Origin of the sequence: Haloferax sp. Atlit-6N, from assembly GCF_003383195.1 — an archaeon.
GTDB lineage: Archaea > Halobacteriota > Halobacteria > Halobacteriales > Haloferacaceae > Haloferax > Haloferax gibbonsii.
The window spans coordinates 326,031-382,473 of the sequence record NZ_QEQJ01000002.1; the positions used below are offsets into that span (position 1 = coordinate 326,031).

Here is a 56,443-nt window from a genome sequence, read left to right on the forward strand (position 1 = left end):
GCTTCGCCCTCCTCGACCGCGGCGTTCCCCGACACGGCTACGACATCGCCGACGCGGACGGCGAGGTCATCGGCGTCGTGACGAGCGGGACGATGAGCCCGACGCTGTCGGAGCCCATCGGCCTCGGCTACGTCCCCGTCGAGTACGCCGACGACGAGACCGAGATTTCGGTGCTCGTCCGCGGCCGCGAGAAGCGCGCAGTAATCGTGACACCTCCCTTCATCAACTGACAATGTTCGAAATCCCTGACGACCGGAAGTACCTGGAATCGCACGAATGGACCACCACCGAGGGCGACGCCGTCAAAATCGGCATCTCCGACTTCGCGCAGGACGAACTGGGCGACGTCGTCTTCGTCGAACTCCCCGCCGAGGGCGACGAACTCGCCGCCGGCGATGAGTTCGGCGTGGTCGAGAGCATCAAGGCCGTCTCGGACCTCTACGCTCCCATCTCGGGCACGGTCACGGCCGTCAACGAGGAGCTGTTCGACGCCCCGGAACTCCTCAACGACGACCCCTACGGCGACGGCTGGATGCTCGAAGTCGAACCGGCCGACGCGAGCGAGTTCGACGACCTCCTCTCTCCCGAGGAGTACCGCGAGCAGACGGAGTGAGATGACGGCTGGAAACGGACGGCGGGTCGGAAGCCCGTACGCCCCACACACCGACGCCGACGAGGAAGCGATGCTGAACGCCGTCGGCGTCGACAGCGCGGAAGCCCTCTTCGACATTCCCGATGAGGTCCGCTTCGACGGCGAGTTCGGCGTCCCCGGCACCGACGAACAGGAACTCAGGAACGCCATGGCCGACCTGTTCTCGCGCAACGAGGAGCTGACGGAGTTCCTCGGCCGCGGCCACCACGCTCACTACGTGCCGGCGCTGGTCGACGACCTCTCGCGGCGCTCCGAGTTCCTCACCTCGTACACGCAGTACCAGCCCGAAATCGCGCAGGGCTTCCTGCAGGTGCTGTTCGAGTACCAGTCGATGCTGGTCGAACTGACCGGGCTCCCGGTCGCCAACTGCTCGATGTACGACGCCGCGACGGCGCTCGCCGAGGCCGCGCTCCTCGCGAACCGCCTCCGCCGCGGCGCGAGCGGCCACCGCGTGCTCGTCCCCGAACACCTCCACGAGGGCCGTCTCGGCGTCTTGGAGAACTACCTCGACGGCGCGGAGATGGAAATCGGCGAGTACCCGATGGACGACGGCGCGGTCGACGTCGAGGCCCTCGCGGACCTCGTCGACGACGAGACCGTGATGGTCTACGCCGAGACCCCGACGGTCCGCGGCGTCATCGAGGAGCGACTCGCCGACATCGGCGACCTCGCCCACGACAACGACGCGCTGTTCTGTCTCGGCAGCGACCTCGTGGCGCTCGCCCTGCTCGAAGAGCCCGCGAGCGTCGGTGCCGACGTGGTCGTCGGCGAGGCCGGCGCGCTCGGCCTCGGAACGTCCTACGGCATGGGCCTCGGTATCTTCGCCACCCGCGAGGAGTACCTCCGGCAGGTCCCCGGCCGGCTCGTCGGCGTCTCCGAGGACAGCGCGGATATGCGGGCGTTCACGCTGACGCTCCAGACCCGCGAACAGCACATCCGCAAGGAGCGTGCGACCTCGAACATCTGTACGAATCAGGCGTGGGTCGCGCTCCGCACCGCCATGCACATGGCGTGGCTCGGCCCCGACCGCCTCGTCGACCTCGCCGAGCGGGCCGTCACCGACGCCCGCGACCTCGCGGCCCGGTTGGACGAGCTTTCGGGCGTCAAGGCCCCGCTCTACGACCGCCACCACTTCCGCGAGTTCGTCGTCCGGACGGACCAGCCCGCGCCCGCCATCACGAACGACCTCGCGGGCCGCGGCTTCGCGGTCCACGCCCTCGACGACCACCGCCTGCAGGTCTGTATCACCGACGCGAACGCCGACGCCGCGGACGGACTGGTCGCGGCCTTCGAGGAGGTCATCTGATGAACTTCGACCAAGCCCGATTCAGCCGCGACGACGAGTACGAACCGCTCCTGTCCGAGAAGGACAGCACGACCGTCGAGGTCGATTCCGAGGGCGTCCTCCCCGACGACCTGACCCGCGACGAACTGACGCTGCCGGCGCTGTCTGAGCCGCAACTGGCGCGCCACTACACGCGCCTGTCGCAGATGAACTACAGCGTCGAACTCGGACCGTACCCGCTGGGGTCGTGTACGATGAAGTACAACCCCTCGTTCACGGAGGACGTGGCCGCGGACCCCAACGCCGGGGTGCACCCCGACCGCTCCGACCGGACGATTCAGGGGACGCTCGGCCTCCTGCACGGCCTGCAGGAGTACCTCGCTGACATCGGCGGCATGGACGCCGTGACGCTCCAGCCCCCGGCGGGCGCAGCGGGCGAGTTCACGGGCATCCTCGTCGCCAAGGCGTACCACGAGTCGCGCGACGACGACCGCTCGGAGATTATCATCCCCTCGTCGGCCCACGGGACGAACTTCGCGTCGGCCGCGATGGCCGGCTACGACGTGGTCGAACTCCCGTCCGACGACGACGGCCGCGTCGACATGGAGGCGCTCGACGCCGCCATCTCCGAGGAGACGGCCGCGCTCATGCTCACGAACCCCAACACGCTCGGGCTGTTCGAGCGCGACATCGTCGACATCGCCGAGATGGTCCACGACGCGGGCGGCCTGCTGTACTACGACGGCGCGAACCTCAACGCGCTGCTCGGCCGCGCCCGCCCCGGCGACATGGGCTTCGACATCATGCACTACAACGTCCACAAGACGTTCGCCACGCCCCACGGCGGCGGCGGCCCCGGTGCCGGCCCGGTCGGCGTGGTCGAAGAGCTCGCGGAGTTCCTCCCGAGTCCGATGGTCCGCGAGACGGCCGCCGGCTACGAGCAGTACGAACCCGAGTCGTCTATCGGCAAGGTCCACGGCTTCGCCGGCAACTGGCTCGTCCTCGTGAAGGCGTACGCCTACATCGCCCGCCTCGGCGACGCGGGCCTCGCGGACGCCAGCGCCAAGGCCGTCCTCAACGCCAACTACCTCGCCTCGCAGATAGACCTCGAAGTCCCGTACGGACCGTTCCACCACGAGTTCGCGGCGACCTCGGGCGACCGCGACGCCGCCGACGTGGCGAAGCGCATGCTCGACTACGGCGTCCACCCGCCGACGACGAAGTGGCCCGAACTCGTCTCGCAGGCGATGCTCACGGAGCCGACGGAAGTCGAGGACAAGGCGTCGCTCGACGACCTCGCACACGCCTTCAACGCGGCGTACGCCGACTCCGACGAGGCGCTCGAAACCGCGCCCACGAAGACCAGCGCCCGCCGCATCGACCAGGTGTCCGCCGCGCGGAACCCGCGACTCTCGTGGCAGGCGCTCGGCGACGACGAATAACGAGAAAACCTCTTTTTCGCGGCTTACGCTTCCGCTTTCGCGTACGTCTCGATGTCGTCCGTGATGTGGATGTAGCCGTAGTCGCACTCCGTGCAGTGCCACTTCGTCTTCGTGCCGAGGTGAATCTCCATGCTGGCGGCGAGGTAGAACGTGTCGTTGCCGCAAGCCGGGCATTCGCGCTGGATTTCGAGGTCGCTCATGGGGTCGAATCCGTGGTAGTCGTTGTTGAAGATATTGGTTCGCGGGCGGGAGCGAACCACGATAAACCAATTACGACGATATGAAATCCGTCTCGGCGGCCGAATGCCCGCAATGGCGAGCGCCGGCTCCAGCCTCCGCTGAAACCGTCCCGCCGACGGTAACTATCTGATATGATAATTTGGCACACAGAGCTTTACCCGGTCAGTCGCAGGTCGAGTACAGATGAGTCGGACAATTCTGTGCGTCGATAACGCCGACCGAGTCTCCTCGGTCGCCGCCGCAATCGATGCCGAAGAGACGTTCGAGGCAGTCGAAGCGACGACCGTCGAAGCCGCCCGCACGGCGCTCGACGAGCGCGCTGTCGTCTGCGTCGTGACCGGATACGAACTCGACGACGGGAGCGGGCTCGAAATCGCCCGCGCAATCCGTGAAACCGCGCCGCAAACGCCCTGCGTGTTGTTCACCGACGTGTCGCCCGGAGCGATAGACACCGCCTCCTTCGAGGAGGTGCTCTTGGAGTACATCAACCGCGACCTGCCGGACGCGCGCGACCGACTGACGTACGTCGTCGACGACGTTATCAATCACAGCGCGCAGGTGGGCTTCCTCAAGCCCGACGACGAAGAAGAGCGCCTCGACGCGCTCGCGTCCTACGACATCGACGAACTGCCCATCGAAGAGAGCTTCGACAGACTCACCGACCTGATAGCGAGCCACTTCGGGACGGCCATCGCGTTCATCGGCCTCGTCGAGGCGGAGGCGGAGGACATCGTCGCGTGCCACGGCGGCGACTGGGACCGACTGACCCGCGAAGACACCATCTGTACCCACAGCATGCTTCAGGAGGACGTGATGGTCGTCGAAGACATCCGCGAGGACAAGCGGTTCAGCGAGAATCCCCATCTCTCGAACCTCGGCATCCGCTCGTACGCCGGCGCGAACATGACCACGCCGGACGGGCACGTCATCGGCCAAGTGTGTCTCATCGACGACGTCGTCCGGACCTACGACGCCGAGGAGCGCCGCGAACTCCAGCAGTTCGCCGAGACCGCGATGGAAGTTCTCGAACTGCGGCAGTCCGTTCTCGAATCCCGCGCCGCGCCGGCGGAGGTCGGCCAATGAGCCTCTCGACCGCGGAGCCGTTCAGCGCCGGCGACATCGCACCGGACGGAATCGACAGCGGGACGAGCATCCTCCTCGTCGGGGACGACTCGGACGCGCTCGAATCGGTGTTCTATCGACTGGTCGCCGCGGAAGAAGACGAGCGAAGCGTCGTCTTGGCGACCGACGACGGCGGGCGTTCGGTCCGCCGCGCGCTCGACCGACAAGTGCGGGGAGCCCGTTCGCGCTCGTCTGTTCTCGCCGCCACCGGAGCGACCGGCGAGGGCGTCGAACCGATAAGTGACCTCGCCGACCTCACGAAACTCGGGATGAGCTACTCGATGCTCCTCTCGGAGTCCCAACAGGAGACCGCCCGGTTCCGGTCGGGAATCTTCCTCTGTTCGTCCATCTGCGAGGCCGTCGACGACGTGCGCTCGGTCTACCGGCTGTTGAACTCGAACTTCCTGTCCGAACTCCGCCGCGGCGAGGGCATCGGCGTCTGCGCGCTCGATACGAGCAGCGACATCGGCGCGAGCGTCCAGAGCGTCGTCGCCGGGATGAAGACCTCGTTCGGCGTCTGCATCGAGGTCGAAGCGACCGGCCGACGGGAGGCGACGCTCACCGTCTCGGGACTCGCCGGCGTCGACGAGACGCTCACCGTCTCGATATAGGCGGCCGACGAGCGAGTGCGACGGGGACCCTGTCGGCCTCGCGCACCTATCCGTGAAGTGTTATTTCCTTCCGGACACAAGCGACCGACGTGTCCATCACCGCTATCGAGCGACCCCGCGTACTGCTGTTTTCCCTCCTCGCCGTCGTCTTAGGCGGCCTGACCGTTCGGGCCACCGTCGGCGGCCACGACCCCGTGCAAGCGCTGCTCCTCGCCTCGCTGACGGGGTACGCGGTGACGGGGCTGTTGTTCCACCGGGTTCCGAACGTCGAGCGCCTCGCCGCGGTCCCGCTCGGCGTCATCGGCGTCGCCGCCTACGCGGTCGGCGCGCCGACGGACCTCCCGGTGCTGTTGGTTCTTCTCGGCGTCGGGGGAGCGGTCGACCTCCTGTGGGACCCGACCGGGAACGTCCAAGGGAGCCAGTCGGACTGAGCGCGGGCGAGGAGACAGGTTGAATATCGTGACATTCGGTGAACATGATGTGCCGCTAGCAATCGAGACCGAGTCGCTCCGGAAGGAGTACGGCGACACCGTCGCAGTCACAGGGCTGTCTCTCCGAGTGGAGTCGGGGAGCGTCTACGGATTCCTCGGTCCGAACGGTGCGGGGAAGACGACGACGATGCGCATGCTCACGACGCTGACGGCGCCGACGAGCGGCCGCGCGCGCGTCGCCGGGGCGTCCATCGAGGACAGGGCGTCGGTGACGAGTCGAATCGGGTTTCTGCCGGACGTTCCGCCGCTGTACGACGAACTCACCGCGCGCGAGCAGTTGCGGTACGCGGGCGGCATCCGCGACCTGCCCGCCGAGACGATTCGCGAACGGGTTTCGGCGCTTCTCGACCGATTCGACCTGTCCGACGACGCCGACCGCCGCCTCGGAGAGTACTCCCGCGGGATGCGAAAGCGCGTCGGACTCATTCAGATACTCTTGCACGACCCCGACGTCGTGTTTCTCGACGAGCCGACGTCCGGACTGGACCCGCGGTCGGCGCGGACGATGCGCCGCGTCATCGAAGACCTGGCCGACGACGAGACCACCGTGTTCCTCTCGTCGCACCTGCTCACCGTCGTCGAGGCGCTCGCGGACCGAGTCGGCGTCATTCAGGACGGACGACTCGTCACCGAGGGACCGCTGGACGCGGTGAAACGCGAAGCGCAGCGCGACGGGGAATCGGAAGGGCTCGAAGCCGCCTTCTTGGAGATGACCGAGGGCCGGAGCGAGTGACCGATGGAGACGATGGTTCGGCAGGTCGGACACGTCGTTCGCGTCCGCGCCCTCCGCGGGGTCCGACGAGCGCGCGACCGCCCGATGGTGTCTGTGCTCTATCTCGCCACGGTCTCGTTCGCACTCCTCGCGGTCGTCGGTCGACTCCCGGTCTCCGGCTACGAGGCGGTCTGGAGCGACTCGGGTGCGTACGCCGCCGGCGTCGCCGTTGCGGATGGGAGGGGTGTCGGCGCGCTCGGCACCGCGCGCGGGCTGTCGGGACTGTTAGCAGTCGCGACCTGCTACGGTGTGCTCGTGAGAACGGCCCAACGAGAGGACGACGAACGGACTGACCACCGGCGTCTCGCGCTCTCCCCGACGGCGTTTTTCACCGCGGAGCTCCTCGACCAGCTCGCGTTCGCCGGCCGGCTCGTCGGCGTCGTGGGCGTCGCCGGTGGCGTCGCGTTCGCCGCCGGGGCGGCGTCACCGACGACGGCCGTGACTACGCTCGTAGCCGTCGCGGCGCTGGTCGCGACGGCCGTCGCGGTGACGTTCCCGGTCGCGCTGGGAGTCCGATTGGCGTTCCGTCACTATCCGCGAGTGCGACGGCACCGGCTCCTCCTCGGCGCGCTCTTGGTCTCGGTCGTGGGCTTCGCGTTCGTTCGAACCCGGTCGTCCTTCGCGCTCCTGAGCGGGCTCCCGGTCGGTTGGTACGCCGACCTCGCGCTCGTCGGCGCGGGCGTCGGTGCCTCGGGCGGCCGCGCCGTCGCCGCCCTCGTCGGGACGCCGGTCGCGTGGTGGCTCGGAATCGCCACGGCGCGCCGGATAACTGACTATCAACGGGCGGACGCTGGAAAGGCAGGGGAAACGCGGGGAGACCCGGCAATCGTAACCCGGCTTCGGGTCGCCGGCGGCCGCCTCGTCTCCCGCGTCGCCTCGCGGCCGACGGCCGCCGTCGCCCGCGTCGTGTGGCTCCGACTGTGGCGCGAACCGCGCGCACTACTGTTCAGCGGACTCGTCGTCGGTGCCACCGCGGGGGTGGGTCTCGTGGTCGTCGAGACGCTCCCGACCGCACTTCCGGCCGTCGTCGCGACGTACGTCGCGGTCGCGACGGGCGCGGGAGTGACGCTCGACCCGCTCGGCACCGAAGGCGCCGCGCTCCCGCTCACGCTCACGGCACCCCACGGGCGCGAACGAGTCGTGACGGGCTACGCGCTGTCGGCGGCCGTTCCGGGGACCGCGCTGTCGGCGGCGGCCGGGCTCGGAACCGCGCTCGCGATTGGCGCTTCCCCGGCGGCCTGCGTCGGCGCGGCGCTCGTCGGCTCGATACTGGGTGCGACAGCGCCCGTCGTGTCGCTCGCGGCCGGTCTTCGGCTTTCGCCGACGGACGCGGCGACCGGCTCGCGGGGCGTCGGACTCCCCCCGCTCGGGGCGCTCTCGGCGTTCTCCGCGGTCGTCGCGCTCATCGGGATGCCGGCTATCGCCGCGACCGCCGCCATCGAGAGCGGTTCGATGTCTCTCTCGACGGCCACGACGGTCGCCGTCGCCGCGACGGCGCTTCTCGGACTCGGCGCGGGCTGGTACGCGTTCCGAGACGCGGTCGGGCGACTCGACCGGTACGAACCATGAGCAGCCTCGAAACCGCCGAGCCGACGGACGGAGCGAAAAACGCGAGCGACGTTACAGGTCGGAGGACTCGATACTCCCCAGTTCGGGCGTCGCGTCCTCTCCGGCGCGCGCCTGCAACTTACCGACGGCGACGGAGACGACGTAGATGCCGACCGCGAAGAGGACGATGACGCCCCCTGCGGTGGCCTCGCCGTAGTAGGACGCGCCGATGCCGAGGAGCACGGCGAGTTCGGCGAGAACGACGGAGACCAGAAGCGACTCGGAGAAGCTACGGGAGACCTGCGCCGCGCCCGCGACGGGGACGACGAGCATGGCGGCGACGAGGATGACGCCCATAATCTGCATCGCGCCGACGACGACCAGCGCGGTCAGCATGACCATCACGCGGTTGTACCACGTCACCGAGATGCCCGAGACGGCGGCGGCCGTCTCGTCGAACGTCACGTAGAGCAGTTGGTTGCGCGTGAGCGCGACGGTGCCGACGATGACGGCGAACAGCACGAGCAGGATGGCGGCGTTCTCCGCCGAGACGGTCGAGAGGTTGCCGAAGAGGTACTGGTTGATGCCGACTGCGAGGCCGCCCGCGTTGAGGCTGATGAGGACCGTGCCCAGCGCGAACCCGGTCGACAGCACGATCGCCATCGACACGTCGTTGTAGGCGTCGGTCGCCTCGGAGATGAGTTCGATGAGGAGCGCCGCGATGACGGCGACGACGACGGCGGTCAGGTACGGCGAGACGCCGAGGCTGAACACGCCGTTGAGAAAGAGCCCGATGGCGACCCCGGCGAAGGCGGTGTGGGCGAGCGCGTCGCCGATGAGCGCGAGCTGGCGGTGGACGAGGAACGTCCCGATGAGCGGAGCCATCACGCCGATACAGAGGCCGACGAGGATGGCGCGGTGCATGAACGCGTAGTCGAGGAAGCTGAGGCCGGTCGCGTCGCCGACGGCGAAAAGCAGGTCGGACCACAGCGCGAGGACCCAGTAGAGTGGCGCGAGGACGGCGTCCAACGGCCCCGCCTGCAACGCGGCGAACAGTTCGACGGGTATCACGCGCGACCACCGCCCGAACCGCCCGCGAACGAGGCCGCCGTCCCGAACGCCCGCGCGAGCGCGTCGCTCTCGACGAACTCGTCGGTCGGACCGTCGAAGTAGACCTCGCGGTTGAGACAGACGACGCGCCGGGCGTGGTCGGTGACCGCGCCGAGGTCGTGTTCGATGAGGAGAATCGTGATGCCCTCCTCGTTGAGCGCTTCGAGCAGGTCGTAGAAGGCGTCGACCGACTCGGCGTCGACGCCGACGGTCGGTTCGTCCAAGACGAGCAGGTCCGCCTCGCCGGCGAGCGCGCGGGCGATGAAGGCGCGCTGGCGCTGGCCGCCGGAGAGCTTCGTCACCCGACGGTTCGCGAAGTCGGACATCCCGACCGTGGCGAGCGCCTCGTCGACGATGCGGTGGTCCTCCGCGGAGAGTCGACCGAAGCCGACGTGGGGGAACCGCCCCATCTTCACGACCTCGCGGACCGTGATGGGCATCTCCTTGGAGGCGCTGGCGTGCTGGGCGACGTAGCCGATTCGCGCGCCGTCGTCGAAGGCGTGCGAGGGCTCACCGAACAGCCGCGCGGTCCCCTCGTCGGGCCGGAGCAGGCCCAGGATGAGCTTCATCAGCGTCGATTTCCCGGAGCCGTTCGGCCCGACGATGGCGACGTACTCGCCGGGGTCGATGCGGAGCGAGATGTCCTCCACGACGGGCGTCGCGGTGTACCCGAACTCGACGTCCGCGAGTTCGACGAGCGGGCCGGACGAGCCGCGGCCGTCGTCGGTGGCGTCGTCGGCGACGCCGGTGTCGGCGGACTCAGCGGTTTCCGCGGACTCGCCGTTCCGGAGGGCGCTCATTCGAAGTTCCTCCACGCGTCGGCCCAGCCGTCGGGGCCGACCTCTTCGGGCGACTTGTTGCCGAGGACGACCTCGAACGTGGGCATGTTGATGTTGTACGCGATTTCCTCGTATCCCCAGTCGTTTTCGACCCAGTCCTCGCGGACGCCCGCGTAGGGGGTGACGGGGAAGTACGCCTCGACGGGCGTCTCGGCGATGAGCTGTTTCGCGGGGCGGCGCGTCTCGAAGACGCCCGCGCCGATGTACTTGATGTCGTTTTCCTCGATGACGCGCTTCGCCTCGGTGATGTCCGAGGGCTTCACGTCGCCGCTGGCGGCGAGGTTGACGACGAGCGGGCGCATCTCGACGCCGTAGCGGACGCCGATGTACTGGAAGGCGTTGTGGGCCGCCAACTGGACGACCTTGCGCGACGCCCGGTCGAAGATGTCCTGGTAGTCGCGGTCGATGCGGTCGAGCACGTCGGCCTTGTACGCGTCGGCGTTGTCGCGGAAGGTCTCTTCGTACTCGGGGGCGAGTTCGACCAGCCCCTCGGTGATGTTGTCGACGGCGGTCTTGGCGCGCCGCGGGTCGAGCCAGAAGTGGGGGTCCTTCCCGCGGCCCTCGCCGACGCCCTCCTCGTCGCGGTCGAGGCTCGCGGCGAGTTCCACGAGTTCGACGCCCTCGCGGACGTTGATGAGCTGGGTGTCCACGTCGTCGTCCTTCAGCGTCTGGATGGCGCGGTCGGCCCACGGCTGGAAGTCTTCCCCGACGTGGACGAACGCGTCGGCCTCGATGATGTCGCGCGTGACGCTCGCGTCCGGCTCCCAGCCGTGACCGTGGAGGCCGGTCGGAATGAGGTTCTTGAGCGTCACCGGCGTGTCGGCCGCGACCTTGCGCGCGAAGTCGTAGAAACTGAAGAACGACGCGACGACGACGAATTCGTCTTCCGACTCGGACCCGCCGGAGGCGTCGTTCGAGCCGGTGTTCGAGCCATCGCTTCCGCTTCCCGCTCCGCCACCGCCGAGACATCCGGCGAGGCCGGCCGTCAGCAGACCGGAACCGGCCGCGACGACCGACCGCCGAGAGAGTTTGGGGTCGGCCGAATCTGCGTTAGTGTTCATCACTATGTGAGATAGATACAGGCCACCATATAGATTTGTTGCTCTAAGGTTGAATTTTGACGTGTCTAATTCATCGCGTGGCGAACCGCAACGGCTCGCGGGACACCGACGACGCGACGGCCGAGACGCGGCGGTCGGGCCCATCGGCGTGCAAATCTCTTTGAGTCGGCGCGCCCAACGGCGGGGCATGGGAATTGAACTCTACGCGCTCGACGGCTGTCCGTACTGCGAGAAGGTCCACGACGCTCTGTCCGAGGCGGGCGTCGACTACGAGACGCAGTGGGTCGACGCGCTCCACTCGGACCGAAACGAGGTCAAGCGCGTGAGCGGCCAGCGCGGCGTCCCCGTTCTCGTTGACGGCGACCGCGGCGTGACGATGTCCGAGAGCGAGAACATCCTCCGGTTCGTCGACCAGACGCTGGCATGAAGATATACACCGGCCGCGGCGACGAGGGGATGACCGACCTGCGGGACATGACCCGCGTGTCGAAGACGAGCCACCGCATCGAGGCCTACGGGACGGTCGACGAGGTGAACGCCCTCGTCGGGACCGTCCGCCCGACCGGCCACGACGACGTGGACGACGTGTTAGAGGCCGTCCAGAACCACCTCCACATCGTGCAGGCCGACCTCGCGAACCCCGACCCCGACGAGGACGACCCGCAGATAGCCGCCGACCACGTCGACGAACTCGAAGCCTGGATTGACGAGGCCGACGAGGAACTCGACCCACTCACGTCCTTTATCCTCCCCGGCGGGAGCGAGACGGGAGCCAAACTTCACCACGCCCGCGCGGTGTCGCGGCGGGCCGAGCGCCGCGTCGTCTCGCTCGCGGCCGAAGAACCGGTCAACGAGGAAGTCGTCGCGTACCTCAACCGCCTCTCCGACGCGCTGTTCGTCTTCGCGCGACTGGTCAACAAGCGCGACGGCGTGCCCGAGGAGTCGCCGACGTACTGAGTCCGAGCGCCCGCTTCACCCGCCGGAGTCGGCGCGGTCGCTCACGAGGATAATGGGACCAGGACGGACGAATCGTGCCCACGGTATCGCCGTCCCGGAAAGGGGCCAGACGCTAACTGGAACCGACCACGAAGCGTGGCCTGCGTTCCCAGTTTTAGGTATGCCTAAGAATCACTAAAGTGTATCGCTCTTTCCCAGACAAATGACTCTCGGTAACACGTGACATAATCGTTTTCTCGTCGCCGTGGCTATCCAGAGGTATGAACCGACACTTCACCGACGCGCGGTACTACTTCCGACGGGGATTCGAGCACCTGTACGCCGGTCTGGACGAGGAGACGGCACCGCTCCGTCGCCGCCTCATGGCGGCGCTCGGGCGCGAGGTTGAGGACGAGGAGGAGTCCGAGCCGCAGACGCGACGGGAGCGCGTCGAGTACGGCGCGCGCCGGGCGGCGACGCGGAGTCGACGGGCCGCCGGGCGGGTTCGCCGTCGCGTGCAGCGACCCGAGTAGGCTCGTTTGTGCCCTCGAATCGGGGCACAACGTAAGTCTTAATTGGCGGCGCGGAAAATCGAAATCGTAGCCGGGTTGGTGGTCTAGCCAGGTTATGACGGCTCCTTCACACGGAGCAGGCCGGCGGTTCGAATCCGCCCCAACCCATTTTCTGATTCCTCGCAACGACGAGCGACAGCGAGGAGTCCGTGGAATCGAAAATCGCCACGGCGGATTCGAAGCAGGGAGCGAACGAAGTGAGCGACCGAGGTTCGAATCCGCTCCAATCCATACCACACAACAACGAGCGACAGCGAGGGGTCCGCGGTGCTAAATCGGACACTAGCAGTCAAACACCGAAAACAGAAACGCCGCCCGCCGAGCGCCTACGCGATGTCGTCGAGCGAGACGGCGCTTCCGCGGTCGACCGTTATCCACGAGGTCGTCAGCTCATCCGACTTCGGGGAAAAAACCGTCAGTTCGGTCGGGTTCTCCGGGTCGTCGTAGATGCATTCGAGGTCGAACACCGGCGCGTCAGCCAACTCGTCGGAACTGTGTGGTGCGGCCGTGCTCATCAGATGGATACGTCCGTCTTGCAACTCGCACACAGCGCGTCGGCGACCGCCTCCTTCGGGACGGACGTCCCGCATTGAGGGCACCGCGAACGGGTGCGCGAGTACTCCGTGTACGGTGCAATCCGCGAATTCTCGTTGGATTCGCTCATACACGACCAAATAGGACACGAGTACAAGAAGTTTTGGATATTACGAGTGTAATTACCCAAATTCGAACTCGTATGTAACGACAATTCTGATTGTATTGCCCACTCCTCAACGTCGAGAGGGAAATCGGTACCCGGGTGGGAAGTCGGGTGTGGCTACTCGAACGACACGCGGAACAGCCAGCGATTCGACACCGTTCCGTTTTCGAAACGCTCAGCCGACCCCGTCTCTCAAACTGTCAAGAACTTCGAATAAACGAGAAGCTACCACGTTAGCTTCGGCGACCGACTCGCTTTTCTGACAGTTAAATCGTAGCGTCTCGCGTGAAACATCGTGTTTCGCGAACTGTTGCAGAAAAACTAGTCAACAAGCCCCCAGTATCGAAATCAGAGACAGACTAACCGCCTATACCATCAGGTAAGTTGACAGCCGTCACGCGAAACTATTGAAACTATCTCGTCAGCTTTTGCCCGCGGCGTCGGTAGATTGTCATCGCAGACACATGAGCACACGAACACGTATCGCCGGCGTTCTCGTCGTCGTCGCCCTCGTCGCGGCGGCGGCGACGGGGACCGGTTTGGCGGCGTCCGACGGCGTACAGTCGGTCGCCCAGCCGAACGCGCCGGCGGTCGACACACGGCAGGCACAGGTACAGCAACAGACACAGACGCAGATGCAGGCGGAGTACTGCACGTATCCGAACAACGCGACCTACGACTCGTTCGCGGTGAGCAACCTCTCCGCGCCGTCCGGCGTCGAAGCCGGTGAGCCGGTGACGGTGTCGGCGGACATCACCAACCCGAACGACGTGCCGATGATTCAGTGCGTCGAGTTCCGGCTCGAGGGCGACGTGGTCGTCCGAACCGGCTGGGCGCTGAACCCGAACGAGACGGAGACCATCGCGTTCGAGGTCAACACGACGGGCCTCGAAGACGGGACGTACATCCACGGCATCGAGACGCGCGACTTCGGCGAACTGACGACGCTCACCGTGGGCGAACAACCTGAGCCCGAACCCGAGGAGCCGACCGCGTCGCTCCAGTTCGACGACCAGGAGTCCGACGGGAGTAGCGTGACCGTCGCGAGCGCGAACCTCTCTGACGGCGGCTACATCGCTATCCTCGACGAGAACGGCTCGGTCGTCGGTGCGACCGACTACCTCGAACCCGGCGAGCAGGAGAACGTCTCCGTGCCGCTCCTCGAATCGCTCAACGAGAGTGCCACGCTGACTGCACAGGCGCACCTCGATACCAACGACAACCAGACGCTCGACTTCCTCACGTCTAATGGGACCGAGGACGGCCCGTACACGGTCAACGGGACGCCCGTCACCGACGACGCTGAAGTGACCGTCGGCGAGGAGCCGACGCCGGAAGAGCCGACCGCGTCGCTCCAGTTCGACGACCAGGAGTCCGACGGAAATAGCGTGACCGTCGCGAGCGCGAACCTCTCGGACGGCGGCTACATCGCCGTCATCGATGAGAACGGTTCGGTCATCGGCGCGACCGACTACCTCGAACCCGGCGAGCAGGAGAACGTCTCCGTGCCGCTCCTCGAACCGCTCAACGAGAGCGCGACCCTGACCGCGCAGGCGCACCTCGACACCAACGATAACCAGACGCTCGACTTCCTCACGTCCAACGGAACCGAAGACGGCCCGTACACGGTCAACGGGACGCCCGTCACCGACGACGCTGACGTGACCGTCGGCGAGGAGCCGACCACCGAAGAACCGACGACCGAAGAGCCAACGACTGAGGAACCGACCACCGAAGAGCCAACTACGGAAGAGCCAACGACTGAGGAACCGACCACCGACGAACCGACCGAAGAACCGACAGCGACCGTCGAGTTCGAAGACCAGAACTCCGACGGGGCCACCGTGACCGTCGCGAGCGCGACCCTCTCTGAGGGCGGCTTCGTCGTGATTCACAACGAGAGCGGCGACGTCGTCGGGATATCGAACTACATCGAAGAGAGCGACAGTAACATCCGAATCTTCCTCACCGAGTCGCTGAGCGAGAGCGCCACCCTGACCGCCATGGCGCATCTGGATACGAACAACAACCAACAGCTCGATTTCCTCTCGTCCGACGGCGCTGAGGACGGCCCGTACACGATGGACGGGTCGCCCATCACCGACGACGCGGAGATAACCGTCGGTGGCGAGCCGACGACTGAGGAACCAACGACCGAGGAGCCAACTACGGAAGAACCGACGACTGAAGAACCGACGACCGAGGAACCAACGACTGAAGAACCGACGACTGAGGAACCGATGACAGAGGAGCCAACGACTGAAGAACCGACCAACGAGACGGAGACTCCGCCGCCGACCGAGACGCCCATCGACAACGGAACGGAGAACTGAGACGACGACCGCCGGCCGACCCGGTCCCACCGCCGAGTCGGCTCGAACTATTTTTCACGACGACCGCCGACCGACCGGCCGCAGTCACCGACCGAGCGCCGCGAGCAGACCGTCGGGAACGGTGAGGAAGCCGAACCAGACCAACAGGACCACGAGCGCAGTGTAACCGATAGAGATGGCGAAGTCCTTGGCGAATCGTCGGGTCGTGTACGGATGCGATTCGGCGGACACCGCGTCGACAGCGCCCTTGTGGAGCAGGACGAAGCCGACCACGTTCGTCAGCCAGTAGCCGGCGACGACGCCCGGGAGAAACCAGCTTCTGGAGACGAGGCTCACCGCGACGCCGAACGCGTAGGCCAGCGGGAGGTTGACCACGAGGTCGTTCCACCACGAAAGCGGGGACAGAACGAACCCGATAGCCGCCAAGATTCCGCCTTTCACGCGCCGGCGTTCCATCCAACTAGATGAACGGCCAGCGACAATAGTATTGTGAGCATCCGGCGCGCAGTTCCCGCGAGCGGGTGCGAGCCGCGGGGTCAGTCCGCCGTCCCGCTTTCGTCGCCGACGAGCGTGTCGACGAGCGCCGTGAGGTCGGAGACAGAGAGGTCGGGCTCCGGTCCGAACGGTTCCCACGGCGAGTCCTTCCGGTCGACCCAGACGCCCTGCATCCCGGCGTGTTGGGCCCCCATCACGTCGAACCAGCCGGCGGTCGCGTGGGCGATTTCGTCGATTGGCGTCCCGGTGCGGGCGGCCGCGTGGCGGTAGAGTTCCGCGTCGGGTTTGAACACCCCGACCTCGTCGGCGCTGACGACCCCGTCGAGGAGGTCGCGGATGTCGGCGTGGTCGACCATCGAGTCGAGCATCTCCGGGTTCCCGTTCGAGACGACGTAGCAGTCGTAGCCGGCGTCGCGGAGGCGGCCGACCGCGTCGCGCACGTCGTCGAACACGTCGAGTTCGTGGTAGACCGAGAGAATCTCGTCGCGCTCGGTCGCCGAGACCGACGCGCCGTGGGCCTCCAGCGCGTACTGGAGCGCCGCGCGGTTGACCTCGTAGAAGGGCTCGTACTCGTCGATGTGGTTGCCGACGAAGGTGTATTCGAGCGACCGCGACCGCCAGAGCTTCGAGACGGGTTCGGGGTCGTCGACGCGCTCGGCGAGCGCCTTCTCGGCGGCGTCGACGTCCACGAGGGTGCTGTACGAGTCGAACGTGACCGTCGAGACGCGGTCCGGGTCGAACGACATGCGCGACCCTACGTCGACGCGGGTGTTAACGATGCGGCGGTCGTGCGAACCCGGCGGGAAAAAAGACCGAAGAATGGGGTTGGCGCTCCTGACGAGCGCGGCGGGAGGGAAGTAGCCTACTCAGTCGTCCTCCCAGAGGGTCACGAGGATGACCACGTCCTGCATGTCGAAGGCGTTGCTCCGCGTGTTCGTCGTGCCGAGTTCGAACAGGAAGATGGCCTGGTTGCTGTCGAGCGCCATCGTCTTCCCGTCGTCGCTGATGTAGGGGGCGACGAACTCGGCGGCGTCGTCCTGTCCGTTGTAGCCCTTTATCTCCGGGACCGGGTCGCCGTCGCGGAGGACCGCGACCTGTCGGTGGTCGACCGACGAGTCGGCCGTGACGTAGCCGTCGGCGGCGGCGACGATGGAGAGGGCGTCGCCGGCGTCGCCCGCCACGTTGAACGAGTGCGACACGCCGTCGTTCACGTTGTCCCAGTCGGCCGGGTTGTGCGACGCGCCGTCGACGACGAAGGTGACGGACACGGGCACGTCGTGCCGCCCGCTTTTGATGGCGCTGCCGAGCAGTTCGAACTCGCCAGTGAAGTCGTCGGAGGGGACGACCTCGCCGTCGTCGATGGTGAAGTCATCTTCGGGCTCCGGCGTCGGGGTCGGCGTGGGTGTTGGCGTTGGTGACGGCGTCGGCGTTGGAGTTGGCGTCGGGGTCGGGGTCGGCGTCGAGGTGACGACGTTTCTGACCTCGTAGGTCTCGCCCATCCCGCGGACTTCCAGCGGGAAGGTGACGGTCGCGCCGGGGCCGGACGCCCCGTCGAGGGTGACGGTGACCGTGTCGTGTTCGATTTCGGTCACGCCGTCGGGCGCGGTGTACGTGAAGCTCGCGCGGCCCGACTCGTCGGTGACGGCGGTCGCCCCGTCGGTGGGGGCGACGGTGCCGCCGAGCGAGGTCGGCGATGCGACGGTCAGCGTCGCGCCCGCGGCGGGCGCGCCGTACCGGTCGAACGCGCGGACGACGAGCGTCTCGCGGCCGCCGGAGGGGACCGCGGCGTCCTCGCCTTCGACCGCGATGGCGTAGGCGGCGGGGTCGGGTTCGACGGCCTCGCCGACGCCGAGGCGAGCGACGCGGAAGTCGTAGCGGACGCCCGCGTCGAGTTCGATAGTGACGACCGCGTGGTCGCCGCTGGAGACGTAGGAGACGACCCGCGCGTGGGGCTCCTCGGCCATGAGGTCGACCCACGCGTCCTCGGAGAGGTAAGTCGGCACCGAGATGCGAACCGGGTCGGTGGCGCTGTAGACCGGCAGCGACTCGGTGCGGACGGAGACGGGCGCGAGCGCCACGGTGTCGCCGGCGGTCGTGTGGCCGTCGAGGTCGCCTTCGAAGAAGACGAGCGTGACGGTCGTGCCGCGGACGAGCGACTGGCGGTGGACGACGGGGGTGCCGTCGGTTTCGAGGTACGAGACGCCGCTTTCGAGCACCATCCGGGCCTCGTCGCGCTCGGCGTAGTCGGGTTCGTAGACGATGGCCCCGGTCGCGTAGGTGTGCGTCGAGCCGTTCCAGAAGACCCGCTCGGGGCCGACCGCGGAGACGCCCGTGACGGTCACGGCGTCCGCGCCGTCGACCCGGAACGTCCCGACGCTGTCGGGCGGTGAGACCACGAGGTAGCGCTCGGGGTACGACACGTCGGAGTCGACCGCGACGCGGCTGCCGGCGTCGACGCCGGAGGCGCGGAACACCTGCGAGTCGAGCGACGCGAGGTCGGTCGAGACGCTGGCGCTGTGGTCGGCTTCGTCGCCGGCGGTCCAGACGGGCGTGCCCGCGAGTTGGACCATGGCGATGACCGACACGACGAGGCCGAACGCGAAGACGAGCCCGAGGATTTCGGACACGCCGCGGGAGTCGAGAGAGAGGCGAGACACGGCTCAGACCTCCACGTCGGGCGCGTTCAGTTCGGGCGAGTCCTCGTCCTCGATGGCGGAGTCGGGCAGGTAGATGCGGGTCGCCGCGGTGATGACCACGTCGTCTTCGGCGGAGATGGCGGCCTCGCGGCCGCTGACCATGCCGCTGTCGGAGGTTATCTCCACGTCCGTCTTCGCCGAGGCGATGTTCGCGCCGACGACGAAGATGTTGCCCTCGGCGTCGACGAGGATGTCGCCGTCGCCGAGCATGACCACGCCGTTGAGGTTGACGCCGCCGCGGGCGGAGTCGATTTCGAGGTCGGCGTTGTCCTTGACGCCCGAGAGGCCGGCCCCGGCGAGGTCGACGCCGTCCGCGCCGTCGATGCGGACGTCGCCCTTGCCGCTGATGTCGGCGCTCCGGGCGCTGACGAAGCCGTTGGTCGAGGTGACAGCGAGGAGGTTACGGTCCTGCGTGACCGTCAGTCCGCTGTTGTCGATGTCGATGTCGCCGCCGGCCTCGATGGTGAGGTCGGCGTTGCTGCCCTGCGTGACCGACGCGCCGGAGAGGTCGATTTCGTCTCCCGCGGTCACGTCGATGTTCTTGCCCGAGACCGAGGTGACGCTCACGCCGACCGCGGCCAGAGAGCCGCTTCCGGCGTCGATGTCGATTCGGCTGTTCGAGCCGGTCGCGACGACGTCGACGTGGAGCGAGACCCCGTCGCCCGCGAGGGTGATGTCCTCGTCGGAGACGATGGTTCGGACGCTCGGCGGGACGACGAGCCGGTCGGAGCCGGCGTCGTAGACGATGTCGCCGCCCGTGCCGGTGTTGTTGACGCGGTAGTCCGCGCCGTCGAACTCGCCGTTGCCGTCCACGTCAGCGTAGACGAAGCCGGGGTCGCCGATGGCGGCCACGAGCCCGCGGAGCGGGTCGGTGACGCCGCCCTCGCGGAGCTGCACGTCGAAGGTCACGCGGTCGACGTTCGCGCCCGCGGAGTCCTCGACGACCACGTCGAACTCGTCGGAGACGACGCCGTCGACGCTGCTCGTCGCGGTGTAGATGAACGTCGCGCGGCCGTCGCCGTCGGTGACGGTCGAGATGGTGCCGGTGTCGCGCGCGATGATACGCCCGCTCTCGGCGGTCAGGCCGGGGCTGGCCTTGACGACCGCGTTGGGGACGGGGTTGTTCTGCGCGTCGCGGACCTCGACGACGGCCCGGTGGGTCGCACCGGGCGGGACGACGGCGTTGTCGCCCGCGACGTCGACGATGTAGGCGGGTTCTTGGAGCGCGCCGGGGGTGTCGATGCCGACCCGCGAGAGCCGCAGGTCGTACGTCTTGCCGGGCGCGAGTTCGACCGTCAGGGTGTTGTAGTCGGCTCCGGTCGCGTAGGCGATAGAGCGGACGTTGGGTTCGTCGGCCAGCAGGTCGCGCCACGCGTCTTCGGAGAGCCGAGTGGGGACCGAGATGGTGATGGGCGTGCCCGCGTCGGTGACCGTGATGTAGTCGGTGCCGGCGCTCAGGGGGACGACGCTGAAGGTCGCCGCCTCGCCCGTCGCGGTGTCGATGTCGCCTTCGAGGAAGACGAGAGACACCTTGGTCCCGTCGACGAGCGACTGGGTCGCGCCGACCTCGCCGCCGCCGTAGGCGGTGTACTGCGCGGTCCCCTCGTGGACGAGCGAGGGTTCGCTCTGGAGGTACCGGTAGTCGGGTCGGTAGACGAACTGCTGGGTGTCGAACGCGTGTTCGGAGCCGTCCCAGTAGGTGCCGGTCTCGCCGGTCGCGACCGCGCCGGAGATGCGGGCCGTCGCGGGGTCGGTCGTCCGGAGGCTGCCGGAGCCGGCCGCGGGCGAGACGAACAGCGCGCGGGTCGGGTAGTCGACGCCGGCGTCGAGGGTCGCGCGGGTCTGCCGGCCGTCGACGGCCTTGGCGACGCTCTCGTCGAACGCGGCGAAGTCGGTCTCGGCCGCGGTGAGGTGTTCGAATTCGGTCTGTTGGTTCCACGCGGGGACCGCCGAAACCTGCACCATCGCGACGAGCGAGACGACGAGCGCGAACGCGAGCATCGTGCCGAGGATGGCCGAGGCTCCGCGGCGGTCACCGCGGAGGTGCGAGCCGCGGCGGGCCTCGCCCGCGACGAACCCGCGCAGTACGTGCCTGAGGGGCGATTGCGTGTGTTGGTTGGGAGTGTTGTGAGTCATGGCCTTACACCAGTGCGAAGGCGACGAGCGCCAGCGCGGACAGTCCGAGGGCGTACTTCAGCCCGCTGAGGGCGCTGTTGTCTGCCAGTTTTCCGGCGAGGAGTCCGCTTCCGACCGCCTGAATCAGCGCGGAGTGGAAGAACACCACGTGGAAGTTCGCCAGCGGCACCGACGAGATGCCGATGGGGAGCGACTGTCCGTCCATCGACGCGGACGCCGACGGTCCGGTCATCTCGGCGAGGGGGCCGAGGTAGCTCGCACCGAGCATCAGGATGACGAACAGGTAGACGAAGTACCCGATGACGACGATGGCGATGTACGAACCCATCGCGCGACTGCGGGACTTTTCGAGCTTGTACCGGTTGCGAGTGTCCTCCGCGGCGACGCTGAGGACGCGCGAGAGGTCGCCGCTGGTGCGGCCGCCGCTGGCGATGAGCCGGATAACCCGCGAGAGCTGCGGGACGTTGAGCCGGCTGGCGAACGCCATGAGCGCCGCGTGGGCGTCGTGGTTCCAGCGGATGTCGTTGCGGAGCGCGCGGAGTTCGTCCGCGAGCGCGCCGTTCGACCAGCGGGAGACGAGCGCGAGCGCCTCGACCAGCGGGATACCCATCTGGTTGGCGCTCGACAGCAGGTTCAGCGTGTCGGGGAAGCGCCGTTCGAGCGTGCGCTCGCGGCGGGTCCGAAGCTCGTGGAAGACCGTCAGGGGGACCGCGACGATGGCGAACGGGAGGACGACGAACCAGACCGTCGTGTTGTACGGGTTCGCGAGCATGGCGTCGAGCGTCGGCGTCGCGAGGCCGAGCACGAGGACGCCGACGACCGACAGGACCGCGAGGGGCACCGTGACGACCGCCGAGAGGTACGGCTGGCGGCGCATGATGTCGAGCGGGTCGCCGACGAGCGTCCGAAGCTCGTACACCGCGTTTTCCCGGCGGTAGTCGTCGAGTCGTTCGTCGACGAAGCCGCCGTCGGAGGCGACCTTGCCGCCGCCCCAGCGGGCCTCGCGGGCGCGCTGGACCTCGCGGCGCATCGCGCCGAGGAAGTTGGCCACGACCGTCCGAATCTCTTCGAGGACGGTCACGTCGTGTTTCGTCCGGACCGTGTCCTGCGTGTACGGCGAGGAGAGCACGTCCACGAGGAGCAGGAACAACGCCATCCCCAGCGGGAAGATGAGGTAGTTCAGGGCGTACAGCTGGACGAGCGTGTCGCCGCCGAGGAAGCTGATGACCATCAGGGTGACGATGAGCAGCAGCGGCGCGGCGACGAACGCGGCGACGAACACCTCGGAGAGCATCGACAGCGTCTCGATGAAGTCCTCCTGCTCGTCGCGGGCCTCTTCGAGGTACGTCGCGGACTCGCGGTCGAGGAAGGCGGTCACATCGCCGCCGGAGTCGAGGACCGAAAGGAGGTCGTCGAGGAACTGCTCGAAGTTAATCGAGGGCGTCAGGTTCCGGGAGTTGCGGAGCGCCGTGAACAGGTCGTTGCCGAACAGGTCCATGTCGCGGGCGATCATCTCGAACTCGCGGGACACCTCGCCGTAGTCGGGCGCGTCGGCGACGGAGCGGATGACTTCGAGGAAGCTCATCCCGCCGTGGCTGAGCGCGTACATGTAGACGATGGCGTGCGGGAGCAGGATGTCGATGCTCCGGCCGCGCATCTCGGCGCGGCTCTTGGGGAGGTAGTACCGGGCGTAGTAGGTCCCGGCGGCCGCCAATCCGCCGACGAGGCCGACGAGGGCCGCGCCGAGGATGGGCACCTTGTAGGGGAGCAGGGGAACGACGTACTGCGCCGCGATGCCGAAGCTCACGGGGCTCGACGCGTTCGCCAGCACGCCCGCGCGGGCGAGGACGAAGGTGAGCGCGAGCCCGACGAGCGAGCCGAACACCGCGGTGACGAACGCCAGTTTGAGCGACTGCGTGAGGTACAGGTCGTAGGTCGTACCCACGCGGGTCTGGTTCAGCCAGCGCTGGAGGTCGCGGTGGCCCGCCGGGTTACGCTTGAAGTACGTGCGGACGTACCCGTAGCGCTGGCGGAGCCGCTTGACCTCCTCGGGCGACTCGTCGAAGTGTTCGCGCGGGAAGTACTGCTCGACCTCGTAGTCGGGCAGGGGAACCGAGGACGACGAGTCAGCGGGCATCGTCGGCCTCCCGGTCGTCGTCGTCGCTCACGGCTTCGTCCGCGTCCGAGGCGTCATCGGCCGGCGCGGGGCCAGCCTCCGCGATATCGTCGAACTCGGTGGCGTCGTCGCTGTCGACGACTTCGGAGTCGTCAGCGTCCGAGGCGTCGTCAGCGACGGTATCGGCATCGTCATCGCCGACGACTTCCCAGCCATCGGCGGCAGCGTCAGCGTCAGCGTCAGCGTCGCCGTCGCCGTCCGCGCCGTCGTCCAACTCGATGTCGAACAGGTCAGCGAGCAGGCGCTCGGTCTCGGGCGAGACCTCGATTTCGTCGTCGTCGAGGTCGTCCCCCGCGGCGTCGTCCTCGTCACCCTCGTCGACGGAGACCAGCGAGGTCTCGGCGTAGACGTGCGCGAGGAGGCCTTCGCGGTCGCGCTCGAAGCGGCGAATCATCGCGGAGACCGTCAGGTAGTCGTCGACGCCCGAGGCGGCGATGTACCGGAGCACGTCGGCGCGAACGTCGAGTTCGTACTGCAGGTCTGCCTTGGTCCAGCCGCGCTCGGCGGCGATTTCGTCGAGGACGACCGAGTCGCCGACGCGCTCGTGGGCGTCGTTCTCGGGGTTGCGCTTGAACACGTCGCGGAGTTCGACCTCGCCGTCGTCGTCGACGCCGGCGATTTCGGTGACGGCGATGTTCCGGCGGGTCCGGTCGCCGTCGAGGTGAATCTGCTTTTGCACCGAGATGATGTCGAGGTCCGAGAGCATCTGGGCGGGCACGCCGAGGGGCTCGTTGCGCATGCGGTGGACCACGCCCTCCGAGGAGTCGGCGTGGAACGTCGTGTACGCGGTGTGGCCCGTGGCGATGGAGTGGAAGAACGTCAGTGCGACGCGTTCTTCCGTGCGAATCTCACCGACCAGCAGGTACTCGGGGCGCTGTCGGAGCGCGGCCTGCAGGAGCGCGTACATCGACACCTCGCCGCGGCCGTCGGCCGTGAACGTGTCGCGGGTGACGGACTGAATCCAGTTGTCGTGCGGGAGGGTGATTTCGCGCGTGTCCTCGATGGAGACGACCTTCGCGTGGCCGGGGACGAAGAAGGACACCGCGTTCATCGAGGTGGTCTTCCCGGAGCCCGTGCCGCCCGCGAAGATGAGCGAGCGGTTGTTCTCGATGGCGAGCCAGAAGTACGCCATCTGCTCGACGCTGAAGGTGTTCCAGCGCACGAGGTCGACCGGCGACAGCGGCACGTCCGAGAACTTCCGGATGGTGAAGTTCGACCCGCGGGTGGCGACGTCGGAGCCGAGAGTCAACTGGACGCGGGAGCCGTCCGGGAGGCTCGCGTCGACGAGCGGGTCGGAGACGGTCACCTGCTTGCCCGCGCGTTGCGCGAGGCGGATGGTGAACGACGAGAGGTCGCCGTCGTCGAAGACGACGTTCGTCGGCACGTCCCGGTAGACGCTGTGGAAGACGTAGACCGGCACGTCGTCGCCGTCACAGGAGATGTCTTCGATACCCGGGTCCCGCATCACGGGGTCGATGCGGCCGAAGTGGATGAAGTCGCGGAGCAGGAAGTAAAACAGCTTCCAGAGCGACCCCTCTTCGACCGTCGCCGCGTGTTCGGTGATTATCTCGCGGGCCTCGTCGTCGAACACGTCCTCGCGGTCGCCGTCGGCGTCGAGGTCGCGGTACAGGAGGCTGTTGCGCAGAATCTTCGTCAGGTCGTCGCGCACGAAGTCCTCGAAGTCGTCGAGGCGCGGTTCGCTCACGTGGTACCGGTGTTCGCGCTTCTCGTGGTCGTACAGGATGGAGACGAACGCGAAGGGCTTGTTCACCCAGTAGTGTTCGACGGCCTCGACGCCCTCGAGGAACGAGAAGTCGAAGAACTGGTCTTCGATGAACGCCTCCGAGGGCGTCGGCGCGAACGCCGTCTCGTCGTCGATTTCGGCGAAGAACGCCTTCACCTCGCGGAGGACGGCCTCCCGGAGCGTTTCCGGGCGGTCTTCGTCCGCCGCTTCGTCGTCGGTGGGGTCTTCGACGGGGCCGTATTCGATGCGGTCCGACGCGGGGACCGGTAGTTCACTCGCGCGGGCGGCCATCGCCTCCGGACCGGTCGTGGGGACCAGTTCGGCGGTGCCGGCACCGTCTGCTCGGAACGATTCTTCGCCATCGCGGCGGTCAGTCTGGGAGTTCTTGTCAGGAGACGCCATTCTCTGGAAATACTGAACGGTAGGAACGGCTGTAAGTATGGAGCGACTAGATGAGCGAATTCGGCCGGTTAGGCCCGAACTACCGGCGTATTCCGGAATTCATCTGGTCCGTTCTCGACGGGGAATCGAAGCGGGGGCGTCCCCAACCCCGCCCGCGAGAGAGTGGCAATTGAGTTACAGTATTCGGCCGCGCGCACCGTTCACGGCCGACGCGTCGGCGAGAAACGACGATATTCAGCGTAAGAACAGTGTTACCAATAGGCACAGGCCGTCTGTCGTCGGAATTCCATCCTTCAGCCCCGTCGTGGCCTTGCGATTTCGGTCCTTCCTAGCGGGTGGAAACGGGACGAACCTTCAAGAGAAGCGGCGTTGTATGTAAGGATGTATTATGGATATTGCTGATATCGCCACTCCTGATTTCATCGAGGTCGACGTTGACGAGCGATTAGGCAAAGTCCGCTCCATCTTCGAGCGGGAAAACCCTAAGGGCATCATCGTCCAGGACGACGGCGAGTACGCGGGCGTCATCGGTGAGAAGCAGCTCATCAACTCGCACGTCGAAGACAACACCAAAGCGGCCGCGCTGACGAAGGCCGTCCCCAAGATAGACCGTCACGAGAACGTGCGCGAGGTCGCGCGCATGCTCGTCGAGGGCAACACGAAGGTCGCGCCGGTCTACGAGGGCGAAAAACAGTACGGCATCATCACGCAGGACGCCATCCTCGAGGCCGTCCTCGACAACCTCGACGCGCTGACCGTCGAGCAGATTTACACCGACGACGTGGTCACCATCGGCGAGCGCGACCACCTCGGACAGGCCATCAACCGCCTCCGCGAACACGGCGTCTCGCGGCTGCCGGTCGTCGACCGGGACGGCCGCCTCGCGGGCATCCTGACCACGTACGACCTCGTCGAGTTCATGGTGCGCGACGAGGGTCGGCAGGGCAAACAGGACCGCCGCGGCGACACCGACCGCATGCTCGACCTCCCGGTCTACGACCTGATGAGCAGCCCGGCGCGCACGGCGACGCCCGAAGAGAGCGTCCGCGACGCGGTCGCGCGCATGCTGGAACACGACATCGCCGGGCTCGTCGTCACGCCCGCCGACGACGACGGCGAGGTCCTCGGCGTGGTGACCAAGACCGACGTGCTCCGCGCGCTCACCTACACCGAAGAAGAGCAGATGGACGTGCAGGTCACGAACATCGGCCTCCTCGAGACGCTGAGCCGCGCCGACATCAACTCGGCCATCACCGAGGTCGCGGACAAGTACCAGCGGATGAGCGTGCTCCACGCCCACGTCCGCTTCCACGAGCACAAGGAGAAGCTCCGCGGCACGCCGCTCATCCAGTGCCAGATTCGGCTCCGCACGAGCCACGGCCAACTGGCCGGCAGCGGCGAGGGCTACGGCGCGGAACACGCGTTCCACGTCGCGCTCGACAAGCTCGAACGCAACGTGCTCGAAGTCAAGGGCTTCGAGGCCGACGAGCGCTACCGCGGTCAGCTCCTCCGGAAGCTGAACGAGCTGTAACGCCGACGCACCGGTCACACCGGTACGCCCGAAATCGAAACGCGAACGGAACACAGGAGCAGGATCGGGCCGGGTCGTCCGCCCGGTCGCGTCGACCTTTTTCTACACGTCAGTCGTCGAGAGCCCGCGGTCCGTTATCTTGAACGTCGCCGTCTCCCCGGCGGGTTTCGCGCGGTGCTTTTCGAGCGTCGCCCGGCGGTTGCCGCCGCGGAAGCGGTCGAGGCGGACGACGGTGCCGGTCCAGTGTTCGAGGGTGTGGCCGCCGAGCGCCCGCGTCCGGTCGGTGTCGGGGTCGGAGTACACTTGATTCGTCAGGACGACCGCGAGGTCGTGTTTGCGCGCGAGCGACAGCAGGTGCGTGACCTGCCGGGCGACCCGACGGAGCGCCTCGCCGCCGTCGCCCTCGGCGGTCCGTTCGAGCCGGTAGAAGCCGGTCGCGGAGTCGAGGACGATGAGGTCGGCGTTGGGGGCGAACTCCTCGGCGTCGCGGACGGCCTGTTCTTGGTCCTCGAAGTCGTACGCCTCGCTTATCATCAGCCGCGAGGTCACAGACTCCACGTCCTCGGGGGCGACCGCCTCCGCGAGCTGTTGGAAACGGTCGACCGACAGTCCCTCGGTGTCGATGTAGACGACGGTGCCGCCCGCCGCGGCGACCCGGACCGCCGCCGAGAGCGCGACGTTGGTCTTGCCGGCCGCGGAGGGGCCGTACACCTGCGTGACGGTGCCGCGTTCGAACCCGCCGTCGAGGAGGTCGTCGAGCGCCGTGCACCCGGTGGAGACTGACTCTGTCACGTCAGGTGGTGGGTGCCACCGGCCGAAAAAGACCCCGGTCGCCCGCCGCGGTACGGGCCGCCGCTTCGGCGCCAGTCCGCGACCGTCGAGGGCGACCCGCGCACGACGGTTTATTCGTCGCCGTCGCCAAGGGAGGGACGTGATAGTCGTCGCCACCGCGGACTTCGACCTCTACCACGAGGCCGTGTCCGAACTCCGGAGCCGAGGAGTCGCCTTTACCACCGTCGAGCCGGGCGACCCGCTTCCCGAGCGGGCGCGGGTCCTCCTTACCGGCCCGGACGACGACCTCGACGGCGTCGATACCGGCGGCGACGTGACCCGCGTGACCGCGACCGGCGACGACGCGCGCCGCGCCGTCGACGAGGCGCTCGCGAGCCTCCGCGGCGGCGACGGACGGACCGTCGTCGGGGTGGACCCCGGAACCAGACCCGGCGTCGCCGTCCTCTCGGGCGAGACGGTCGTCGCCGCGTTCCACGTCCCGCTTTCGGACGCCGTCGAGGTCATCCGCCGCGAGACCGAGGACGCGGTCGACCCCGTGGTCCGCATCGGCGACGGCGCGCGCCTGCAGGGCGCGAAGCTCATCAACGACCTCGACGACGTCGCGGTCGAACTCGTCGACGAGACCGGAACGACGCCGTACCTCGGGACCGGCGCGCGCGGCATGGGCGACGTGCTCGCCGCGGTGAACATCGCCCGCCGGGACGGCGAGCGCATCGAATCCCGCGAGATAGAACCGACCGAGGGCGAACTCACGCGCATCAAGGCGCGCTCGCGCGAGGCGTCCGAGGACAACCGCACCATCGACGACGCGCTCGCGCGCCGCGTCGCCGGCGGGGAACTGAGCATCGACGAAGCGCTGGACGAACACCGCTCGCGCGAGGAGTGAGCGTCGCGGCGGCGGTTTCGACGCCGTTAACGGCCGCCTAACGGTGCTCTACGCGACCGGTCGAGTGGGCCGTGATTCGAGCGGTCGACGGGGAAAGAACGCTATTAACGTGACTCTCGGTTTATGAGACGCACCCTCCCCGATTCATACCTACGTTCTCCCGACGCGTATCTCGTGTCGCATGAGCACATCACGCACCCCCGAAGTCGGGCGACGGACGTACCTGAAGGCACTCGGCGTCGGCGCGCTCTCGCTCGGCGCGTTCGCCTCGCCCGCGGCGGCGCACCGCGGGGCGCTCCAGCGCGAACTCGCGTCGGTTCGGGCGGCCACGTCGAAGTACGCCGACGTTCGGAAGGCCATCGCGGACGGCTACGTCCTCGGCAGTCCGTTCGTGCCGGGCATGGGCTACCACTACGTGAACCACCACTACATCATCGAGAACTACGACGACGAGGTCGATATCACGAAGCCCGCCGCGCTCGTCTACGGGAAAAACGAGGGCAACGGCAAGGAGGAACTCGTGCTCGGCGCGGCCGAGTACCTGTTCGACGAAGTGCAAGAATACGAGGGGCCGTTCCCGGACCCGTTCCACGGCGACAGCGACGACGGCATGTGGGGCTTCGCCGGTGGCCACTGGGGCCTCCACGCGTGGGTCCACGTGAACAACCCCGCGGGGACGTTCGCGCCGTTCAACTCCCGGCCGCAGTTCAACGAGAAGTGACCTGACGGGTCGGCCGCGGCCGCTTTTTTCGGCGAATCGTTCCGGACGGTGAGCCTCGCGAATCGCTTATTCGCCGTCGTTAGACGCCACCGCGTCCACGGCGCAGCGCATGACCTCGCGGACGGGAAGTCCCGTCTCGGTCGCCACGGCGAGCGCGTCGTCGTACTCTGCGCTTCGGTCGTAGACGACGCCGTCGGCGTCGCTTCCGACCTTGACGCTCACCTCGTACTCGTCGCCGTCGACAGCGAGCGTCGCCGTCTCGAACTCGCGGCGGGCGGTCCAGCGGTGCCCCGCCCCGTGTTCGCGGATTCCGAGCGTGCCGGTCTCGACCGCGAGGCGATAGGCGACGCGCTCGGCGTCCTCGGGCTTGACGACGACCTTGACGAGGTGGCCGGGGCGGGACTTCTTCATCGTCGTCGGAATGATGGTCACGTCGCGCGCGCCGGCGTCCTTCAGGGTCTCCTGTAGCCCGCCGAGGACTTCGGGCGTCGCGTCGTCGAGGTTCGTCTCGAGGACGGAAATCTCGTCGCGGACGAGCCGGGAGCCGCCGTCGCCGACGACCGCGCGGAGGACGTTCGGCCGGTCCGGGAAGTCCCAGCCGCCGGCCCCGTAGCCGGACGACTCGACCGACATCGACGGGAGCGTCTCGACGCCCTCGGCGAGGTGCGCGAGGATGGCCGCGCCCGTGGGGGTGAGCAGTTCGGCCTCGACGGGGCCGCCGCGGACCGACCAGTCGGCCGCCGCGGTGATGTTGAGCACGGCGGGCGCGGGGACCGGGTAGGACCCGTGGCTCATCTCGGCCTCGCCGCCGCCGACGGCGACCGGGCCGGTGACGACGCGGTCGACGCCGAGGTCGTCGAGGAGGAGACAGACCCCGACCACGTCGGCGATGGCGTCGTCCGCGCCGACCTCGTGGAAGTGGGTCTCGTCGAGGTCCGTGCCGTGGACCTCGGCTTCTGCCTCGCCGAGCACGCGGAAGATGGCCGTCGCGTCCTCGACCACGCCCGCCGGGAGGCCCATCGACTCGACGAGTTCGACGACCTCGGGGTAGGTCCGGTGCGGGCCGTGACCTTCGGCGTGGGTGTGGCCGTCGTGAGAGTGCGAGTGACCGTGGTCGTGCGAATGCTCGTGGTCGTCGTGGGAGTGCGAGTGACCGTGGTCGTGCGAGTGCTCGTGGCCGTCGTCGTGGTGGTGAGTGTGCTCCTCGTCGTGAGCGTGGTCGTGGTGGCGGTACTGATGTTGGTGGCTGTGCTCGTCTTCGCCGTCGCCGTCGGCGTCGTTGTCGGAGTCGCCCCCGTCGTCGCCGTCGGCGCGCAGGCGTCGGTGGTCGTCGCCGTGGCCCTCGCCGCGGGGGTCGCCGCCGTCGGTCTCCGCGAGGAGCACGTCCACCTTGGTCGCGAGGATGCCGTTTTTGTCGACCTCGTGGACGCGGTAGGTCACGTCGAGGGCGTCTTCGACGGGCGAGAGGACGGACGGGTCGGCACCGGCGGCGACGAGCGCGCCGAGGAGCATGTCGCCGCTGGCACCCATCCGGCCGTCGAACGCGAGGAGTCGCATGCGTGAACCGTCGTGTTCGAGAGTAAAAACGCCAGCCATCGACGCGCCGAGGCCTGTCCAGTCGGTAGGGATTAGTAGCCGCCCGCCCTACGGTGTGCTAGGCTGTAACCACGGGAGGACGGTGCCTCGGGCCGACCGGGGAAGGACTTATCCGATGGCCTCTCACAGGTATCAGCATCCCCGCGAGGTAATCATGAACGAAGTCCAACTCGAAGTGGCGAAAGCGTACCCGAACGACTCGGGGCGCGGTATCGCCCGTCTTGATCCGGACACCTTGCTCCATCTCAAGCTCTCGCCGGGAGACATCATCGAGATAGAGGGAGGAAAAACGACCGCCGCGAAGGTGTGGCGGGCAGACCGGCAGGACTGGAACACGGATACGGTCCGCATCGACGGGTTCACTCGGCAGAACGCCGACGTGGGCATCGGAGAGCGGGTCACCATCCGCAAGGCAGAGGCAACGAAGGCCGACAAACTCGTGTTGGCGCCGCCCGAAGAGGCGAGCGTCCAGTTCGGGTCCGACGCGGCCGGCATGGTCAAACGGCAGATTCTCAAGCGGCCCGTGGTCGAACGCGACATCGTCCCGGTGATGTCGAGTACGAACCACCCGTTCATGCGGTCGCCCGGACAGGCGATTCCGCTCATCGCCGTCGAGACGAAGCCCGACGGCGTCGTCCTCGTCACCGAGGACACCGACGTCGAACTCCGCGAGGAGCCCATCTCGGGCTTCGAGAAGGCCGGCGGCGGCATCACCTACGAAGACATCGGCGGGCTGACCAACGAGATTCAGCGCGTCCGCGAGATGGTCGAACTGCCGATGAAGCACCCCCAGATATTCAAGAAGCTGGGCATCGAGCCCCCGCAGGGGGTGTTGCTCCACGGCCCGCCGGGCACCGGGAAGACGCTTCTCGCCCGCGCGGTCGCCAACGAGACTTCGGCGAGTTTCTTCTCTATCGCAGGGCCGGAGATCATCTCGAAGTACTACGGCGAGTCAGAACAGCAGCTCCGCGAGATATTCGAGGACGCCAAAGAGGAGTCGCCGAGCATCATCTTCATCGACGAGCTCGACTCCATCGCGCCCAAGCGCGAGGACGTGACCGGCGAGGTCGAACGCCGGGTCGTCGCCCAGTTGCTGACGATGATGGACGGGCTCGAAGCCCGCGGACAGGTCATCGTCATCGCGGCGACGAACCGCGTCGACTCGGTCGACCCCGCGCTCCGCCGCCCCGGTCGCTTCGACCGCGAAATCGAAATCGGCGTGCCGGACGAGGAGGGCCGCAAGGAAATCCTCCAGATTCACACCCGCGGCATGCCGCTTTCGGACGACGTCGACCTCGACGACCTCGCCGACGACACCCACGGCTTCGTCGGTGCCGACATCGAGGCGCTGACGAAGGAAGCCGCGATGAAGGCGCTTCGGCGCTACCTCCCCGAAATCGACCTCGACAGGGAGGACATCCCGCCGAGCCTCATCGACCGCATGGTCGTCAAGAACGACGACTTCGGCGGCGCGCTCGGCGAGGTCGAGCCCTCGGCGATGCGCGAGGTGCTCGTCGAGATTCCGAAGGTGACGTGGGAGGACGTCGGCGGTCTCGAAGGGCCCAAACAGAAGGTCCAAGAGAGCGTCGAGTGGCCGCTGACGACGCCCGAGAAGTTCGAGCGGATGGGCATCGAGGCCCCGAAGGGCGTGCTCCTCTACGGGCCGCCCGGCACGGGGAAGACCCTGATAGCGAAGGCCGTCGCCAACGAGACGAACGCGAACTTCATCTCGGTGCGCGGTCCGCAGCTGCTCTCGAAGTGGGTCGGCGAGTCGGAGAAGGCGATTCGGCAGACGTTCCGCAAGGCGCGACAGGTCTCGCCGACCATCATCTTCTTCGACGAGCTGGACGCGCTCGCCCCCGCCCGCGGCAACGACATGGGCAACAACGTCTCCGAGCGCGTCGTCAACCAGCTCCTGACGGAGTTAGACGGCCTCGAAGACGCGGGTAACGTCATGGTCATCGCGGCGACGAACCGCCCGGACATGATCGACCCCGCGCTCATCCGCTCGGGTCGGTTCGACCGCCTCGTGCTCATCGGCCAGCCCGCAGAGGAGGGCCGCGAGCAGATTCTCGACATCCACACGCAGCGGAGCCCGCTCGCGCCCGACGTGAGCCTCCGCGAAATCGCGGAGATAACCGACGGCTACGTCGGCTCCGACCTCGAATCCATCTGCCGCGAGGCGGCCATCGAGGCGCTCCGCGAGGACTCCGACGCCGAGGAAATCGAGATGCGCCACTTCCGCAAGGCGATGGAGTCGGTCCGGCCGACCATCACCGAGGAACTGATGCGCTACTACGAGGACATCCAAGACCAGTTCAAGGGCGGTTCCCGCGAGGGCCTGTCGCCCGACACCCGCGACGGCGGCCGCATCGGCTTCCAGTAAGCCGGACGGTCGGCGGTCGCTTGTCTGGTTTTTCTTCTTATCTCCCGAAAAAGAAGCGACGCGTCGGTGTGTGGCGCGCGCTCAGAACAGCAGCGAGTCGTCGTTGTCTATCATGTAGAGCGTCCGCGCCGCCACGTTGACGGCGTGGTCACCGATGCGTTCGAGGTCGCGCACCGTAAGCAGGAGGCGGCGCACGTCGACGAGGGCGGTCTCGGGTTCGAGGTCGCCGTCGCCCTCGAAGTCGTCGCCGCTCATGAGGTCGCGGACGATGCTCTGCGACGCGTTGTCACACATCGTGTCGAGGCTGTCGTCGCGCTCCGCCACGGACCGACAGAGGTCGGTGTCTTCGGTCTCGTAGGCGTCCATCGCCTGGTCGACCATGTCGAGCGCGGCGTCGCCGATGCGGCGGATGTCGACTTCGGTGTAGACGTCGTTTTCGGCGTCGATGGCGTACTGCGCGAGGTTGGTCGCGAGGTCGCCGATACGTTCGAGGTCGGTGATGATCTTGAACGACGCCGCGATGAATCGCAGGTCGCCCGCGACGGGCTGTTGGAGCGCGAGCAGGTCGATGCAGTCCTGCTCCAAGTCGAGGTAGATGCGGTTGATTTCGTGGTCGCCCTCGATGACCTCCTGGGCCTTCCGCTCGTCTTTATCTTCGAGCGCGTCGAGGGCGTACCGAACTCGCTCCGAGACGAGTTCGCTGAGATACAACACGTCCTCTTCGAGCTGATTGAGGCGAGATTGGTACGTGTTTCTGGCCATACGTGACGTTCCGACAGGCGAAGTGAAATTCCTTGTGATGGTTTCGGTGACTGAGCCGCCGATACGTCCCGAACGACCGTGTCCGATACGCCCCGAACGACCGTGTCCGATACGCGACGCCGAAACGCGGGCGTCGGGTCGGCGATGCGGACCGAGCGTGGCACAAAACGAGCCGCGAACCGCGCGAGCGAGAGCGGGTTATCCGAACTTGCCGGTGATGTAGTCTTCGACGCGCTGGCTCTCGGGGTTCTCGAAGATCTTCTGGGTGTCGTTGAACTCGACGAGTTCGCCGCCGGTGAGGAAGACGGCGGTCTTGTCGGAGATACGCGCCGCCTGTTGCATGTTGTGGGTGACGATGACGACGGTGTAGTCCTCGGCGAGTTCCTCGACGAGGTCTTCGATTTGCGAGGTCGCCACGGGGTCGAGCGCCGAGGCGGGCTCGTCCATGAGCAGCACCTCGGGGTCGGTGGCGATGGCGCGGGCGATACAGAGGCGCTGTTGTTGACCGCCAGAGAGGTCGAGACCGGACTCGTGGAGGCGGTCTTTCACCTCGTCCCAGAGGGCGGCGCGCTTGAGCGACTCCTCGACGACCTCGTCGTAGTCGGCGTCGATGCCCTGAATCTTCAGGCCGTAGACGACGTTCTCGTAGATGCTCTTCGGGAACGGGTTCGGCTTCTGGAACACCATGCCGACGCGGCGGCGGAGCGCGACGGGGTCGACGTCGTCGTCGTAGACGTTCTTGCCGCGGAGCGTGAGTCCCCCCTCGACGCGGGCGACGTCGATGAGGTCGTTCATGCGGTTGATACAGCGGAGGAACGTGGACTTCCCGCAGCCGGAGGGACCGATCATGGCGGTCACGCTGTTTTCGGGGATGTCCATCGAGATGTCGGTGAGCGCGTGGTCGTCGCCGTACCAGACGTTGATGTTATCCGAGCTGATGACGGTCTCGGCGTCCCGCCCCACCGAACTCTCCGACGCAGAGAGCCCGTCGCTCACGTCGGTTTCGACGAGCATCTCGTCGTTCGTCGGGTCCTCTGTTCCGTTCATGGCTTGCTGTTCTCCCTCGGGTGCTTTGTCTCTTTGGCTCATTGGTGGTGTTCAGTTTTCACTTTCGAACTTGTTGCGCAGGACGATGGCGATGGAGTTCATGGCGAGGAGGACCGCCAGGAGGACGACGACGCCCGCCGGGACGGCCTTCGTGTAGAAGTCCTCGCTGGCGAACAGGCTGGACCACGCGTACACCTGCAGGGGCATGGCGCTCACCTTCGAAGTGAGCTCCGTCGGCAGGCTGAAAAGCACGTTCGGCGCGCCGATCATGATGAGCGGCGCGGTCTCGCCGATAGCCCGGCCGAGCGCGAGGATGGTCCCGGTCAGGATGCCGGGGAACGCCTCCGGGAGGACGACGTTCTTCACCGTCTGCCAGCGCGTCGCGCCCATGCCGTAGGACGCCTGCCGCATGTCGCTGGGAACCGCCCGAATCGCCTCGCGCGAGGAGATGATGACGATGGGCAGGATGAGGAGCGCGAGCGTCGCGCCGCCGATGAGGACCGTCCCCGTCGGCTGGCCGAGGTAGGTGACGAACACGCCGAGTCCGAGCAGGCCGTAGACGACCGAGGGGACGCCGGCGAGGTTCGAGATGTTCACGTCGATGAATCGGGTGAAGGCGTTGTCCGGGGCGTACTCCTCGAGGTACACCGCCGCGCCGACGCCGAGCGGGAACGAGAGGGCGGCGACCGTCGCCATCAGCAGGATGGAGCCGCCGATGGCCGGGTAGAGGCCGGCGTTCTCCGCGGTCCCGCTGTGGGCGCTCGTGAGGAACTGCCAGTCGACCCACGACTGCGGGCCGGCGAAGCCGAGCGCGTCGACCGCGACCGCGCCGACGAGCGACCCACCGATGACGACCGCGGCCAACAGGAGGCCGATTCGCTCCTGTTCGCGGGTGACCGCCGCGCCGCCGGCGTAGGCCAGCGTCGGGACGAACGCGACCGACGTGACGACGGCGGCGGCGTTGGCGTCGACGCCGAGCGTCGGACCGACGACGGCCGCGAGACCGGTCAGGACGAGCGCGGACGCGCCCGCGGCGAGGCCCGCGGTGGTGTCCTCACGGATGCGGGCGACGTACTGACCGACGACGACCGCGGCCACGCCGCCAAGGACGAGCGTCAGAATCATCCAGTCGGCGGGGACCACGGGGAGTTGACGGACGATTTCGGGGATGCTGTGGAAGTACCCCGGCACGCCGACGAGCGAGAGAATAAACGCGGCACCGGTCGCGGCGACGCGGAGGGTAAAGGGAATCTGCTGTTCGTACTTGGTCAGGACGACCGTGAGCGCCGCCGGAACGAGGAGGCCGACGACGTACGACAGGCCGGTCAGCGGCGGGACGATGTCGACGAAGACGATGGCGACGCCGCCACTGAACAGCAGGAACACCCCGAGCATCCCGATGACCATCCCGCCGAGCTTGAGCGCCGGGACGTTCCGGCGGGCGAGATAGCCGCCGACGACCGCCGTGGGGACGACGAGCGTCAGGAAGAAGGTGAGATGCCAGCCGAGGTCGGCGGTGAGCGGGCGAATCGCGTCGTTGGCGACGTAGACGAGGAGGACGGCGAGCGTGACGATGCCGAACATCGTCGCGCCCAAAAGCAGGTACCGGAAGACGGTTCCGGCGGTCCGACTGACCTGTCCGAACCCGTCTGCGTAACTCGATTCGGTGTCGGTCGACATCTCAGTACGCCTCCCGGTAGCGTCGCGAGACGTAGTCGCTGATGACGTTCATGATGAGTGTGATGACGAAGAGCACGAGGCCGATGGCGAACAGGCTGCGGTAGGCCAGGCCACCGCCGGTGATGTCACCGGTGAGAAGCTGGACCATCGCGGCGGTCATGGGCAGCGCGCCTTCGAGGTACGACGCGGGGTTGAGCGGGTTGAGGAACTTCGCCTGCGCGCCCGCGGCGACGGTGACGGCCATCGTCTCGCCGATGGCGCGCGAGAGCGCGAGGATGAACGAAGAGAAGATACCGGAGAGCGCGGCGGGGACGACGATGCCGGTCGAGACGTCGAACTTCGTCGCGCCCATGCCGTAGCCCGCCTGTCGGAGTTCGTCGGGGACGGCGGACATCGCGTCCTCGCTGATGGAGGCGACCATCGGGATGATCATGATGCCGACGACGATGCTCGCAGAGAGCATGTTGAACGTCCCGATGCCGGGGAAGACGACTTCCAGCGCCGGCGTGATGTAGATGAGCGCGAAGAAGCCGTAGACGACGGTCGGGACGCCGGCGAGGATCTCCAGCGCGGGTTTGAGAATCGAGCGCGCCTGTGCGCTCGCGTACTCGCTGAGGTAGATGGCGGTGGCGACGCCGAGCGGGAGCGCGATGACGGCCGACCCGATGGTGACCATCAGGGTCGCCGACACGAGCGCCAGCACGCCGAACTCTTGGCTGTGTATCTGCCAGGTGGTTCCGGTGAGGAAGTCGACGATAGACGCCGTCTCTCCCGCTACTCCCATCAGCGGGGCTGTCAGCGTGAAGAACTTGGACGCCTCCGTGATGAGGAGCCCGACGATACTGAGGGTCGTCACGACGGACAACGCCGCGCACAGGAAGAAGAACGACCGCGTCAGTAGCTCACGCGGAGAATTCTCCGTGTTCCGCGTGAGGTCGGTTTCGAGGTCATCTGTGCTCATTGGTTGGATTGAATCGTGGTATATGAAAAAGCGCTTCGTTAGCTGATTCTGTCGGGGAAGCGGCTAGTTGGCTTCCTCGATGGCCGCGTTGAGCGTGTCGAGCATCTCCTGTTGCTCGTCGTCGCCGAGCGGGACGTAGCCGACCTCGTCGGCGACGATTTCGCGGCTGGTGGAGTTCTCCATCCAGTAGCGGGCGAACTCCGCGACGTGTTCCTCCGCGAGCGACTCGCGGGCGGGGTAGGTGAACAGCGGGCGGGAAAGCGGGTTGTACTCGCCGGACAGCGCCGTGTCGAGCGACGGCTCGACGAACTCGCCGGCGTCGTTCTCGATGGGGACGGCCTGCACGGCGTCGGTGCTCTCGCTGTAGTACGCGAAGCCCATGTAGCCGATGGCGTACTCGGAGCCCTGGACGCCCTGGATGATGGTGCGGTCCTGTTCGGTTGCCGAGTAGTCCTGGCGGTGCCCCGGCCCTTCCTCGCCGATGATGGCCTCGATGAAGTAGTCGTACGTGCCGGAGGCGTCGGTGGGGCCGTAGATCTGAATCTCCTCGTCGGGCCACTCGGAGTTGACGTCCGACCACGTCGTCGGAGTCGACTCGGCCGAGAAGATGGTCTGGAGTTGCTCGACGGTGAGGCCCTCGCCGATGAAGTCGTTGTCGTTGTTGACGATGACCGTCAGCGCGTCGGTGGCGACTTTGAGTTCGACGGGGGTCACGTCGTTGTCCTCACACTGCGTCTCTTCTTCGCCCTTGATGGGGCGCGAGGCGTTGTTGAAGTCGGTCTGACCCGTACAGAAGTAGTTCGCGAAGCCGCCACCGGAGCCGGTGGACTGGAGGTTGATATTGACCTCGGAGTGCTCGGTCTGGAAGCGCTCGCCCATCGCGGTCGCGAGCGGGAACACCGTCGAGGAGCCGGCGATGTCGATGGTTCCCGAGAGCTCGTTGCTCCCGTCGCCTGACGAGTCCCCACCCTCGGAGTCGCCGCCGGAGCCGCCCTCACCGTCGGTGTTGTTCTCCGTACACCCGGCGAGTCCAGCGAGACCGGCCGCGCCCGAGGCAATCAGGAACTTACGCCGCGAAAGACCACTGTCCGAGTTACGCGTCATCGATTTTGACGAGCCGATTTTGGCGTAAATACCCTGCTATGACAACTATATAGAGATATGTTCCGGTATATCCACAACGGTTGATAACGTGTGACAAGAACGGGGCGAAATCGGCGAAAGCAGCCGATTGTTCCATTCGCGACCGTCTCGTGCGCGAACTTTCGCCGACGTGTCAGAAAACGCGGGGGCACGGGCCGACGGGCGCGGCGCAAAACAACTACTGAGTGGGCAGTGTTTCGAGCCCGAATCGGCACGAATCACGTTCGGTAGCGCTCATCACATAAAATACGACTTCGATATATAGAGATAGACAGTTTTATTGTGTATTGAGAACCACCCACGGACATGGTCGAAACCCGAAAGGTGCAGGTGACGGGCGGTTCCACCTACACCGTCTCGATTCCCAAAGATTGGGCGACGGACAACGGCGTCTCGGCGGGGAGCGAAGTCGAGTTCTACCCGGAGGGGGACTCGCTGTTCTTGACCCCTCGCTCGGAGGAAGAACGCACCGAGGGCACCCTCGACATCGCGACCCTCGAAGGGGACGAACTCACCCGCGCCGTCATGACGATGTACGTGAGCGGGTTCGACATCATCGCGCTGGAGAGTTCGCGCATCACGACCGACCAGCGCCGGACCATCCGCGAGGCGACCCAGAGCCTCGTCGGCCTCGAAGTGCTCGAAGAGACGCGCGACCGGGTCGTCATCCGCGACCTGCTCGACTCCTCGGAGCTCTCCATCCACAACGCGGTCACCCGGATGCGGCTCATCTCGCTTTCGATGCTCGAAGACGCCATCGCGGCCATCGCCGAGCAGGACGACGACATGGCCCGCGACGTCATCCAGCGCGACGACGACGTCGACCGCCTCTGGATGGTCGTCTCCCGAATCTTCCGGGCGACGCTCCGGACTCCGAAGGCCGCGGAAGAACTCGGCCTGCCCCGCGAGATCTGCTTCGACTACCAGTCCGCCGCCCGGCAACTGGAGCGCATCGGCGACCACGCGACCAAAATCGCCCACCTCTCTTTGAACTTCGAAGAGCCCGTCGACGGCGAAATCGTCGAGGCGATTCAGGAGCTGTTCGAGGAGGCGAAGGCCGTCGTCAACGGCGGTATGGACGCGCTGTTCGCCGACGAGAGTGACGAGGCGAGCCGCCTCGCCAACGAGTCCCGCGAGGCCGTCCAGGCCATCGACGCGAGCGCCCGCGGCATCGACGAACACCTCCGCGGCCTCGACCCGGCCCGGGCGCAACTGCTCGGTCTCATCGTCGACTCCGTCTCCCGGAGCGCCGACTACGGCGGCAACATCGCCGAGACGGCGCTCCAGAAGGCCGCGCCGACGCCCTGACCGACCACGAGCGACCAGCCGCGACGCCGCTTTTGTCGCTCACTTCTTGTTCCGGATTCGACTTCGACCGAACCACGCCCGCGAGCGACGGCCGCGGGGCTCACGGGGTAAAACAGTCGAGCCGCGCCGAAACGACGACGCGGGGAGAGAGACTTACTCTTCGTCGACGACGACGGCGTTGACCTGCCCGTCCTGACCGGGGCGGGAGGTGACGCGGGCGCGGCCGGCGCTCGTGTCGATGATGGAGCCCTTCGTGATGATGTTCCGGCGGGCGTAGTTGACGTTCGACGGGTTGTCGATGACGCCTTCGATGTCTGCCTGCGTCACGTCGGAGCCGTCGGCGACCTGCGCGACGTTCGTCGAGAGGGCGCGGACCTTCTCGTTGTTACCGCGGGAGTCGATGATCTGGAACCGGGGCTCGCCGACCGTCGTGGCGGCGGGTTCGCGGCCCAGCTGGTAGCGCTTCTTGTTTCGGGACGGCTTGCGCCGACCGCCGGTCCGCTTCCGCTTGGAGCGTCCTTGGTCCTTCATACGGGGTAAAAACCTCGGTGACTACTTGAATCGCTCGAATCGGTGCTCGGCGGAGACGGGTGACACCACGTCTCTCGGGCGCGATGGCAACGCAAACCGTTTAGTTCGCCCGCGCCCGCCGTCGAACCGATGAGTCTCGACGTCACCGTCGCCGTCCCCTTCCGGCAACACGGCTCGACCCGCCTCGGCGAGGGCGAGTTCGTCGTCGCCCTGTCGCTCGACCGCGACTGGTTCTCCCCGGACCAGGCGAAGCGCCTCATCGACCTCGCCGCGGGCCGCGGCCTCGTCGAGCGCGACGACGGCGAGGTCGTCGCGACGTTCGACCCCGCCGAGGTACGGATACCCGAGGAGTTCGAACCCGACGCCTCCGTCCTCCGCGAGCAGTCGGCGTTCGAGCAGATTCTCGACGCCTGCGTCGCCGCCGGCATCGAAAAACAGGCCGCCGTCGCCGGCATCAACGAGCGACAGTCCCGCCTCGGCGTCACCGCCGAGGCCGCCGCGGTCCTCTTCGCACGCGCGAACGAGGTGAACGTGGACGACGCGGCCGAGAAAGCCAAGCGGTCGCTGGCCGAGTAGGCCGTTCGCACGCCGGCTCGCGCCCGCCAGCGAAGCGACACCCCGAAACCGTCCGGGCGCGAACGCCCGGCATGGTCGTCGATTCGCTCTCCGACGGGACACGCATCGCTCAACTGCTCGCCTCGGAGGTAACGGGCCACGAAGACGCCTTTTCCGTTCTCTCCGTCGTCGACGCCGACCCCGACGTGGAACCGACCGACGACGGCGCGCTCGCCTACGCGGTCGCCGCCGGCGACGAGCGCGTCGCCGAGGTGTACGTCCAGCCCGACCGCGCCCGCGTCGAGTTCCTCGCCCACCCCGACGTGACCGCCGAGGCCGCCTCCGAGGAGGGGCTTCGCGTCCGCCCGAAGGCGGTCCGACCGCCGCGGACGCTCGTGTTCGTCGAGGACGGCGCGCAGGTGAAGTGGACGCTCCCGGCGTTCCGCGCGCTGGTCGCGGCGCTCGAAGCCGAGGACCGAGACGAGTAAAACCCGCCCGCCGCGCGACCGACTCAGAGGTCCGCGACGAGTTCCGGAAGCGCCGTCGGCAGGTCGTCGTGGTGGATGTGCGCGACCGCCCGCGGGTCGGGGTCGTCACAGCCTTCGCCGAGCACCTGCACCGGGAGCAGCCCTGCGTCGTGCGCGCCGGCGATGTCGTGGTGGACGCTGTCGCCGACGTAGACGGTCTCTTCGGGCTCGGTCCCGAGCTCGTCGAGCAGGGCATCGAACGCCCGCCGGTCCGGCTTTCCGGCGGGGAGCGCGCCCGTCACGAGCGCCGTGTCGAAGTGGTCGCGCCAGCCGAGTTTATCGATTTTCGCCTCTTGGGCCACGACCGGCCCGTTGGTGAGGAGGCCGACGCGGTAGGTCGTCCGCAGGCCGGCGAGCATCGCCTCGACGCCCTCGACGGGGACGACCGCGTCGGTGATTCGTTCTCTGTACGCCGTTGCGACGTGCTCCGGGTCGACGGTGGAGTCGTGCTCGTCGAGGAGGGTCTCGAAGATGGGCGCGCGGGTCTCGCGCGTGAGGTTCTCCTGATGTGCCCGGAGATACGCCTCTCGGGTCAGCGGGGGCGCGCCCGCCGCCGCCGCCGCCTCCGAGAGAATCGTCTCGCGGTCCCGCGTCGGGACCGCGAGTGTGTAGTCGAGGTCGAACCCGACCGCGCTGACAGACATTCTCGGCGAAGCGTTGGCAACGGAGCGATATGAGCGTGCCGGGACCTGTCGAGGGGGCGACCCGTCGCGCGGCGGCTCGCCGCCGGCCAGTCCGAACGACCCCTCACCGGCGACGACAACCACTATACCCGTCGGCGACGACGCCGAGATATGACCCTCGACCCCGTCCACGTGGACGACATCGCGTCCATGGCGAGTTCCATCGCCGACTCGGTCGACGACGCCGACTACGACGACCTCGCGCGGACGGTCTGGGAATCGTGGCTCGACCCCCTCGAATCGCCCGACGGGGGACTTCCCATCGTCGAACCGCTCGGGGAACAGCGCCTCCACGCCGCCGCCATCGACGACGTGGCGCTCACCGAGTCGCCGTTTCCGACCGTCCACGGCCTCGACTCGGGGACCATCAACCCGACGACGTTCAAAAACGGGCTCGTCCTCGACGTGGCCCACGCCGCGATGGCCGCCGAGCCGTCGGACCTCGACCTCCACCGACACCGCTCTATCGTCATGGCGGCCCACACCCACGACCCGGTCCAGTTTTTCGACACCGACGAGTGGCTCCGGTCCGACGAGGGCTACGGCCGCCGGCGCGTCCTGAGCGTCCCGCGGGTCAACCGCTACGCCGAGGGCGTCGTCCACGCGCTCGCGCTCTACCTCGCCGAGAGCGCCCACGCGCTCGAACACGCCGACGCCGTCTCCGACCTGCTCATCCTCGACGGGCCGGTGTACCCGAAGGAACTCCTGAACTGGCGCGACCGCGACGCCGAGCTGAAGGACCTCGCGCGCGACGCGAAGCCGAAGGCGGTCGTCGAGAACTACATCCGACTCGTCGAGCGGTTCGTCGAGCGGGACGTGCCGCTCGCCGGCTTCGTGAAGAACCCCGGCGCGAAACACGTCGTCCGCACGGTCAGAAAACAGCTCGACGGGAACGACGCCGGCAGGCGACCGTGGGTCGACGACGCCGCCTTCTTCGTCAACCTGCTCGAACGCCGGGAGGGCCCCGACGGCGACGAGCGCCGCACCGAGGAGCTCACGTTCACGAGCTGGTTCGTCTCGCGCGGCGGGTCGGACCGACAACTGAGCGCCGAGGGCGAGGCGTTCGGCATCGAGCGGAAGCTCGACCCCGAGGCGTACACGGTGACGTTCTTCGTGCTGTACGACCCCCGAACCGACGTCTGCTACCGGGTCGAAGCGCCCTACGCGTTCACGAAGGACCCGGACCGCCGCGCCGACCTGATGCACCACGTCGTCCGCGACGTGGCCGCCACGCGCGGGCCGCCGCTGGCGGTCGAGAAGGCCGACGAACTCGCGCGGGTGAGCGTCGGCGAGAAGGCCGCGCTCAGACGAAAGCTCTCGGAGAAACTCGACTCGGACCAGATGAAGAGCTACGACAACATCCGCTGGGTCGACGCCGACGAGTGAGAGTGGCGCGCCCGAAGCGCGCGCCCCGGCGACCGACCGCCCTCAGAGCGACGCGTCGCCCTCGGGAGAGCCTTCGTCGGCGGAGCGGTCCGCCGCGTCCGGCTGTTCGTCCTCCGGGGTTCCCTCCTCTTCGGGCCGGACGACCTCCACTCGCACGTCGGCGGCGGAGACGCCGACCCGCGCGAACTGCGTCCTGACGTGTTCTTTCGCCGCCGACAGCGCCTGCTCGCGGGTGTCGAAGCCGCGGGGAAGCGGCGTGTCGAAGGCGACCCGAATCGTCCGGCCGTCGATTTCGGTCTCCGACCCGCCGCTTTCGACCTCGTAGAACTCGTCGCAGACCCAGACGTAGGGCGCGTCCTCGTCCGGCGCGCCGCGGTAGGTCGGCGCTTGCTCCCCCCGTTCGAATATCGTACCGGTGAGTGCCGTGCCGCCGCCGTGACCGCGGACCAATAACATAGCCGGGCTAGGTGCGCGACACGGAAAAGTCGTACGCGACGCCCCGAGAGCGCGTCATACGGGACCGTTCGACAGAGGAACCGCGCGCCGTCGCCGACGCGTGGCTTTTTACTCGCCGCCCGCAAGCGTTGGAACATGACCGATTTGGGGGACTTCAGCGACTTCGCCGGCGACGACCCCGACGACTCGTCCGACGCGGACCGAGACGGGCCGGCCGCTGACGCCGCCGGAAACGGGCGCTCGGAGCGTTCCGAGGCCGCCGCGGGAGCCGAAACTGCGGCCGCCGCGAGCGCCGCCGACGGCGATGGCGTCGAAACCGACTCCGGCGAGCGCGACGACGCCGGCTCGACTGACACGGGCGGCGTGACCGACGAGGCGGACGACCTGCAGTTCGACGACTACGACGCCGACCCCGTCGGCGACGAGCGTGGCGTCGGCGCGATTGCGGTCTCGCAGGGCCTGCGCGTGTCGGAGGACCCCGAGCGGACGGCGCTCCGGGCGTTCGTGACCGCGGGCAACCGCGAGCGCGTTCGCCTCGGAAAGTACCTCGTCGTCCCCTATCCCGACGACGAACTGCTGTTCTGTCGCATCGTCGGCTTGGAGTACGCCCAGGAGTTCCAGGCCGACGACGCGACCGAGATTCACGCCCGCCGGGCGATGCGCCGCCCCGCCGACGAGTTCGAGGAGCGCGATTTCAAGTTCATGGCGGAACTCGAACCCATCGCCGTCCTCTTTTCCGACCGCGGCGACCTCAAACGGCGGATGGTCGACCGCGTGCCGAAACCGCAGGCGACGGTCGGTGAGGCCACCGACGCGACGCAGATCAAGACCGGCCTGAAGATTCCCGAGGAGGGCGTCTTCCTCGGCCACCTCTCGGTCGGCGGCGAGAAGGTCCGAACCGCGGCCCGACCGCCGACCATCGACTACCGCCTGAACGACGACTACACCGACGGCGACCCGCTCGTGTTCCGCCACACGCTCGTCGCCGGCGGCACCGGGTCGGGGAAGACCCACGCCTCGAAGAACATCCTGCGGCAGTACCTCTCGGCGGAACGGAGCTACGAGATGGACGACGGCCGCGAGGTCCAGACCGCGGTCGTCCAGTTCGACCCGCAGGACGAGTACGCCCAGATGCACGACGACAACCCCGACATGGACGACGAGACGGCCCGGCGCTACGAGCGCGAGGGCGTCGCCCACGGCGGCCACGACGACACCGTCGCGCTCGTCCCCAAGATGGCCGGGTCGTCGTACCCCGGCGCGAACCACCGCGCCGAGCAGTTGGAGTTCACCATCCCCTTCTCGATGGCGCGGGACCTCCCGTGGCTCGTCGCCGGCAGCAGCCTCAACGACAACCAGTACCCGGCGCTCACCGAACTCCTGAACCGCTTCTTCCGGAACTACGGCGATTCGGGGACGTATCAGGAGTTCCTGACGTTCCTCGACGACCCGGCGCTGAAAGAGGAACTCCACGAGTCGGGCCGGGTCCACGAGGCGACCTTCGACGCGGTGAAGCGCCGAGTTCGCGGCGTGCCGAGCGGCGTCTTCGACCAAGATGCCCGGCCGATAACCGAACTCGACCACCAGCTCGTCCGGCCCGGCGGGCTGACGGTCGTGCCGACCTACCACCTCTCGTCGAGTCGGGCGAAGGAGCTGTTCGTCCTCGCGGTCTCGGCGCTGCTCATCGACGACAAGCTCTCGAACGACCCGTCGAGCGACCGCATCAAGGAGACGCCGGTCGTCCTCGGGATGGACGAGGCGCACAACTTCCTCACCGACGCCGACACCGTACAGGCGCGGAAGGTCATCCAGAAGTTCACCGAGGCGGCCAAGCAGGGCCGAAAGGAGCGACTCGGCCTGTTCCTCATCACGCAGGACCCGCAGGACATCGCCGACCCGGTGTTCAAGCAGGTGAACACGAAGGTCGTGCTCAACCTCGGCGACGAAGACGCCATCAAGAGCGTCAACATCCCGCCGAACCTCGAAGACAAAGTGCCGTACATGGAGAAAGGGCAGATGGTCGTCTACTCGCCCGACAACTCCGAGCCCGTCGAGCTGACGGGGCTTTCGACCTGCGTGACGCGACACGGCGACTGAGCACCCGGAACGCGCCGCGCCGCCCGTCGCAGGCGACCGGGTCGCGGCTGTCCCGGCCCGCGCCCGCCGGGCGGATTTTTAGCCCGCGACCGAGTAGGCCGCGACATGGCCGAACACGTGCTCGTTCCGACCGACGGGTCGCCGCAGTCAGTCGCCGCGGTCCGCTTCGCCGCCACGGAGTGGCCCGACGCGGAACTCACGCTTTTGAACGTCATCAACCCCGCCGACGCCGACTATCGAGAGCGGGCGCTCAGCGGCTCCGAAGAGTGGTTTCAAGCGGAGAAACGAAAGTCGAGAGAGACGTTCGCCGAGGTGAAAGCCGAGGTGGGGCTCGTCGACACCGACAGGTCGGTCACCGACCGCATCGAGGTCGGCAGCCCGCAGAAAGTCATCGTCGAGGTGCTGGACGGCGACGGTGACGACGACGCCGGCTACGACCACGTCGTGATGGGGAGCCACGGCCGAACCGGCGTCTCGCGCATCCTGCTCGGAAGCGTCGCCGAGGAGGTCCTCCGGCGGTCGCCGGTGCCGGTGACGATCGTCAGATAGGTTCGGAGGGATTCGAGAACGGAAGGCTCGTCGGAGACGGACTACCTCGCAATCCCGAAGGTCTCTCGGAGTGTCGCGTCCTCTCGTTCGCCGATATCGCGAAGCGTCTCGAACGTGCGGTCGATATCGTCGGTCGTGGTTCGGTGGCTACAGATGGACAATCGAAGGACCGTTCTGTCGTGTATCGACGTCGTCATGACGAACGCGACGTCGCTGAGTTGGATTTCGTCTGCGATTCGCTGATTGAGCGCGTCGAGGTACTCGTCGACTGCCTCGCGGACGTTTGCATCCGCCGCGGCGGCCGTCTGGAGGTCCGGCGGAGCGTACTGGAACGAGTACAGGTACAGGTTCGGTTCGTGGAGTGCCACGAAGTCGTCGGCGTCGCGGACGCGGGCGTCGAGGTGCGCCGTACACTGAACAGTCTGTGAGAGAAGCGTTCGGTATCCTTCGACACCGAGGTGTTTCACACTCATCCACACCTTCAGCGCCCGGAAGCCCCGCGACATCTGCGGGCCGAGTTCGTAGTAATCCAGTCCCTCGTAGGGCGTTCGCTCTGTTCCCTCCAGGTAGGAGGCGTGCATCGCGAACGACTGTTCCATCGCCGACGGGTCACGCACGAGGATACAGCCGCATTCGTAGGGGATGGACAGCCACTTGTGTGGGTCCAGCGTGACGGAGTCCGCGCGGTCCAATCCGGCGTACTGCGGGCGCTTCTCCGGGAGAATCGCACCGACAGCCCCGCACGCACCGTCGGCGTGGAACCAGATATCGCGCGCCGCACAGACCGTCGCAATCGCCTCGAGTGGGTCGATTGCTCCGACGTTAATCGACCCGACCTGCGCGACGACGCAGAACGGCACGTCGCCGTCGGCTTCGTCACGGTCGAGTCGCTCGACGAGGGCGTCGACATCCATCGTGAAATCGTCGTGACTCGGAACGAGTCGAACCGCGTCCGCGCCGAGGCCGAGGATTTCTGCGACTCGGTAGATAGACGAATGTCCTTCGTGGTCGGACATGTATATCGTGAACCGGCCCGGCCGGTCGTCCGCTTGGAGGCCGCGAGATTTCGTATCGTATCCCGCCGTCGAACGGAGGCCGGTGAGAATCCCCGTCAGATTCGCCATCGTTCCTCCGCTCGTGAACATCCCACCGCAGTCGGTGGGGTAGCCGATCATCTCGGCGACCCACTCGATAGTCCGCCGTTCGATTTCGGTCGCCGCCGGTGCCGGTTTCCATCCGCCGGCGTTCACGTTGACCGAGGCGGCGAGCGCGTCCGCGAGGACGCCCATCGTCGTCCCGGAGCCCATGACGTACCCGAAGTACCGCGGCGAGCCCACGTGCGTCGAGTTCGGAAGAATTCGCTCCGGCCACGCGTCCAGAATCTCGTGTGGAGGTTGTCCTGTTTCTGGCAGCGGTTCGTCGAACATCGACTCGACCACCGATTGCGGTTTGCCCGGAAAGACCGGCAGTTCGTCTACGTGTTCGAAGTACTCCGCGATGATGTCGACCGTCCGATAGCCGAGGTCGCGAAACTCGTCGGGGTCGAAGTCGGATGGGTGGGCGTCTGCTGCGGCAGCCATGCTAGACAAACGCAGCCATACACGATAGCCGTATCTCGTTGTGTCGGTTCGCCGGTACCAGTAACACGAGGGTAACCTGGTGAAACCAGTGAAACGAGTACTGCGAACACACCGGAATCGGCCGGTTCGACCGGATTGCAACGCCCTATTTCGGTGCCGCCCTTGGCGGGCATCAATGGAATTCACAGAGGTCGTAACGACTCGCCGCTCGGTTCACGACTACGCCGACGAGTCGCTCGACGACGAGACCCTCCGAACGATATTCGAGAACGCGGTGCAGGCACCGTCGAGCTACAACCTCCAGCCGTGGGAGTTCGTCGTGCTGCGCGAAGACGAGACACAGCAGGCGCTCCGTGAGGCGGCGTACGACCAAGAACACGTCACCGGTGCCGCCGCGTCGGTCATCGTGCTCGGTAACAAGGACCCCGAGGCCCACGCCGAGACCGTCACCGACGACATGCTGGAGAAGGGCTACCTGCCGAGCGAGGAGGTCCGCGAGGGCATCCTCGAAAACATCGCCGGCATGGCGGACCTCCCCGAACAGGAGCGCCGCGTCTGGACCGTCCGCTCGACGTCGCTGGTCGCCATGTCGCTCATGTACGCCGCGTGGGACGAGGGCGTGGCCTCCTGCCCCATCGGCGGATTCGACGCCGACGCCGTCCTCGACGCGTTCGACATCGACGGCGAGCGGTACGAGCCCGTGATGCTTCTCACGATGGGGATCCCCGCCGACGACGCCGACGAGCTGCGGGCGGAACGCAAGTACCGCCGCCCCGTCGACGAGGTCGTCCACTTCGAGGAGTTCGCGCCGGAGCGAGAGGTCGCCGCGACGCCCGCCGACGACTGACTCGAACGCTCCACCACACCCCCGAAATCCCCCGATTTTCCCGCCGTTCACGCCCCGACGAGGCGTCCCTCACGAGCGCCGATTCTCGGTCCGTGAGGAACGACAACCTCGGCTATTTCGGTTCCCCTCGTACCTGTCTCTGGTGACTCGGTGATGAGAACCCGCATTCGACGCTGGCAGGTCGTCGCGACGAGTGGCGTCGGCGTCCTGTCGGTCGTCGCGTCCCTCCTCGGACTGTTCCGGCCCGGACACTATCTCGACGCCCCGGCGTTCCGCCCGCAGTTGTTCGCACAGGACGTGACGATGCTCGTGGTCGGCGTTCCCGCCTTGGCAATCGGCCTCTGGTTTTCGGTTCGGGGGTCGCTCCGCGGCCGGTTCGTCTGGCTCGGCGCGCTCGCCTACATGACCTACATGTGGGCGTCGATAGGCCTGCAAGTCGCGTTCAACCAGTTCTTCCTCGGGTACGTCGCCCTGTTTTGTCTCTCGGTTTTCACTTTCGTCGGCGGCGTCGTGACGACGGACGCCGACGAGGTGGCCGAAACGCTCGTCGGCGACCTCCCGAAACGACTCTACGCCGGGTTCTTGCTGTTCGTCGCAGCGGGACTGGCGTTCCTGTGGCTCTCCGAACTCGTCCCGGCGACCCTCGCGGGGACGACGCCGCGTCTCGTCGAGGAGGTCGGCCCACAGGCCATGGCGTCTCACTTCATCGACCTCAGCATCGTCGTTCCCGCCCTCGGACTGTCCAGCCTCTGGCTCTGGCAGGGTCGTCCGTGGGGGTACGTCCTCGCCGGCGTCGGCGTCGTGTTCGGTGCGGTCCTCGCACCGACGCTCACGCTCGGGACGTTCCTCCTCGCCACCGGCGGTGCTGTCACCGTTTCGTTCGTCTCTCTCGCGTTCACCGTGGTTCCCGCGCTCGTCGCCGCGGCGCTCGCTGTCACGTACGTGACCGCGCTCCCCAGTAACTCGGGGAGCGAGGGCGTCGGAGAGGTCGGAGGAAGAGCCTGAATGCGTTCCCCGCGAGCAGGCTCGCGGAAAGCCAGTTGGTGAGCGGGGACACGGCTCGAAACGAGGCTCGCTGGGCGACCTCAACGAGGCGGGTTCTAGAAAATATTCGCCTGCTGGTAGACGCTGATACCCTCGTTCGTGAGTTCGTAGGGCTTGGTCTCGCGGGAGTGGTTGGCGTCGCGTATCTTCTGAATTTCGATTGCGAGCCGCGTCTCGCGGAAGTCGTCGTTTCGGACGTACTGGAGAACGAACACGGCGTCAGAGAGGTACTCGACGATACCGTGTCTGGAGACGTAGGGGTTGGACTGGTCCGCCTCGGAGGTGAGCATCGTCGTCACGCCCGCGTCCTTCAGCGACCGCGTGAAGTTGAACACCTCGCTGCGGCGCTTCGAGGGGTGGTCGTACATCATCTCCAAAAGCGAGACGGAGTCGAGGACGAGCCGGTCGGCACCGAACTCCTCGACCAGCCGCGGGAGGTCGTTTCGGATGCTCGACAGGCTGTTCGCCATCTCCACGGGGTCGAGGTCCACGACGGCCAGTCGACCCTCGGACTCGTGTTTCGAAAAGTCCCACCCCTTCTCGTCGGCGGTGTCGAGGATGCGCTCGCGGCTCTCTTCGAGCGTGATGTAGACGCCGCTGTCGCCGTCTTCGAGCGCCTTCCGGAGGAACTGTAGGCCGAACGTCGTCTTGCCGGTCCCGGCGCTCCCGATTGTGACCATGAGCGACCGCTCCGGGACGCCGCCGAGAATCATGTCGTCGAGGCCCTCGATGCCGATGTCGATGCGGTCGATGTCGGAATCGAGCTCCTCGTCGTCGAACGACGGCGGCTCCGACTCCCCCGGACCGGGGCCGAATCCGAACTCGTCGCCGGACTGCTCGCCGCCGAGGCCGCCGCCCGCGTCGGGCATCGGCGCGTTCTCGAACGCCGTGGCGAAGTCGGTCGAAAACGGGTCGTCGTCACCGTCGAAGGGGGCGTCATCGCCGTCAAGTGGGTCGCCGTCCTCGAACGACAGAGGCTCTCCGACGCCGCCGGTCCCGTTCTCGGGGGTGTCTTCCGACGGCTCGTCCGCGGGGTTCGCGACCGCATCGCTCCCGGGAGACCCGTCGGTCTCGCCGTCGTCGCGCTGCTCGCTTTCGTCCGGGTCCGCGTCGTCTGCGTCGGTCTCGCCGTCGTCGCGCTCGCGGAGTGCCCGCTCGAACCAGTCGTCGTCACTCACGGGAGCCACCACCGAACGACAGCGCGGCCGGCGTCCGTGCCTGCCATCACCTCAAGGTAGGCAGGCGTCGTGATGAACGTTTCCCGTGCGCGGAGCTACCGCGCGGCGTCGAGCAGGAGACGGGGGCGGGCGACGTGACGGTGGGCTTTTGCCCGGGGACGCCAAACCGCGGGGCATGAAGGTCGGCATCGTCGCACAGAAGGGCAACAGCCGGGCCGCGTACCTCGCCGCGGACGCGAGCGAGGCGCTCGCCGAGGTCGACGCCGAGGCGGTCGTCGACGCGGCGACCGCCGAGGAGTTGGGCGTCGAGGGCGTCCCCGTCGAGTCGCTCGACGACTGCGACCTCGTGGTGAGCATCGGCGGCGACGGAACGTTTCTCTACGCCGCCCGCGGTGCCGACGGCGTCCCCATCCTCGGCGTCAACCTCGGCGAGGTCGGCTTCCTGAACGCGGTCTCGCCCGACGACGCCATCGACGAGGTGTTGGCCGAGGTCGCCGCGTTCCGCGAGGGGAGCCAGTCGATTCGGGAGGTCCCCCGCATCGTCGCCAGCGGCGACGGCTGGGAGATGGACCCGTCGATGAACGAGGTCGTCGTCCACGGGCCGCGCCGGGGTCACGGCGGCGGCGCGGACTTGGAAGTCCGCGTGAACGGCTCCGTGTACTCCGGCGGCCACGCCGACGGCGTGCTCGTCACGACGCCCGCGGGGAGCTCCGCCTACAACCTCAGCGAGGGCGGCCCGCTCGTCCACCCCGGCGTCGAGGGACTCGTCGTCACCGAGATGGCCGCCGCCGAGGGGATGCCGCCGCTCGTCGTCCCGCTCGATGCGGCCGTGACCGTCAGCGTCACCGACGCGGCGTCGGCGGTCGTCGTCGGCGACGGGCGGACCCGGCGGACGGTGTCGCCGCCGACGGAGATACGTATCGAGCGGTCCGACTCGCCGGTTCGACTCGCCGGTCCGACCTCAGACTTCTTCGAAGCGCTCGGAAAACTCGACTGAGCGCGCCGCCGCGGTCGGCTACTCCGCGAGTTCTCGTTCGCCCTCGTCGCCCGACGCCTCGGCGCGGGGGAGCGGCGTCCAGTCGATGTCAACCACGTTGTCCGGCCGGCCGCGGAGTCCGGGTCGGGAGACGACCTCGAACGTCCGGTTTTCGGTCTCGCGGGTGAAAAGCGAGTGCGCGAGGACGTTCGCCACGTCAGCGCGCGGGACGCTCCCGCAGACCGAGTCGCCGCCCTCGCCGACGACCACGTCGGCGGTCGCGGGGGCGTCGGTGAGCGCGCCGGGCCTGATAATCGTGTGGTCGAGCGGCGCGTCTCGAAGCCGCGTCTCGCTTCGTTCCTTCGCCGAGAGGACGCCCGACGCGGTGAGAATCGCGCGGAGCGACAGCGGGAGTCCGCCCTTCGAGTCGCCGACGCCGATAGAAGACATGAGAACGAACCGCTGCGCGCCGGAGGCGGTCGCGGCGTCCACGAGGTTCTCGACGCCCGCGCCGTCGACGAGGTCGCCGCGAATTGCGTCGAGTCCCGCCGAGACGCCGACCGCGGAGACGACGGCGTCGGCGTCGAGGACCGCCCGCCGGGCGTCGTCGGGGTCGAGGAGGTCGCCGACGACGACCTCGTCCGCACCGCGCGCTCGGAGGTCGGATTCGGCGTCGGCGTCGCGGGTCAGCGCCCTGACGACGAGAGGCGTGTCCGCCAACGCGTCGAGGACGTGTCGGCCCGTCCGACCCGTCGCACCGGCGAGGAGGACGCGACCGCGATTGCGTGCCATACCCGCGCATGGGTGCGGGGCTCAATAACCTTCGGGAACGCGTCAAAAGTCCGGGGCGGCGGCGGTCGCCGGCCGGGAGAACAGACGAGGCGAGTCGGTGAGAAATCGAGGAATCGAGTCGGGGGTTCGCGTGCGTTATCGGCTCGTTACTGACCCCAGTTGGCGACGACGCGCGGGCGCTCGCCGACCGGGAGCACGTCGATGTCCTCGTCGGCCGCGCCGCGCGCTTCGAGGGCCGCCTTCGCGGAGGCGTACGTCGAGAAGTAGCTGACCTCCTCTTCGACGCAGTCGATGAGCGTCTCGCGGTCGCGGGAGACGACGAAGTCGAAGTTGTCCTCGCGGAGCATCGTGAGGAAGTCGTCGACGTCCTCGGGCGTGAGCACCTCGTAGTACTCGCCGAAGGCGTCGAGCAGTTCCTGTCCGGCCTCGCTGTCGGCGTCGGGGAACTCGGGGTCCGCGAGGTCGACGTAGACGGTTCCGTCGGCCGGAATCGGGTCGTTAGCGGCCGACTGGGCCTTCTCGTAGGCCTTCCCGAACGAGGTCGCGGTTCCCATGACCTCGCCCGTGGACTTCATCTCCGGGCCGAGACGCGGGTCCGAACCCGGCAGGCGGTCGAACGGGAGGACGACCTCCTTGACCGACACCTGCTCGGGAATCTGCTCGCTCACGTCGAGGTCGGCAAGCGAGTTGCCGGCCATGACCTTCGCCGCGAGCTTGGCGATCGGGACGCCCGTCGCCTTCGAGACGAACGGGACGGTGCGCGAGGAACGCGGGTTGGCTTCGAGGACGTACACGTCGTTCGCACCCTCCTCGTTCTGCTTGACCGCGAGCTGGACGTTCATCAGGCCGACCGTGTCGAGGGCGCTGGCGATGTCCTCCGTGACCTCGCGGACGCGGGCCATCGTCTCGTCGTCGAGCGAGCGCGGCGGAATCATACAGGCGGAGTCGCCGGAGTGGACGCCGGCGGCCTCGACGTGTTCCATCACGCCGCCGATGAGGACGTTCTCGCCGTCGGAGACGGCGTCGACGTCGAGTTCGACGCCGTCGGCGAGGAACTCGTCGATGAGGATGGGCTTGTCGGGGGAGACGCGAACTGCCTCCTCGATGTACTCCTTGAGCTCCGCGTCGGAGTGGACGATTTCCATCGCGCGGCCGCCGAGGACGTACGACGGGCGGACCAACACGGGGTAACCGAGGTCGTTGGCGAGGTCGAGCGCCTCTTTTTCGCTGGTCGCGGAGCCGCCTTCGGGCTGGAGGATACCGAGGTCGTCCATCAGCCGGTTGAAGCGGTCGCGGTCCTCGGCGAGGTCCATCGCGTCGATGGTCGTGCCGAGAATCTCGCAGTCGACGCCGCGGCGGTCGAGTTCGGATTCGAGCGGGTGGCCGATGTTGACCGAGGTCTGCCCGCCGAACTGGAGCATGACGCCGTCGGCGTCGATGGCCTCGATGACGTCGGCGACCTCTTCTGCCGTGATGGGCTCGAAGAAGAGGCCGTCGGAGGTGTCGTAGTCCGTCGACACCGTCTCGGGGTTGTTGTTGACGACGTGCGCGTCGATGCCCATGTCGCGGAGCGCCTGCACCGCGTGGACCGAGCAGTAGTCGAACTCGACTCCCTGCCCGATGCGGATGGGACCGCCGCCGACGACGACGACGCTCTCCATGTCGCGGTCGACGCGGAGTTCGTTACCGGCCGAGTCGCCCTCGAAGGGGCCGCGGAAGAACTCCGGTTTGCGCGCGGAGTAGTAGTACGGCGTCTGCGCGGCGAACTCGCCGGCGCAGGTGTCTACCTGCTTGTAGGTGCGGCCGGGGACGTTCTGTTCGACCTCGCCGACGCTCGTGCCGGTCGCCGCGGCGATGCTGGCGTTGGTGTGGCCGGCGGAGGCGGCGGCGGCGAAGTCGCCCTCGGAGGCGGCCTCGACAGCCTCGACGACGCGGCCGAAGCGCTCGACGTACCACTCGTGGATGTCGGTCAGTTCGACCACGTCCTCCGTGGTGTAGCCGCGCTCGAACGCCTCGAAGATGGCGTACGGGCGGTCGGGGGTCGGCGTTTCGAGGTACTCGGCTTCGAGTTCCTCGTCGGACACCTCGTCCCAGTCGGCGGCGGGGTCGTACTCGGACGAGCGGAGCGCCTTCAGAAGCGACTCCTCGAAGGTGCGCCCGATGGACATCGCCTCGCCGGTGGACTTCATGGCCGTCGAGAGCTCGAAGTCCACGTCGGTGAACTTGTCCTTGGGCCACCGCGGGACCTTCGTGACCACGTAGTCGATTGCGGGCTCGAAGGCGGCGGTGGTCTCGCCGGTGATTTCGTTGGTAATCTCGTGGAGGCGCTTGCCGAGGGCGACCTTCGCCGTGACGCGGGCGATGGGGTAGCCGGTCGCCTTCGAGGCGAGCGCGGAGGAGCGCGAGACGCGCGGGTTCACCTCGACGACGCGGTACTCGCCGCCGGGGGTGCCGTCGTCGTGCCACGCGAACTGGATGTTACAGCCGCCCTGGATACCGAGTTCGCGGATGACGCCGAGCGCGGCGTCGCGCATCTCCTGGTGACCCTCGTCGGGGATGACCTGCGAGGGCGTGACGACCGTGGACTCGCCGGTGTGAATCCCCATCGGGTCGATGTTCTCCATGTTGCAGATGATGATACACGAGTCGTCGGCGTCGCGCATCACCTCGTATTCGAGTTCGACCCACCCGGAGATGGACTCCGTGATGAGCACCTCGCTGTTGCGCGAGAGGCGGAGGCCCTTGCGGACGCGGGAGACGAGTTCGTCCATCTCGTGGACGACGCCGGAGCCGGAGCCGCCGAGCGTGTAGGTCGTCCGCGAGATGACCGGCAGGCCGCCGACGGCGTCGACGGAGGCTTCCACGCGCTCTTCGAGGGCCTCCTCGGTGATGTTCTCGACCGCCTCGTCTTCCTCCAGCGAGATGGTCGTCGACTTCGGGACGGGCTGACCGATTTTCTCCATGCGCTGGCGGAAGAGGTCGCGGTCCTCCGTCGCGTAGATGGTGTCGAGCGGCGTGCCCATGATGTCCACGTCGAACTCCTCTAAGACGCCTTCCTCTGCGAGT

Annotated in this window: 51 protein-coding genes and 1 tRNA gene (2 of these 52 only partly in view); 27 read left to right on the plus strand and 25 right to left on the minus strand. The window is 67.4% G+C overall.

Annotated features, from left to right (window positions below):
* The 4 genes in view from gcvT to gcvPB are tightly spaced (at most 2 nt apart) and all read left to right on the plus strand, a layout consistent with a single transcriptional unit that may run on beyond the window.
* Positions 1 to 230: the 3' portion of a glycine cleavage system aminomethyltransferase GcvT gene (gene gcvT, locus DEQ92_RS10895; RefSeq protein ID WP_115820763.1), read on the plus strand. Its footprint begins 862 nt before the window's first position; the window shows 230 of its 1,092 coding nt (coding positions 863-1,092); its start codon lies off the left edge, out of view; it ends in the stop codon at positions 228 to 230.
* 2 nt (positions 231 to 232) lie between these two features.
* Positions 233 to 613: a glycine cleavage system protein GcvH gene (gene gcvH / locus DEQ92_RS10900; RefSeq protein WP_115820764.1), complete on the plus strand. Its 381-nt coding sequence runs from the start codon at positions 233 to 235 to the stop codon at positions 611 to 613.
* 1 nt (position 614) lies between these two features.
* Positions 615 to 1,958 (plus strand): aminomethyl-transferring glycine dehydrogenase subunit GcvPA, encoded by a 1,344-nt coding sequence (gene gcvPA, locus DEQ92_RS10905; protein ID WP_049905084.1) that lies wholly within the window; start codon positions 615 to 617, stop codon positions 1,956 to 1,958.
* A complete protein-coding gene (gene gcvPB / locus DEQ92_RS10910) occupies positions 1,958 to 3,379 on the plus strand; it encodes an aminomethyl-transferring glycine dehydrogenase subunit GcvPB (protein ID WP_004975284.1) in 1,422 nt (473 codons plus the stop codon). The genes gcvPA and gcvPB overlap by 1 nt, the downstream gene beginning before the upstream one ends.
* 23 nt (positions 3,380 to 3,402) lie before the next feature.
* On the opposite strand, the gene DEQ92_RS23865 is transcribed toward gcvPB, so the two are convergent.
* Entirely contained in the window at positions 3,403 to 3,579 is a 177-nt protein-coding gene (locus DEQ92_RS23865; RefSeq protein WP_004969725.1) for a hypothetical protein, read from the minus strand.
* 223 nt (positions 3,580 to 3,802) lie between these two features.
* On the opposite strand from DEQ92_RS23865, the gene DEQ92_RS10920 reads away from it, so the two are divergent.
* From DEQ92_RS10920 to DEQ92_RS10940, 5 genes are all read left to right on the plus strand, one after another.
* Complete coding sequence (locus DEQ92_RS10920; protein WP_115820765.1) at positions 3,803 to 4,702, plus strand: GAF domain-containing protein; 900 nt, start codon at positions 3,803 to 3,805, stop codon at positions 4,700 to 4,702.
* Positions 4,699 to 5,352, plus strand: coding sequence for a hypothetical protein (locus DEQ92_RS10925; RefSeq protein WP_004975293.1), 654 nt, complete (start codon positions 4,699 to 4,701; stop codon positions 5,350 to 5,352). Before DEQ92_RS10920 ends, DEQ92_RS10925 begins: the two co-directional genes overlap by 4 nt.
* A gap of 89 nt (positions 5,353 to 5,441) precedes the next feature.
* Positions 5,442 to 5,783, plus strand: a complete 342-nt coding sequence (locus tag DEQ92_RS10930; protein ID WP_004975295.1) for a hypothetical protein — start codon at positions 5,442 to 5,444, stop codon at positions 5,781 to 5,783.
* 49 nt (positions 5,784 to 5,832) lie between these two features.
* Entirely contained in the window at positions 5,833 to 6,576 is a 744-nt protein-coding gene (locus DEQ92_RS10935; protein ID WP_004975297.1) for an ABC transporter ATP-binding protein, read from the plus strand.
* Between the two features lie 3 nt (positions 6,577 to 6,579).
* The gene (locus DEQ92_RS10940; RefSeq protein WP_115820767.1) at positions 6,580 to 8,184 is read left to right on the plus strand and encodes a hypothetical protein; all 1,605 of its coding nucleotides are present in this window, start codon (positions 6,580 to 6,582) and stop codon (positions 8,182 to 8,184) included.
* Positions 8,185 to 8,235: 51 nt separating this feature from the next.
* Here DEQ92_RS10940 and DEQ92_RS10945 read toward each other — a convergent pair whose 3' ends face one another.
* The 3 genes from DEQ92_RS10945 to DEQ92_RS10955 are packed head-to-tail and all read right to left on the minus strand — an operon-like array spanning position 8,236 to position 11,173.
* Entirely contained in the window at positions 8,236 to 9,234 is a 999-nt protein-coding gene (locus DEQ92_RS10945; protein ID WP_004975302.1) for a metal ABC transporter permease, read from the minus strand.
* On the minus strand, positions 9,231 to 10,073 hold the full coding sequence (locus tag DEQ92_RS10950; RefSeq protein WP_004975303.1) for a metal ABC transporter ATP-binding protein: 843 nt from the start codon (positions 10,071 to 10,073) through the stop codon (positions 9,231 to 9,233). Before DEQ92_RS10950 ends, DEQ92_RS10945 begins: the two co-directional genes overlap by 4 nt.
* Entirely contained in the window at positions 10,070 to 11,173 is a 1,104-nt protein-coding gene (locus DEQ92_RS10955) for a metal ABC transporter substrate-binding protein (protein ID WP_004975306.1), read from the minus strand. Before DEQ92_RS10955 ends, DEQ92_RS10950 begins: the two co-directional genes overlap by 4 nt.
* A 187-nt stretch (positions 11,174 to 11,360) precedes the next feature.
* Here DEQ92_RS10955 and DEQ92_RS10960 point away from each other — a divergent pair, with 187 nt between their 5' ends.
* From DEQ92_RS10960 to DEQ92_RS10975, 4 genes are all read left to right on the plus strand, one after another.
* Positions 11,361 to 11,600, plus strand: a complete 240-nt coding sequence (locus tag DEQ92_RS10960) for a glutathione S-transferase N-terminal domain-containing protein (protein WP_004975309.1) — start codon at positions 11,361 to 11,363, stop codon at positions 11,598 to 11,600.
* On the plus strand, positions 11,597 to 12,130 hold the full coding sequence (locus tag DEQ92_RS10965) for a cob(I)yrinic acid a,c-diamide adenosyltransferase (protein ID WP_004969720.1): 534 nt from the start codon (positions 11,597 to 11,599) through the stop codon (positions 12,128 to 12,130). The genes DEQ92_RS10960 and DEQ92_RS10965 overlap by 4 nt, the downstream gene beginning before the upstream one ends.
* 260 nt (positions 12,131 to 12,390) lie before the next feature.
* Positions 12,391 to 12,642: a hypothetical protein gene (locus DEQ92_RS10970; protein WP_004975312.1), complete on the plus strand. Its 252-nt coding sequence runs from the start codon at positions 12,391 to 12,393 to the stop codon at positions 12,640 to 12,642.
* Positions 12,643 to 12,714: 72 nt separating this feature from the next.
* Positions 12,715 to 12,789, plus strand: a tRNA-Val gene (locus DEQ92_RS10975).
* A gap of 218 nt (positions 12,790 to 13,007) precedes the next feature.
* Here the strand turns inward: DEQ92_RS10975 and DEQ92_RS10980 are convergent.
* A complete protein-coding gene (locus DEQ92_RS10980) occupies positions 13,008 to 13,196 on the minus strand; it encodes a hypothetical protein (protein ID WP_004975315.1) in 189 nt (62 codons plus the stop codon).
* A gap of 649 nt (positions 13,197 to 13,845) precedes the next feature.
* On the opposite strand from DEQ92_RS10980, the gene DEQ92_RS24080 reads away from it, so the two are divergent.
* The gene (locus DEQ92_RS24080; RefSeq protein ID WP_233516849.1) at positions 13,846 to 15,714 is read left to right on the plus strand and encodes a hypothetical protein; all 1,869 of its coding nucleotides are present in this window, start codon (positions 13,846 to 13,848) and stop codon (positions 15,712 to 15,714) included.
* Positions 15,715 to 15,798: 84 nt separating this feature from the next.
* On the opposite strand, the gene DEQ92_RS10995 is transcribed toward DEQ92_RS24080, so the two are convergent.
* From DEQ92_RS10995 to DEQ92_RS11020, 6 genes are all read right to left on the minus strand, one after another.
* Positions 15,799 to 16,170, minus strand: coding sequence for a hypothetical protein (locus tag DEQ92_RS10995; protein WP_004975320.1), 372 nt, complete (start codon positions 16,168 to 16,170; stop codon positions 15,799 to 15,801).
* Positions 16,171 to 16,250: 80 nt separating this feature from the next.
* A complete protein-coding gene (locus DEQ92_RS11000) occupies positions 16,251 to 16,955 on the minus strand; it encodes a haloacid dehalogenase type II (RefSeq protein WP_004975322.1) in 705 nt (234 codons plus the stop codon).
* A gap of 120 nt (positions 16,956 to 17,075) precedes the next feature.
* A complete protein-coding gene (locus DEQ92_RS11005) occupies positions 17,076 to 18,866 on the minus strand; it encodes an Ig-like domain-containing protein (RefSeq protein WP_115820768.1) in 1,791 nt (596 codons plus the stop codon).
* A 3-nt stretch (positions 18,867 to 18,869) separates the two neighbouring features.
* Positions 18,870 to 21,041 (minus strand): hypothetical protein, encoded by a 2,172-nt coding sequence (locus tag DEQ92_RS11010; protein ID WP_115820769.1) that lies wholly within the window; start codon positions 21,039 to 21,041, stop codon positions 18,870 to 18,872.
* Between the two features lie 4 nt (positions 21,042 to 21,045).
* Positions 21,046 to 23,178 (minus strand): type II secretion system F family protein, encoded by a 2,133-nt coding sequence (locus DEQ92_RS11015; RefSeq protein ID WP_115820770.1) that lies wholly within the window; start codon positions 23,176 to 23,178, stop codon positions 21,046 to 21,048.
* Positions 23,168 to 25,363, minus strand: a complete 2,196-nt coding sequence (locus DEQ92_RS11020) for a type II/IV secretion system ATPase subunit (protein ID WP_115820771.1) — start codon at positions 25,361 to 25,363, stop codon at positions 23,168 to 23,170. The genes DEQ92_RS11015 and DEQ92_RS11020 overlap by 11 nt, the downstream gene beginning before the upstream one ends.
* 388 nt (positions 25,364 to 25,751) lie before the next feature.
* Between DEQ92_RS11020 and DEQ92_RS11025 the strand changes: the two genes are divergently transcribed.
* Positions 25,752 to 26,894 carry a CBS domain-containing protein gene (locus tag DEQ92_RS11025; protein WP_004975340.1) on the plus strand — a complete coding sequence of 381 codons (1,143 nt, stop codon included), beginning with the start codon at positions 25,752 to 25,754 and terminating at the stop codon, positions 26,892 to 26,894.
* A gap of 102 nt (positions 26,895 to 26,996) precedes the next feature.
* Here DEQ92_RS11025 and radB read toward each other — a convergent pair whose 3' ends face one another.
* Positions 26,997 to 27,686, minus strand: coding sequence for a DNA repair and recombination protein RadB (gene radB, locus DEQ92_RS11030; RefSeq protein ID WP_115820772.1), 690 nt, complete (start codon positions 27,684 to 27,686; stop codon positions 26,997 to 26,999).
* 139 nt (positions 27,687 to 27,825) lie between these two features.
* Between radB and DEQ92_RS11035 the strand changes: the two genes are divergently transcribed.
* Both DEQ92_RS11035 and DEQ92_RS11040 read left to right on the plus strand, forming a co-directional pair.
* Positions 27,826 to 28,572 carry a hypothetical protein gene (locus tag DEQ92_RS11035; protein WP_004975344.1) on the plus strand — a complete coding sequence of 249 codons (747 nt, stop codon included), beginning with the start codon at positions 27,826 to 27,828 and terminating at the stop codon, positions 28,570 to 28,572.
* A gap of 181 nt (positions 28,573 to 28,753) precedes the next feature.
* The gene (locus DEQ92_RS11040) at positions 28,754 to 29,293 is read left to right on the plus strand and encodes a hypothetical protein (RefSeq protein WP_004975347.1); all 540 of its coding nucleotides are present in this window, start codon (positions 28,754 to 28,756) and stop codon (positions 29,291 to 29,293) included.
* 66 nt (positions 29,294 to 29,359) lie between these two features.
* On the opposite strand, the gene larC is transcribed toward DEQ92_RS11040, so the two are convergent.
* Positions 29,360 to 30,850 carry a nickel pincer cofactor biosynthesis protein LarC gene (larC, locus tag DEQ92_RS11045; protein WP_004975351.1) on the minus strand — a complete coding sequence of 497 codons (1,491 nt, stop codon included), beginning with the start codon at positions 30,848 to 30,850 and terminating at the stop codon, positions 29,360 to 29,362.
* A 193-nt stretch (positions 30,851 to 31,043) separates the two neighbouring features.
* Between larC and DEQ92_RS11050 the strand changes: the two genes are divergently transcribed.
* Positions 31,044 to 33,275, plus strand: a complete 2,232-nt coding sequence (locus tag DEQ92_RS11050; protein ID WP_004975353.1) for a CDC48 family AAA ATPase — start codon at positions 31,044 to 31,046, stop codon at positions 33,273 to 33,275.
* 81 nt (positions 33,276 to 33,356) lie between these two features.
* Here DEQ92_RS11050 and phoU read toward each other — a convergent pair whose 3' ends face one another.
* From phoU to DEQ92_RS11075, 5 genes are all read right to left on the minus strand, one after another.
* Entirely contained in the window at positions 33,357 to 34,037 is a 681-nt protein-coding gene (gene phoU, locus DEQ92_RS11055; protein WP_004975354.1) for a phosphate signaling complex protein PhoU, read from the minus strand.
* 198 nt (positions 34,038 to 34,235) lie between these two features.
* Positions 34,236 to 35,084, minus strand: coding sequence for a phosphate ABC transporter ATP-binding protein PstB (gene pstB / locus DEQ92_RS11060; protein WP_004975356.1), 849 nt, complete (start codon positions 35,082 to 35,084; stop codon positions 34,236 to 34,238).
* A gap of 51 nt (positions 35,085 to 35,135) precedes the next feature.
* A complete protein-coding gene (gene pstA, locus DEQ92_RS11065; RefSeq protein ID WP_004975359.1) occupies positions 35,136 to 36,764 on the minus strand; it encodes a phosphate ABC transporter permease PstA in 1,629 nt (542 codons plus the stop codon).
* A 1-nt stretch (position 36,765) separates the two neighbouring features.
* Positions 36,766 to 37,725 carry a phosphate ABC transporter permease subunit PstC gene (gene pstC, locus DEQ92_RS11070; RefSeq protein ID WP_004975360.1) on the minus strand — a complete coding sequence of 320 codons (960 nt, stop codon included), beginning with the start codon at positions 37,723 to 37,725 and terminating at the stop codon, positions 36,766 to 36,768.
* A gap of 63 nt (positions 37,726 to 37,788) precedes the next feature.
* Positions 37,789 to 38,829 (minus strand): PstS family phosphate ABC transporter substrate-binding protein, encoded by a 1,041-nt coding sequence (locus tag DEQ92_RS11075; RefSeq protein ID WP_004975361.1) that lies wholly within the window; start codon positions 38,827 to 38,829, stop codon positions 37,789 to 37,791.
* A gap of 345 nt (positions 38,830 to 39,174) precedes the next feature.
* Between DEQ92_RS11075 and DEQ92_RS11080 the strand changes: the two genes are divergently transcribed.
* Positions 39,175 to 40,176, plus strand: coding sequence for a phosphate uptake regulator PhoU (locus DEQ92_RS11080; protein ID WP_115820773.1), 1,002 nt, complete (start codon positions 39,175 to 39,177; stop codon positions 40,174 to 40,176).
* Between the two features lie 153 nt (positions 40,177 to 40,329).
* Here the strand turns inward: DEQ92_RS11080 and DEQ92_RS11085 are convergent, their stop codons facing one another.
* Positions 40,330 to 40,707, minus strand: a complete 378-nt coding sequence (locus DEQ92_RS11085) for a 30S ribosomal protein S8e (protein WP_004975364.1) — start codon at positions 40,705 to 40,707, stop codon at positions 40,330 to 40,332.
* Between the two features lie 129 nt (positions 40,708 to 40,836).
* On the opposite strand from DEQ92_RS11085, the gene DEQ92_RS11090 reads away from it, so the two are divergent.
* On the plus strand, positions 40,837 to 41,283 hold the full coding sequence (locus DEQ92_RS11090; RefSeq protein WP_004975365.1) for a DUF2240 family protein: 447 nt from the start codon (positions 40,837 to 40,839) through the stop codon (positions 41,281 to 41,283).
* Positions 41,284 to 41,354: 71 nt separating this feature from the next.
* A complete protein-coding gene (locus DEQ92_RS11095) occupies positions 41,355 to 41,750 on the plus strand; it encodes a hypothetical protein (RefSeq protein WP_004975366.1) in 396 nt (131 codons plus the stop codon).
* Between the two features lie 23 nt (positions 41,751 to 41,773).
* On the opposite strand, the gene DEQ92_RS11100 is transcribed toward DEQ92_RS11095, so the two are convergent.
* Entirely contained in the window at positions 41,774 to 42,433 is a 660-nt protein-coding gene (locus DEQ92_RS11100; RefSeq protein WP_004975368.1) for an HAD family hydrolase, read from the minus strand.
* Positions 42,434 to 42,583: 150 nt separating this feature from the next.
* Here DEQ92_RS11100 and DEQ92_RS11105 point away from each other — a divergent pair, with 150 nt between their 5' ends.
* Positions 42,584 to 43,858 carry a DNA double-strand break repair nuclease NurA gene (locus DEQ92_RS11105; protein ID WP_050459590.1) on the plus strand — a complete coding sequence of 425 codons (1,275 nt, stop codon included), beginning with the start codon at positions 42,584 to 42,586 and terminating at the stop codon, positions 43,856 to 43,858.
* Positions 43,859 to 43,900: 42 nt separating this feature from the next.
* On the opposite strand, the gene DEQ92_RS11110 is transcribed toward DEQ92_RS11105, so the two are convergent.
* Positions 43,901 to 44,314 (minus strand): hypothetical protein, encoded by a 414-nt coding sequence (locus tag DEQ92_RS11110; protein ID WP_049905088.1) that lies wholly within the window; start codon positions 44,312 to 44,314, stop codon positions 43,901 to 43,903.
* A 135-nt stretch (positions 44,315 to 44,449) separates the two neighbouring features.
* Here DEQ92_RS11110 and DEQ92_RS11115 point away from each other — a divergent pair, with 135 nt between their 5' ends.
* Both DEQ92_RS11115 and DEQ92_RS11120 read left to right on the plus strand, forming a co-directional pair.
* A complete protein-coding gene (locus tag DEQ92_RS11115; protein WP_004975374.1) occupies positions 44,450 to 46,411 on the plus strand; it encodes an ATP-binding protein in 1,962 nt (653 codons plus the stop codon).
* 105 nt (positions 46,412 to 46,516) lie between these two features.
* Complete coding sequence (locus DEQ92_RS11120; RefSeq protein WP_004975376.1) at positions 46,517 to 46,960, plus strand: universal stress protein; 444 nt, start codon at positions 46,517 to 46,519, stop codon at positions 46,958 to 46,960.
* A 41-nt stretch (positions 46,961 to 47,001) separates the two neighbouring features.
* Here DEQ92_RS11120 and DEQ92_RS11125 read toward each other — a convergent pair whose 3' ends face one another.
* Positions 47,002 to 48,540 carry an aspartate aminotransferase family protein gene (locus tag DEQ92_RS11125; RefSeq protein WP_115805128.1) on the minus strand — a complete coding sequence of 513 codons (1,539 nt, stop codon included), beginning with the start codon at positions 48,538 to 48,540 and terminating at the stop codon, positions 47,002 to 47,004.
* Positions 48,541 to 48,715: 175 nt separating this feature from the next.
* Between DEQ92_RS11125 and DEQ92_RS11130 the strand changes: the two genes are divergently transcribed.
* The gene (locus tag DEQ92_RS11130) at positions 48,716 to 49,387 is read left to right on the plus strand and encodes a nitroreductase family protein (protein WP_050459589.1); all 672 of its coding nucleotides are present in this window, start codon (positions 48,716 to 48,718) and stop codon (positions 49,385 to 49,387) included.
* A 153-nt stretch (positions 49,388 to 49,540) separates the two neighbouring features.
* A complete protein-coding gene (locus tag DEQ92_RS11135; protein ID WP_115820774.1) occupies positions 49,541 to 50,392 on the plus strand; it encodes a hypothetical protein in 852 nt (283 codons plus the stop codon).
* Positions 50,393 to 50,487: 95 nt separating this feature from the next.
* On the opposite strand, the gene DEQ92_RS11140 is transcribed toward DEQ92_RS11135, so the two are convergent.
* Positions 50,488 to 51,609, minus strand: a complete 1,122-nt coding sequence (locus DEQ92_RS11140) for a KaiC domain-containing protein (RefSeq protein ID WP_004975380.1) — start codon at positions 51,607 to 51,609, stop codon at positions 50,488 to 50,490.
* A 175-nt stretch (positions 51,610 to 51,784) separates the two neighbouring features.
* Between DEQ92_RS11140 and DEQ92_RS11145 the strand changes: the two genes are divergently transcribed.
* Entirely contained in the window at positions 51,785 to 52,606 is an 822-nt protein-coding gene (locus DEQ92_RS11145) for an NAD(+)/NADH kinase (protein ID WP_004975382.1), read from the plus strand.
* A gap of 18 nt (positions 52,607 to 52,624) precedes the next feature.
* Here the strand turns inward: DEQ92_RS11145 and DEQ92_RS11150 are convergent, their stop codons facing one another.
* Together DEQ92_RS11150 and carB are read right to left on the minus strand one after the other, a co-directional pair.
* Positions 52,625 to 53,377 (minus strand): SDR family oxidoreductase, encoded by a 753-nt coding sequence (locus DEQ92_RS11150; protein ID WP_115805130.1) that lies wholly within the window; start codon positions 53,375 to 53,377, stop codon positions 52,625 to 52,627.
* Between the two features lie 146 nt (positions 53,378 to 53,523).
* A protein-coding gene (carB, locus tag DEQ92_RS11155; RefSeq protein WP_115805131.1) for a carbamoyl-phosphate synthase large subunit crosses the window boundary here: on the minus strand, positions 53,524 to 56,443 show its 3' portion. It continues 329 nt past the right edge of the window; only the last 2,920 of its 3,249 coding nucleotides appear in the window; the start codon falls outside the window, past its right edge; the stop codon is at positions 53,524 to 53,526.

Excerpts from the sequence above, each read along its gene's own strand:
- gcvH (WP_115820764.1), top strand. The coding sequence starts at position 233 with ATGTTCGAAATCCCTGACGACCGGAAGTACCTGGAATCGCACGAATGG.
- gcvPA (WP_049905084.1), top strand. The coding sequence starts at position 615 with ATGACGGCTGGAAACGGACGGCGGGTCGGAAGCCCGTACGCCCCACAC.
- gcvPB (WP_004975284.1), top strand. The coding sequence starts at position 1,958 with ATGAACTTCGACCAAGCCCGATTCAGCCGCGACGACGAGTACGAACCG.
- DEQ92_RS23865 (WP_004969725.1), bottom strand. The coding sequence starts at position 3,579 with ATGAGCGACCTCGAAATCCAGCGCGAATGCCCGGCTTGCGGCAACGAC.
- DEQ92_RS10920 (WP_115820765.1), top strand. The coding sequence starts at position 3,803 with ATGAGTCGGACAATTCTGTGCGTCGATAACGCCGACCGAGTCTCCTCG.
- DEQ92_RS10925 (WP_004975293.1), top strand. The coding sequence starts at position 4,699 with ATGAGCCTCTCGACCGCGGAGCCGTTCAGCGCCGGCGACATCGCACCG.
- DEQ92_RS10940 (WP_115820767.1), top strand. The coding sequence starts at position 6,580 with ATGGAGACGATGGTTCGGCAGGTCGGACACGTCGTTCGCGTCCGCGCC.
- DEQ92_RS10950 (WP_004975303.1), bottom strand. The coding sequence starts at position 10,073 with ATGAGCGCCCTCCGGAACGGCGAGTCCGCGGAAACCGCTGAGTCCGCC.
- DEQ92_RS10955 (WP_004975306.1), bottom strand. The coding sequence starts at position 11,173 with ATGAACACTAACGCAGATTCGGCCGACCCCAAACTCTCTCGGCGGTCG.
- DEQ92_RS10960 (WP_004975309.1), top strand. The coding sequence starts at position 11,361 with ATGGGAATTGAACTCTACGCGCTCGACGGCTGTCCGTACTGCGAGAAG.
- DEQ92_RS10965 (WP_004969720.1), top strand. The coding sequence starts at position 11,597 with ATGAAGATATACACCGGCCGCGGCGACGAGGGGATGACCGACCTGCGG.
- DEQ92_RS10970 (WP_004975312.1), top strand. The coding sequence starts at position 12,391 with ATGAACCGACACTTCACCGACGCGCGGTACTACTTCCGACGGGGATTC.
- DEQ92_RS10980 (WP_004975315.1), bottom strand. The coding sequence starts at position 13,196 with ATGAGCACGGCCGCACCACACAGTTCCGACGAGTTGGCTGACGCGCCG.
- DEQ92_RS24080 (WP_233516849.1), top strand. The coding sequence starts at position 13,846 with ATGAGCACACGAACACGTATCGCCGGCGTTCTCGTCGTCGTCGCCCTC.
- DEQ92_RS10995 (WP_004975320.1), bottom strand. The coding sequence starts at position 16,170 with ATGGAACGCCGGCGCGTGAAAGGCGGAATCTTGGCGGCTATCGGGTTC.
- DEQ92_RS11000 (WP_004975322.1), bottom strand. The coding sequence starts at position 16,955 with ATGTCGTTCGACCCGGACCGCGTCTCGACGGTCACGTTCGACTCGTAC.
- DEQ92_RS11010 (WP_115820769.1), bottom strand. The coding sequence starts at position 21,041 with ATGACTCACAACACTCCCAACCAACACACGCAATCGCCCCTCAGGCAC.
- DEQ92_RS11015 (WP_115820770.1), bottom strand. The coding sequence starts at position 23,178 with ATGCCCGCTGACTCGTCGTCCTCGGTTCCCCTGCCCGACTACGAGGTC.
- DEQ92_RS11020 (WP_115820771.1), bottom strand. The coding sequence starts at position 25,363 with ATGGCGTCTCCTGACAAGAACTCCCAGACTGACCGCCGCGATGGCGAA.
- DEQ92_RS11025 (WP_004975340.1), top strand. The coding sequence starts at position 25,752 with ATGGATATTGCTGATATCGCCACTCCTGATTTCATCGAGGTCGACGTT.
- DEQ92_RS11040 (WP_004975347.1), top strand. The coding sequence starts at position 28,754 with ATGAGCACATCACGCACCCCCGAAGTCGGGCGACGGACGTACCTGAAG.
- larC (WP_004975351.1), bottom strand. The coding sequence starts at position 30,850 with ATGCGACTCCTCGCGTTCGACGGCCGGATGGGTGCCAGCGGCGACATG.
- DEQ92_RS11050 (WP_004975353.1), top strand. The coding sequence starts at position 31,044 with ATGAACGAAGTCCAACTCGAAGTGGCGAAAGCGTACCCGAACGACTCG.
- phoU (WP_004975354.1), bottom strand. The coding sequence starts at position 34,037 with ATGGCCAGAAACACGTACCAATCTCGCCTCAATCAGCTCGAAGAGGAC.
- pstB (WP_004975356.1), bottom strand. The coding sequence starts at position 35,084 with ATGAACGGAACAGAGGACCCGACGAACGACGAGATGCTCGTCGAAACC.
- pstA (WP_004975359.1), bottom strand. The coding sequence starts at position 36,764 with ATGTCGACCGACACCGAATCGAGTTACGCAGACGGGTTCGGACAGGTC.
- pstC (WP_004975360.1), bottom strand. The coding sequence starts at position 37,725 with ATGAGCACAGATGACCTCGAAACCGACCTCACGCGGAACACGGAGAAT.
- DEQ92_RS11075 (WP_004975361.1), bottom strand. The coding sequence starts at position 38,829 with ATGACGCGTAACTCGGACAGTGGTCTTTCGCGGCGTAAGTTCCTGATT.
- DEQ92_RS11080 (WP_115820773.1), top strand. The coding sequence starts at position 39,175 with ATGGTCGAAACCCGAAAGGTGCAGGTGACGGGCGGTTCCACCTACACC.
- DEQ92_RS11085 (WP_004975364.1), bottom strand. The coding sequence starts at position 40,707 with ATGAAGGACCAAGGACGCTCCAAGCGGAAGCGGACCGGCGGTCGGCGC.
- DEQ92_RS11090 (WP_004975365.1), top strand. The coding sequence starts at position 40,837 with ATGAGTCTCGACGTCACCGTCGCCGTCCCCTTCCGGCAACACGGCTCG.
- DEQ92_RS11095 (WP_004975366.1), top strand. The coding sequence starts at position 41,355 with ATGGTCGTCGATTCGCTCTCCGACGGGACACGCATCGCTCAACTGCTC.
- DEQ92_RS11100 (WP_004975368.1), bottom strand. The coding sequence starts at position 42,433 with ATGTCTGTCAGCGCGGTCGGGTTCGACCTCGACTACACACTCGCGGTC.
- DEQ92_RS11105 (WP_050459590.1), top strand. The coding sequence starts at position 42,584 with ATGACCCTCGACCCCGTCCACGTGGACGACATCGCGTCCATGGCGAGT.
- DEQ92_RS11110 (WP_049905088.1), bottom strand. The coding sequence starts at position 44,314 with ATGTTATTGGTCCGCGGTCACGGCGGCGGCACGGCACTCACCGGTACG.
- DEQ92_RS11115 (WP_004975374.1), top strand. The coding sequence starts at position 44,450 with ATGACCGATTTGGGGGACTTCAGCGACTTCGCCGGCGACGACCCCGAC.
- DEQ92_RS11120 (WP_004975376.1), top strand. The coding sequence starts at position 46,517 with ATGGCCGAACACGTGCTCGTTCCGACCGACGGGTCGCCGCAGTCAGTC.
- DEQ92_RS11125 (WP_115805128.1), bottom strand. The coding sequence starts at position 48,540 with ATGGCTGCCGCAGCAGACGCCCACCCATCCGACTTCGACCCCGACGAG.
- DEQ92_RS11130 (WP_050459589.1), top strand. The coding sequence starts at position 48,716 with ATGGAATTCACAGAGGTCGTAACGACTCGCCGCTCGGTTCACGACTAC.
- DEQ92_RS11135 (WP_115820774.1), top strand. The coding sequence starts at position 49,541 with ATGAGAACCCGCATTCGACGCTGGCAGGTCGTCGCGACGAGTGGCGTC.
- DEQ92_RS11145 (WP_004975382.1), top strand. The coding sequence starts at position 51,785 with ATGAAGGTCGGCATCGTCGCACAGAAGGGCAACAGCCGGGCCGCGTAC.
- DEQ92_RS11150 (WP_115805130.1), bottom strand. The coding sequence starts at position 53,377 with ATGGCACGCAATCGCGGTCGCGTCCTCCTCGCCGGTGCGACGGGTCGG.